Source organism: Brachybacterium sacelli, from assembly GCF_017876545.1.
GTDB lineage: Bacteria > Actinomycetota > Actinomycetes > Actinomycetales > Dermabacteraceae > Brachybacterium > Brachybacterium sacelli.
The window spans coordinates 115344-172022 of the sequence record NZ_JAGIOD010000002.1; the positions used below are offsets into that span (position 1 = coordinate 115344).

The 56679-nt window shown below is 71.9% G+C and carries 53 protein-coding genes (2 of these 53 running past the window's edge); 34 read left to right on the plus strand and 19 right to left on the minus strand.

Going from position 1 to position 56679, the window contains the following annotated elements; translation table 11 throughout:
• Together JOF43_RS14635 and JOF43_RS14640 are read right to left on the minus strand one after the other, a co-directional pair.
• Positions 1-705 carry the 5' portion of a CpaE-like family protein gene (locus tag JOF43_RS14635; protein WP_245354562.1) on the minus strand. 465 nt of this gene lie to the left of the window's left edge, so the window shows 705 of its 1170 coding nt (coding positions 1-705); the start codon lies at positions 703-705; the stop codon falls past the left edge of the window.
• A gap of 344 nt (positions 706-1049) precedes the next feature.
• Positions 1050-1850, minus strand: coding sequence for an exodeoxyribonuclease III (locus tag JOF43_RS14640; RefSeq protein ID WP_209903492.1), 801 nt, complete (start codon positions 1848-1850; stop codon positions 1050-1052).
• A 65-nt stretch (positions 1851-1915) separates the two neighbouring features.
• Here JOF43_RS14640 and JOF43_RS14645 point away from each other — a divergent pair, with 65 nt between their 5' ends.
• From JOF43_RS14645 to fbaA, 5 genes are all read left to right on the plus strand, one after another.
• A complete protein-coding gene (locus JOF43_RS14645) occupies positions 1916-2764 on the plus strand; it encodes an SDR family NAD(P)-dependent oxidoreductase (RefSeq protein WP_209903494.1) in 849 nt (282 codons plus the stop codon).
• An 84-nt stretch (positions 2765-2848) separates the two neighbouring features.
• On the plus strand, positions 2849-3442 hold the full coding sequence (locus tag JOF43_RS14650; RefSeq protein WP_209903496.1) for an orotate phosphoribosyltransferase: 594 nt from the start codon (positions 2849-2851) through the stop codon (positions 3440-3442).
• Positions 3443-3703: 261 nt separating this feature from the next.
• Complete coding sequence (locus JOF43_RS14655) at positions 3704-4522, plus strand: DedA family protein (protein ID WP_209903498.1); 819 nt, start codon at positions 3704-3706, stop codon at positions 4520-4522.
• On the plus strand, positions 4519-5253 hold the full coding sequence (locus tag JOF43_RS14660; protein WP_377783689.1) for a TrmH family RNA methyltransferase: 735 nt from the start codon (positions 4519-4521) through the stop codon (positions 5251-5253). Before JOF43_RS14655 ends, JOF43_RS14660 begins: the two co-directional genes overlap by 4 nt.
• 137 nt (positions 5254-5390) lie before the next feature.
• A complete protein-coding gene (gene fbaA, locus JOF43_RS14665; RefSeq protein ID WP_209903500.1) occupies positions 5391-6416 on the plus strand; it encodes a class II fructose-bisphosphate aldolase in 1026 nt (341 codons plus the stop codon).
• Positions 6417-6535: 119 nt separating this feature from the next.
• On the opposite strand, the gene JOF43_RS14670 is transcribed toward fbaA, so the two are convergent.
• The 7 genes from JOF43_RS14670 to JOF43_RS14700 all read right to left on the minus strand — a co-directional run bounded on the left by JOF43_RS14670 (position 6536) and on the right by JOF43_RS14700 (position 12877).
• Positions 6536-7546 carry an IS481 family transposase gene (locus JOF43_RS14670; RefSeq protein ID WP_209903502.1) on the minus strand — a complete coding sequence of 337 codons (1011 nt, stop codon included), beginning with the start codon at positions 7544-7546 and terminating at the stop codon, positions 6536-6538.
• 199 nt (positions 7547-7745) lie between these two features.
• Entirely contained in the window at positions 7746-8066 is a 321-nt protein-coding gene (locus tag JOF43_RS14675) for a DUF2516 family protein (protein ID WP_209903504.1), read from the minus strand.
• Positions 8067-8325: 259 nt separating this feature from the next.
• Positions 8326-9630 (minus strand): FUSC family protein, encoded by a 1305-nt coding sequence (locus JOF43_RS14680; RefSeq protein WP_209903506.1) that lies wholly within the window; start codon positions 9628-9630, stop codon positions 8326-8328.
• A complete protein-coding gene (locus JOF43_RS14685) occupies positions 9627-10061 on the minus strand; it encodes a hypothetical protein (protein WP_209903508.1) in 435 nt (144 codons plus the stop codon). Before JOF43_RS14685 ends, JOF43_RS14680 begins: the two co-directional genes overlap by 4 nt.
• 148 nt (positions 10062-10209) lie before the next feature.
• Positions 10210-11343: a CAF17-like 4Fe-4S cluster assembly/insertion protein YgfZ gene (gene ygfZ, locus JOF43_RS14690; protein ID WP_209903510.1), complete on the minus strand. Its 1134-nt coding sequence runs from the start codon at positions 11341-11343 to the stop codon at positions 10210-10212.
• The gene (locus JOF43_RS14695; protein WP_209903512.1) at positions 11336-11977 is read right to left on the minus strand and encodes a heme-binding beta-barrel domain-containing protein; all 642 of its coding nucleotides are present in this window, start codon (positions 11975-11977) and stop codon (positions 11336-11338) included. Before JOF43_RS14695 ends, ygfZ begins: the two co-directional genes overlap by 8 nt.
• A 150-nt stretch (positions 11978-12127) precedes the next feature.
• Positions 12128-12877 (minus strand): hypothetical protein, encoded by a 750-nt coding sequence (locus tag JOF43_RS14700; RefSeq protein ID WP_209903514.1) that lies wholly within the window; start codon positions 12875-12877, stop codon positions 12128-12130.
• 137 nt (positions 12878-13014) lie between these two features.
• Between JOF43_RS14700 and mshD the strand changes: the two genes are divergently transcribed.
• The 9 genes from mshD (at position 13015) to JOF43_RS14745 (ending at position 22687) form a co-directional block, all read left to right on the plus strand.
• A complete protein-coding gene (mshD, locus tag JOF43_RS14705) occupies positions 13015-13950 on the plus strand; it encodes a mycothiol synthase (protein WP_209903516.1) in 936 nt (311 codons plus the stop codon).
• A 3-nt stretch (positions 13951-13953) separates the two neighbouring features.
• On the plus strand, positions 13954-14898 hold the full coding sequence (locus JOF43_RS14710) for an NUDIX hydrolase (RefSeq protein WP_209903518.1): 945 nt from the start codon (positions 13954-13956) through the stop codon (positions 14896-14898).
• A gap of 61 nt (positions 14899-14959) precedes the next feature.
• Complete coding sequence (locus JOF43_RS14715; protein WP_209903520.1) at positions 14960-15676, plus strand: DUF4190 domain-containing protein; 717 nt, start codon at positions 14960-14962, stop codon at positions 15674-15676.
• Positions 15677-15960: 284 nt separating this feature from the next.
• Positions 15961-17094 (plus strand): phosphate ABC transporter substrate-binding protein PstS, encoded by a 1134-nt coding sequence (gene pstS, locus JOF43_RS14720; protein WP_209903522.1) that lies wholly within the window; start codon positions 15961-15963, stop codon positions 17092-17094.
• Positions 17095-17193: 99 nt separating this feature from the next.
• Entirely contained in the window at positions 17194-18207 is a 1014-nt protein-coding gene (gene pstC / locus JOF43_RS14725; protein ID WP_342592194.1) for a phosphate ABC transporter permease subunit PstC, read from the plus strand.
• Between the two features lie 7 nt (positions 18208-18214).
• Entirely contained in the window at positions 18215-19381 is a 1167-nt protein-coding gene (gene pstA / locus JOF43_RS14730) for a phosphate ABC transporter permease PstA (protein ID WP_377783696.1), read from the plus strand.
• Between the two features lie 29 nt (positions 19382-19410).
• On the plus strand, positions 19411-20196 hold the full coding sequence (gene pstB / locus JOF43_RS14735; protein WP_209903524.1) for a phosphate ABC transporter ATP-binding protein PstB: 786 nt from the start codon (positions 19411-19413) through the stop codon (positions 20194-20196).
• Between the two features lie 194 nt (positions 20197-20390).
• Positions 20391-21338 carry an ABC transporter ATP-binding protein gene (locus JOF43_RS14740; RefSeq protein WP_245354563.1) on the plus strand — a complete coding sequence of 316 codons (948 nt, stop codon included), beginning with the start codon at positions 20391-20393 and terminating at the stop codon, positions 21336-21338.
• Positions 21335-22687: an FtsX-like permease family protein gene (locus tag JOF43_RS14745; RefSeq protein ID WP_209903526.1), complete on the plus strand. Its 1353-nt coding sequence runs from the start codon at positions 21335-21337 to the stop codon at positions 22685-22687. The genes JOF43_RS14740 and JOF43_RS14745 overlap by 4 nt, the downstream gene beginning before the upstream one ends.
• A gap of 200 nt (positions 22688-22887) precedes the next feature.
• On the opposite strand, the gene JOF43_RS14750 is transcribed toward JOF43_RS14745, so the two are convergent.
• A complete protein-coding gene (locus JOF43_RS14750; protein ID WP_209903528.1) occupies positions 22888-23886 on the minus strand; it encodes a phosphotransferase family protein in 999 nt (332 codons plus the stop codon).
• An 86-nt stretch (positions 23887-23972) separates the two neighbouring features.
• Here JOF43_RS14750 and JOF43_RS14755 point away from each other — a divergent pair, with 86 nt between their 5' ends.
• The gene (locus JOF43_RS14755; RefSeq protein ID WP_209903529.1) at positions 23973-24299 is read left to right on the plus strand and encodes a rhodanese-like domain-containing protein; all 327 of its coding nucleotides are present in this window, start codon (positions 23973-23975) and stop codon (positions 24297-24299) included.
• Positions 24300-24304: 5 nt separating this feature from the next.
• Here JOF43_RS14755 and JOF43_RS14760 read toward each other — a convergent pair whose 3' ends face one another.
• The gene (locus JOF43_RS14760) at positions 24305-25057 is read right to left on the minus strand and encodes a CPBP family intramembrane glutamic endopeptidase (RefSeq protein WP_209903531.1); all 753 of its coding nucleotides are present in this window, start codon (positions 25055-25057) and stop codon (positions 24305-24307) included.
• A 175-nt stretch (positions 25058-25232) separates the two neighbouring features.
• On the opposite strand from JOF43_RS14760, the gene JOF43_RS14765 reads away from it, so the two are divergent.
• The gene (locus tag JOF43_RS14765; protein ID WP_209903533.1) at positions 25233-25958 is read left to right on the plus strand and encodes an SDR family oxidoreductase; all 726 of its coding nucleotides are present in this window, start codon (positions 25233-25235) and stop codon (positions 25956-25958) included.
• Positions 25959-25983: 25 nt separating this feature from the next.
• On the opposite strand, the gene JOF43_RS14770 is transcribed toward JOF43_RS14765, so the two are convergent.
• The 4 genes from JOF43_RS14770 to JOF43_RS14785 all read right to left on the minus strand — a co-directional run bounded on the left by JOF43_RS14770 (position 25984) and on the right by JOF43_RS14785 (position 28982).
• A complete protein-coding gene (locus JOF43_RS14770) occupies positions 25984-26697 on the minus strand; it encodes a DNA-3-methyladenine glycosylase (protein WP_342592195.1) in 714 nt (237 codons plus the stop codon).
• A complete protein-coding gene (locus tag JOF43_RS14775; RefSeq protein ID WP_209905335.1) occupies positions 26694-27062 on the minus strand; it encodes a metal-sensitive transcriptional regulator in 369 nt (122 codons plus the stop codon). The genes JOF43_RS14770 and JOF43_RS14775 overlap by 4 nt, the downstream gene beginning before the upstream one ends.
• Positions 27062-28483 carry an adenylosuccinate lyase gene (gene purB / locus JOF43_RS14780; protein ID WP_209903535.1) on the minus strand — a complete coding sequence of 474 codons (1422 nt, stop codon included), beginning with the start codon at positions 28481-28483 and terminating at the stop codon, positions 27062-27064. The genes JOF43_RS14775 and purB overlap by 1 nt, the downstream gene beginning before the upstream one ends.
• 85 nt (positions 28484-28568) lie before the next feature.
• Complete coding sequence (locus tag JOF43_RS14785; RefSeq protein WP_209903537.1) at positions 28569-28982, minus strand: phage holin family protein; 414 nt, start codon at positions 28980-28982, stop codon at positions 28569-28571.
• Positions 28983-29046: 64 nt separating this feature from the next.
• Between JOF43_RS14785 and JOF43_RS14790 the strand changes: the two genes are divergently transcribed.
• From JOF43_RS14790 to JOF43_RS14805, 4 genes are all read left to right on the plus strand, one after another.
• Positions 29047-29898, plus strand: coding sequence for an alpha/beta fold hydrolase (locus tag JOF43_RS14790; RefSeq protein ID WP_209903539.1), 852 nt, complete (start codon positions 29047-29049; stop codon positions 29896-29898).
• 58 nt (positions 29899-29956) lie between these two features.
• The gene (locus JOF43_RS14795) at positions 29957-31072 is read left to right on the plus strand and encodes a histidinol-phosphate transaminase (RefSeq protein ID WP_209903541.1); all 1116 of its coding nucleotides are present in this window, start codon (positions 29957-29959) and stop codon (positions 31070-31072) included.
• Between the two features lie 200 nt (positions 31073-31272).
• On the plus strand, positions 31273-32625 hold the full coding sequence (locus tag JOF43_RS14800) for an MFS transporter (RefSeq protein ID WP_209903543.1): 1353 nt from the start codon (positions 31273-31275) through the stop codon (positions 32623-32625).
• A 236-nt stretch (positions 32626-32861) separates the two neighbouring features.
• Positions 32862-34163 (plus strand): Gfo/Idh/MocA family protein, encoded by a 1302-nt coding sequence (locus JOF43_RS14805; protein WP_209903544.1) that lies wholly within the window; start codon positions 32862-32864, stop codon positions 34161-34163.
• Between the two features lie 65 nt (positions 34164-34228).
• Here the strand turns inward: JOF43_RS14805 and JOF43_RS14810 are convergent, their stop codons facing one another.
• Entirely contained in the window at positions 34229-35395 is a 1167-nt protein-coding gene (locus tag JOF43_RS14810; protein ID WP_209903546.1) for a CPBP family intramembrane glutamic endopeptidase, read from the minus strand.
• A 310-nt stretch (positions 35396-35705) separates the two neighbouring features.
• Here JOF43_RS14810 and JOF43_RS14815 point away from each other — a divergent pair, with 310 nt between their 5' ends.
• The 8 genes from JOF43_RS14815 (at position 35706) to JOF43_RS14850 (ending at position 45401) form a co-directional block, all read left to right on the plus strand.
• Positions 35706-37187 carry a glycoside hydrolase family 3 N-terminal domain-containing protein gene (locus JOF43_RS14815; protein ID WP_209903548.1) on the plus strand — a complete coding sequence of 494 codons (1482 nt, stop codon included), beginning with the start codon at positions 35706-35708 and terminating at the stop codon, positions 37185-37187.
• Positions 37187-38395, plus strand: a complete 1209-nt coding sequence (locus tag JOF43_RS14820) for an anhydro-N-acetylmuramic acid kinase (RefSeq protein WP_209903550.1) — start codon at positions 37187-37189, stop codon at positions 38393-38395. The genes JOF43_RS14815 and JOF43_RS14820 overlap by 1 nt, the downstream gene beginning before the upstream one ends.
• A gap of 50 nt (positions 38396-38445) precedes the next feature.
• Complete coding sequence (locus JOF43_RS14825; protein ID WP_209903552.1) at positions 38446-39630, plus strand: thiamine pyrophosphate-dependent dehydrogenase E1 component subunit alpha; 1185 nt, start codon at positions 38446-38448, stop codon at positions 39628-39630.
• Positions 39627-40610: an alpha-ketoacid dehydrogenase subunit beta gene (locus JOF43_RS14830; protein WP_209903554.1), complete on the plus strand. Its 984-nt coding sequence runs from the start codon at positions 39627-39629 to the stop codon at positions 40608-40610. Before JOF43_RS14825 ends, JOF43_RS14830 begins: the two co-directional genes overlap by 4 nt.
• A 31-nt stretch (positions 40611-40641) precedes the next feature.
• On the plus strand, positions 40642-42189 hold the full coding sequence (locus JOF43_RS14835) for a dihydrolipoamide acetyltransferase family protein (RefSeq protein ID WP_209903556.1): 1548 nt from the start codon (positions 40642-40644) through the stop codon (positions 42187-42189).
• Positions 42190-42421: 232 nt separating this feature from the next.
• Entirely contained in the window at positions 42422-43186 is a 765-nt protein-coding gene (locus JOF43_RS14840; protein ID WP_342592196.1) for a FluC/FEX family fluoride channel, read from the plus strand.
• On the plus strand, positions 43183-43596 hold the full coding sequence (locus JOF43_RS14845; protein WP_209903558.1) for a fluoride efflux transporter FluC: 414 nt from the start codon (positions 43183-43185) through the stop codon (positions 43594-43596). Before JOF43_RS14840 ends, JOF43_RS14845 begins: the two co-directional genes overlap by 4 nt.
• Positions 43593-45401, plus strand: a complete 1809-nt coding sequence (locus JOF43_RS14850; RefSeq protein ID WP_342592197.1) for a CopD family protein — start codon at positions 43593-43595, stop codon at positions 45399-45401. The genes JOF43_RS14845 and JOF43_RS14850 overlap by 4 nt, the downstream gene beginning before the upstream one ends.
• A 19-nt stretch (positions 45402-45420) precedes the next feature.
• On the opposite strand, the gene JOF43_RS14855 is transcribed toward JOF43_RS14850, so the two are convergent.
• The 3 genes from JOF43_RS14855 to JOF43_RS14865 form a co-directional block, all read right to left on the minus strand.
• Complete coding sequence (locus JOF43_RS14855; protein ID WP_209903561.1) at positions 45421-46845, minus strand: flavin-containing monooxygenase; 1425 nt, start codon at positions 46843-46845, stop codon at positions 45421-45423.
• A 147-nt stretch (positions 46846-46992) separates the two neighbouring features.
• Positions 46993-47994 carry a DUF1345 domain-containing protein gene (locus tag JOF43_RS14860; protein WP_209903563.1) on the minus strand — a complete coding sequence of 334 codons (1002 nt, stop codon included), beginning with the start codon at positions 47992-47994 and terminating at the stop codon, positions 46993-46995.
• Positions 47991-48980: an N-acetylglucosamine kinase gene (locus tag JOF43_RS14865; protein WP_209903565.1), complete on the minus strand. Its 990-nt coding sequence runs from the start codon at positions 48978-48980 to the stop codon at positions 47991-47993. Before JOF43_RS14865 ends, JOF43_RS14860 begins: the two co-directional genes overlap by 4 nt.
• 288 nt (positions 48981-49268) lie before the next feature.
• On the opposite strand from JOF43_RS14865, the gene JOF43_RS14870 reads away from it, so the two are divergent.
• The 6 genes from JOF43_RS14870 to JOF43_RS14895 all read left to right on the plus strand — a co-directional run.
• Positions 49269-50975: an ABC-F family ATP-binding cassette domain-containing protein gene (locus JOF43_RS14870; protein WP_209903567.1), complete on the plus strand. Its 1707-nt coding sequence runs from the start codon at positions 49269-49271 to the stop codon at positions 50973-50975.
• A 135-nt stretch (positions 50976-51110) separates the two neighbouring features.
• A complete protein-coding gene (locus tag JOF43_RS14875) occupies positions 51111-52397 on the plus strand; it encodes an O-acetylhomoserine aminocarboxypropyltransferase/cysteine synthase family protein (protein ID WP_209903569.1) in 1287 nt (428 codons plus the stop codon).
• Between the two features lie 204 nt (positions 52398-52601).
• The gene (locus tag JOF43_RS14880; protein ID WP_209903571.1) at positions 52602-53312 is read left to right on the plus strand and encodes an HAD family hydrolase; all 711 of its coding nucleotides are present in this window, start codon (positions 52602-52604) and stop codon (positions 53310-53312) included.
• Positions 53309-54085, plus strand: a complete 777-nt coding sequence (locus JOF43_RS14885; RefSeq protein WP_245354565.1) for an HAD family hydrolase — start codon at positions 53309-53311, stop codon at positions 54083-54085. The genes JOF43_RS14880 and JOF43_RS14885 overlap by 4 nt, the downstream gene beginning before the upstream one ends.
• Positions 54086-54200: 115 nt before the next feature.
• Positions 54201-56132, plus strand: a complete 1932-nt coding sequence (locus tag JOF43_RS14890; RefSeq protein ID WP_209903572.1) for a thioredoxin-like domain-containing protein — start codon at positions 54201-54203, stop codon at positions 56130-56132.
• Between the two features lie 45 nt (positions 56133-56177).
• Positions 56178-56679 carry the 5' portion of a pyrophosphatase gene (locus JOF43_RS14895; RefSeq protein ID WP_209903574.1) on the plus strand. Its footprint extends 1976 nt past the window's final position, so 502 of the gene's 2478 nt are visible here — the first part of the coding sequence; it begins with the start codon at positions 56178-56180; its stop codon lies beyond the right edge, outside the window.

Genomic DNA, 56679 nt, shown 5'->3' on the forward strand with positions numbered 1-56679 from the left:
GTCGGGCCCGAGGCCGGCCGCGTCCGCCCACCCGATACCGGGGGACCCCGCGTCCTCGACCAGCAGGTCCAGACCACCGCCCAGAGGGTCGGCGTCGACCAGGGCCACCGGGCCGTGGGAGCGTGCCGCGGCCGCCAGACGGGCGGCGAAGCTCGACGTACCGGCGCCTCCGCAGCCGCCGGTCACGGCGACCACGGTCGAGACGGCGCGGGGCCGGGCGAGCTCGGCGAGCCGGGAAAGGAGCTCCTCGGAGCCGCCGGGCAGGGAGATCACGGCCTGGGCGCCGGCGCTCAGGGCCCTCTTCCAGGCGGTGACGGGGACCTCGGATCCTTCGGTCACCACCAGCAGCGGGGCATGCGACCCGGGCAGCGGGTGCTCATCGGCGGCGAGAGCGACATCATCGATGACGAGGACGGCGGCCCCGCTCTCCGACGAGGCGTCCGCGAGATCCATCCCCACCGCCGTGGCATGGTCGCGCACCTGCTCCCGCACCGTTTCGTCGGACCCCAGCCAGCGGACCTCCGGTCGCTCCTGAAGAGCCGGTTCGGTCGACCCGAGCGACCGCGAGGCAGGTCGCGGGAATCGCGTGCGCCGACGGCGGGGGACGGTGCCGGAACGGTCCGTCGCCTCGGTGGGGACAGCCGCGTCGACGAGGTCTGCCCGGGGCGCGGATCGACGGGTCGGTGGCGTCGTGGTGCTGGTCATGCGGCCATCGTGGCCGCGTCAGGAGCATCTGCGCACTGCGCCGTCCGCGGCGGTGGACAACCACCCGCTGGGGAGGAAGGACGCTGCGACCCCCGATGCTTGCACGCGCCCCGTCCCCGGCGTAGTGTGATGTGGACAACGACGAATACCGGCACCGGAACCCACGTGCGACTGGTCCCCGCAACGGACCGGCTGTGAGGCGTCGAAAGCGCCACCGCAGCCACACACTGTGCACGCCTGATACCGATGCAGATGGCTCGTCCGGAGCGGCGCCGCGACTGATCGCGACGCCGCTCCATCGCGTGTGGCGCCCTCGGGCACCTCGCGCAGGACGAGGTGGCCGGTCAGAACTCCAGGTCGACGACCACCGGGGCGTGATCCGAGGCGCCCTTGCCCTTGCGCTCCTCGCGGTCGATGAACGACTCGCGCACCGCCGCCTGGACGGCGGGGGAGCCGAGCAGGAAGTCGATCCGCATGCCCTCCTTCTTGGGGAAGCGCAGCGCCTGGTAGTCCCAGTAGGTGTAGATGCCGGGGCCCGGGTGATCCGGTCGCACCAGGTCGGCGTACCCGGCACCCACCACGGCCTGGAAGGCGGCGCGCTCGGGCTCGGTCACGTGGGTCTTGCCGTCGAAGAAGGCCATGTCCCAGACGTCGTCGTCCTCCGGGGCGACGTTGAAATCGCCCACCAGCACGGTGCGGGCCTGCGGATCCGCCGCCAGATCGCGCTGCCCCTCCGCGCGCAGCGCCTCCAGCCAGCGGAGCTTGTAGGCGTAGTGGGGATGGTCGAGCTCGCGCCCGTTGGGCACGTACAGCGACCAGATCCGCAGGCCGTCCCCGACCACGCCGCTGAGCGCGCGAGCTTCGATCACGCCGGATTCGTCCTCGGGCCAGGTGGGCACCGCCGGCAGCTCGGTGCGCACGTCACGGAGGCCGACGCGGGAGATCAGCGCCACGCCGTTCCACTGGTTCAGGCCATGGGCGCTGACCTCGTACCCTGCTTCCTGCAGGAGGGTCAGGTCGAGCTGCTCGGGCTTCGCCTTGATCTCCTGCAGGGCCAGCACGTCCACGTCGTGCCGCTCCAGGAAGGCGAGCACGCGCTCCATCCGTGCCCGCAGCGAATTGATGTTCCAGGTCGCGATGCGCATGACGCCGATCCTACGGGGGAGCGCAGATGCCCGTGCTTCCCCGCGAACAGTCGTAAACTCGGGCCATGGCGCGCGCACTTGTCACCGGATCGACCTCCGGACTCGGTCTGGAGTTCGCCTGGCAGCTGGCCGGCACCGGGCACGATCTCGTGCTGGTCGCACGTGACGAGGACCGCCTGCGCGCCGTCGCCGAGCAGATCCGCGACGTCCACACCGTCGACGTCGAGATCCTCTCGGCGGACCTGTCCGACCGGGAGCGGCTGGAGCGGGTCGCGCTGCGCCTCACCGATCCCGTCGACCGGGTGGACCTGCTGATCAACAACGCGGGATACGGGCTGCGCGGCGGTTTCCTCGAGATCGGCGCCGAGGATCACGAGAAGCAGATGGACACGCTCATGAAAGCGGTGCTGGTGCTGTCCCACGCCGCGGCCCGCACCATGGTCCAGCGCCGACGCGGCGCGATCCTCAATGTGAGCTCCCTGGCGGGGTACACCGCGGCGGGCCCCTATGCGGCCTCCAAGAGCTGGGTCACCGTGTTCACCGAGTCCCTCGCGATGGAGCTCAAGGACACCGGTGTGACCGCGACCGCCCTGCTGCCCGGCTTCGTCCAGACCGAGTTCCACGAGCGCGCCTCGATGACGATGGACGGACTTCCGCGCATCACCTGGCTGAAGGCGCCGTTCGTCGTCGAGCAGGCGCTCAAGGACACCGCCAAGGGCACGGTGCTGTCGATCCCCTCGGTCACCTACCGCACCGCGGGGGAGTTCTCCCGGATCGCGCCACGGCCGCTGGTGCGGGCGATGACCTCGCCGACCTGGTACCAGCGCCTCCAGCGTCGGGCCGTCCAGCGCTCCCGGCGCAAGGCCTCCCGGCGCAAGCTCCACGCCCCCTGGCAGCGCGACCAGGAACAGTAGAGCAGTCGCAGCGCGCCGCGGCCCGCTCCGGGAGCGCGCCGTGCCGACGGGCGCATGGACATCGCAGTCCACTACTGTGGAACCATGCCCGAGACCAGCACTGAGCCCGCCCCCTCCGACTCGATCGATGTCGCGCGTGAGCGCCTGCGCGAGCTGATCCGCGATCTCGCCGTGGTGCGCGGGCAGGTCACGCTGTCCTCGGGCGCTGAGGCCGACCACTACGTCGATCTGCGCCGCATCACGCTCCACCACGAGGCGGCACCGCTGGTCGGGCGTGTGATGGTCGACCTGCTGCGCCGCGAGGGCCTGCTGCCCGGTGTCGAGGCCACCGGCGGGCTCACCCTGGGCGCCGATCCCGTCGCCGCCTCCATCCTCCACGCCTCCTCGGCGACCGGCACGCCCCTGGACGCCTTCGTCGTGCGCAAGGCGAACAAGGCCCACGGCCTGCAGCGCCGCATCGAAGGGCCTGACGTGACCGGCCGGCGCGTGGTCGCCGTCGAGGACACCTCCACCACCGGCGGCAGCGTGCTGACCGCCTGCGAGGCGCTCACCGAGGCCGGGGCGCGGATCGAGGCCGTCGCCGTGATCGTGCACCGCTCCGACGCCTCCCGGGAGGCCGTCGAGGCAGCCGGCCACCGCTACCTCGCTGCCTACGACATCTCCGAGCTCGAGATCTGAGCGGCCGCCCCTCGGCCGCCGGGCAGTGGGGCGCGGGGAGCCGTGAGGAGCTGGGACAGTCCGGGTGAAGGTCCTGCGCAGTCGGTCACCGGAGCGGGCGGAACGACCGTGCGACCGCCTAGCATGGGCGGTGTGGCAGCGGCACCGAGAAGCACGCGCCGAGTGAGGATCCGGCCGACGGGATGACCTCGACGGACCGCTCCCACCGCGCCGTCCCGCCCGACGGCCCACGCCGGCCGACCGAGCTTCGAGGAGACCCGCATGAACATCGTCGACTGGGCCGTGAGCACCATGGACAGCCTCGGCGCCCTCGGTGTCGCCCTGCTGATCTTCCTGGAGAACCTGTTCCCCCCGATCCCCTCCGAGGTGATCCTGCCGCTGGCCGGAGTGGCCGCGGCCGGGCCGAACAACACCTACTGGGCGATGCTGCTGGCCTCGATCTCGGGATCGACCGTCGGTGCCTGGCTCCTCTACGGGCTCGGTCGCCTGCTCGGGCCCGAGCGTCTGCGCACGATCTTCCTGAAACTCCCGCTGCTGAACGTCCACGACTACGACAAGACCGTGGACTTCATGGACAAGCACGGCCACAAGGCCATCTTCTTCGGCCGCATGGTGCCGGGGGTGCGCTCCTTGATCTCCATCCCGGCCGGCCTGTACGCGATGCCGCTGTGGACCTTCACGCTGCTCACGGTCGCCGGCAGCACCATCTGGAACACCGTCTTCCTGACCATCGGCTACTACATGGGCAGCAACTGGACGGTGATCGAGCCCTACACCGACATCTTCTCCAACGTCGTCTACGCGATCATCGCCCTGATCGGACTGGTGTTCCTCGTCCAGCTGATCCGTCGGGAGGTGTCCCGTCGCCGGCTCGGCCTGCCCGATCCCGACGCGGAGGTCCTGGCACAGGAGGAGAACGCTCAGCCCAGCGGGGAGGGTGCGGAAGGCACGGCGACGGGGCCCGAGGGGCGCTCTGCGAGGGAGGGGAGCGGCCCGACGGGGCCTGGCCAAGGGGAGGCCCGGCCGGCGAGGACGACCCAGGACGGGGCCTCGGCGCGGTCCGACGGGCAGACCCGGTGAACCCGGGACCCGCCGCCGACGGGGACGCGAACAGCACCGCGGAAGGGCCCGCGCACGACGCCGCCGACGGCGGGGCGACGGATCCGCCCCGCGACGACGCCGAGCCCGCGGAGCGCGCCGTCGGGGTCGGTCCCCACCCCGAGCCGTGGCCGACCGACCCGCGCCTGGACCCCGAGCTGCTCTCCGGCGGCGACCGCCGCAACGTCGAGGACCGCTTCCGCTACTGGCGACGCGAGGCGATCGTGGCCGAGCTCGACACTCGCCGCCACGACCTCCACGTCGCCATCGAGAACCTCGAGCACGACGCGAACATCGGCTCCGTGGTGCGCACCGCGAACGCCTTCGCCGTGGGCGCCTTCCACATCGTCGGACGGCGTCGCTGGAACCGCCGCGGCGCGATGGTCACCGATCGCTACCAGCACGAGATCCATCACCCCGACGCCGCGGACCTCATCGCCTGGGCCCGGCGGGAAGGGCGCCCGCTCGTCGCGATCGACCTGGTTCCCGGGGCGATGCCGCTCGAGCGCGCCCCGCTGCCGCGCCGCGCCGTTCTGGTCGTGGGACAGGAGGGCCCCGGCGTGAGCCCGGAGATCCTCGCCGCCGCCGACCTCGTCGTCGGCATCACGCAGTTCGGCTCCACCCGCTCGATCAACGTCGCTGCGGCGGCCGCGATTGCGATGCACAGCTGGATCCTGCAGCATGCAGAGCTTCCCGAGGGGCCGCTGCGCTGACGGCGGTGTCCACCAAGGACCCTCGGCCCCGGCCCTCGGCCCGCGCTGTGGAACAATGAGTGCGATCGAACGACCCTGAGCGGTGCCTCGGCACCGCCGGTCGTCTCAGACCTCTCTTCAGCGAAGGAGAATGCCTCATGGCAGTCGCAACCCCGGATCAGTACGCAGAGATGATCGACCGCGCCAAGGCGGGCAAGTTCGCCTACCCGGCCGTCAACGTCTCCAGCTCCCAGACGGCCACCGCCGCGCTGCAGGGCTTCGCCGAGGCGAACTCCGACGGCATCATCCAGGTGTCCTTCGGCGGCGCCGAGTACCTCTCCGGCTCCACGATCAAGGACCGCGTCGCCGGGTCGATCGCGCTCGCCGAGTACGTCCACGCGGTGGCGAAGAACTACCCGATCAACGTCGCCCTGCACACCGACCACTGCGCCAAGGAGGTCCTGCCCACCTGGGTCGAGCCCCTCATCGAGTGGGACCTCGAGAACCGCGTGAACAAGGGCTTTGACCCGCTGTTCCAGTCGCACATGTGGGACGGCTCCGCCGTGCCGGTCGACGAGAACCTCGAGATCGCCGAGCGCCTGCTGGCCAAGACCACTGCGGCCAAGAAGCTGCTCGAGATCGAGATCGGCGTGGTCGGCGGCGAAGAGGACGGCGTCCAGGCGGACGTCTCCAACGACAAGCTCTTCTCCACCCCCGAGGACGGCCTGAAGACCGCCGCGAAGCTCGGGCTGGGCGAGAACGGCCGCTACCTCACGGCGCTCACCTTCGGCAACGTCCACGGCGTCTACAAGCCGGGCAACGTGAAGCTGCGCCCGAAGGTCCTCGACGACATCCAGCGGGCCGTCGGTGCGGAGTACGGCACCGAGCGTCCGTTCGACCTGGTCATGCACGGCGGCTCCGGCTCCACCGAGCAGGAGATCGCGGAGGCCCTGGACTACGGCGTCATCAAGATGAACATCGACACCGACACCCAGTACGCCTTCACGCGTCCGGCTGCGGCGCACATGTTCGAGAACTATGACGGAGTGCTCAAGGTTGACGGCGAGGTCGGCAACAAGAAGGCCTACGATCCCCGCGCCTGGGGCAAGAAGGCCGAGGCCGGACTGGCCGCGCGCCTGGTCGAGGCCTGCGAGAACCTCCGCTCGGCCGGGACCCACGCCTGAACGAGCTGGTACGGAGCCGCCCCCGGGCGGACCCCGCACAATGACGGAACCCCGGAGCTGCAGCTCCGGGGTTCCGTCATCTCCGCGGTGGGAGAGACGATGAATCGGGGGCAGGGGGCCTAGGTGTAGTTGGTCATGACGTTGTCGACGCCGGTGTGAAGTCGTGAGGCCGGGGGCTGGTCGCCGCAGGCGGTGTGGGGTCGGTGGAAATTGTAGTGATGGACCCAGATCGCGATCGCTTCGCGCCGCTCGGTCTCGGAGCCGTAGGGGCGGGCGTAGAGGCACTCCTCGGCCAGGATCCGCTGGTAGCGCTCGATCTTGCCGTTGTGGCGAGGTGTGTAGATCCTCGTACGCTGGTGCCGGGAGATGAAAGCGCAGGTCGATCGCCGAAACGCTGAGGCGGTGTAGTTGCTGCCGTTGTCGGTGACCAGCCGCGTGATCCAGGTGATGCCGTGCGCGGCGAAGAACACGCGGGCGCGATGGAAGAACCCGATGGTCGTGATCGCTTTCTCGTCCTCGAGCGACTCGGTGTAGGACAGGCGGGAGAAGCCGTCCTCCATGGAGTGGAGGTAGGTGTAGCCGACCTTTTGCTTGTGGGCGCGCTTGCCGGCGAGGGCCAGTTCGCTGCCACGACCATGGGCCCGCCAGCCGCCGCCGTCGGGAATCTGACCGACCTTCTTGACGTCCATGTGGACTATGTGGCCGGGGTAGCGGGCGGTGATCTTCCCTGGTGAACGCAGGTTCTCACCGTCTGGGGTGATATCGCGGATCCGGTTCAAGCCGAGGCGGTCCAGCCACCTCGTCACCGTCCTCACGCAGCACGCGAACCCGTGGCCGTCGGCGAGCTCGCGGGCGATCCGGCGCGCGGACCACTTCCTCTTCCGCCGCCAGGACTCGATCAGCTCGAGCACCCAGATCGGGAGGCGGGTGGGGCGGTTCGCCGGCGCGCTGGAGTGGTCTTGCAGGCCTGGGTCGCCGTGCTCGCGGTAGCGGCCGACCCATTTCGAGAGCGTGGTGCGAGCGATGTGAAACTCGGCCGCGACGTGGGCGATCGGGCGACCGGAGTCGATGACCTGCGCGACAGCTCGCTGCCTTCCAACGACGGTCAGCGGCGCATTACGGTGGTGCATGGAACGGGCCTCTTCCTGCGAGACGGTTGCTTAGACACCACCCATCGTGCAGTCCAGGGGCCCGTTCCTTCATCCCATACGCCGTGACCACAACGTCATGACCCGCAACACCTAGGGGTACGCGCGAGGCGCCGCGACGTGAGGCGCCAGGAAGGGCGAGAGGTGTCGGAACACGCTGGGCCGCGTCAGGGCCCGTGCGTCACCAGCGGTTGCCGGCGGCGCGTCCCATGACCCGCTTCAGCGCCGGCAGCACGTCGGCCAGGAAGATGCCCGCGATGACGATGCCGATCAGCATGAACAGCATCGACGCCCCGCCCTGGCCGATCGGCGCGGGCAGCGACAGGAAGCCCACCAGCATCGCCACGCCGGTGAGCACGGACCAGAAGACCTTCGTGCGCTTGCCGGCCGCGACGTAGGCGTCGGCGCGGAACCGCAGAGCGTTCACGAAGGCCCAGACCTCGGCCGCCAGGAGGGCCAGGGCGAGCACGAGGAAGATCCACATCTGGATGAGGGTGACCATCGCTCCAGGATACGGGACAGGCCTGAAGAGTCCTGAACAGGCGTGAAGAGGCCCCAACAGGCCCGAAGAGGCCTGAACGCACCTGACGAGCCCCCGGACGGGCCCTTCTCCGCCGAGCGCGCACCGTGGGCGAGCTCCGCTCGGGTGGCGGGAGCGGGTCATGTACCGCTGCGACCGATGTCGGTGTGGTGACCGGTCCGTAACAGCGCAGAACTCTCCGCAGCAGCGCAGAGACCGGGTCGGCTCGGTGTGGTGCGGCTCAGCGGCGTCGGTCGGGATCGGAGCGGTCGGTGATCAGCAGCTCGAGGGCTTCCGTGGTCGCCGGCGGCTCCAGGGCGCGCATCTCCATCGTCATCGGGCGCGGGCCGATGGCGTCGCCGTCGGCCGCGATCACCAGGCTGGGCAGGAACTGCTTGGCCTCCGAAGCGGTCAGCCCGGTGGCCTGCAGCAGATCGATCGCCAGCGAGCGCAACTGGATCGTGAGGGTCACACCCTCGAAATGCCCGGCCCTGCCCGGCCGGACGCCCTCGTCGTTGCGCAGCAGCATGTCCGGCGTCAGATAGGAGCAGTACAGCTGCAGCTTGCGGCGCACGGCCGTGAAGTCGACCTCGTCGTGCGCGACCGCGGTGCGCAGCTCCGTGACGGCGTCCCGCGCCGCCAGCAGCGCGTCGGCCAGGGTCGAATGGGCGTCCCCGTGGACGGCGTCGAGGAACTCCGTCTCCCGCCGGGCGATCACGCGCAGGTTCCGCATCGCCCGGTCCGACCCGATGAGCAGGTGCTCCAGCCGCCCCACGTCGTCGGCGTGACGCAGGCCGGAGGGGGAGAAGGTCGCCATCTCGTTGGCGACGTCGTTGGCCAGCGTCCACTCGTCGGTGTACTTCTGCGAGGTGTCGCGCAGGGACACCAGCGCGGCCTGCGAGACGTCCCGGTCACCGTTGCGCGCGGCCAGCGCGAGAGAGACCAGGGAGTCCTCGAGCTCCTGGTAGAAGGAGATCGCGGCACGGCTCTGCAGGCGCCGAGGATCCCCGGAGAGCAGCAGATGGATGATGATCGCGACCACCACCCCGGTCACGGCGTCCAGCACCCGCCCGCCGGGTGTCATCCCCGGGGTGATGGGCATGATCATCACCAGCAGCGACTGGATGGTGGCCTGGAACCCGAACAGGTTGGACTTGTCGATGAACCGCGCCAGCATGCCGGCGCAGAACACCACCACCAGGATCTGCCAGGTGCCCGAGCCGATGACCTGCCGGGCGACCTCGCCGAGCAGCACTCCGAACATCACGCCGGAGGCCATCTCGACGATCTTGCGCATCTTCTTCTCGATGCCGAACCCGATGATGACGAAGGCGACGATCGAGGAGAAGAACGGATGCTCGTGGTTCCACAGCACGGCGGAGACCGTGTAGGCGAGACCCGCGGCGACGGCTGCCCGGCTGACGGTCAGCACGTCACGGCGACCCCGGGACAGTCCGGTGGTGAACCAGGTGGACACCGACGTGCGCGCTCGCTCGAGCACGGGGATCGAAGAGGTGCGGGTGGGGACCCCGGAGCTGTGGCTCATGGGCGCACCGGATCCTCGAGCCGCATCCGCAGCAGCTCCTCGAGACGGAAGGTGTCGCCGTCGCGCGCGCCGCGGCCCACCACCAGCGGGGCCGTCGTCGGTTCGGGCGTCGCGCCGCGCAGCCGGGAGAGCAGGCCGCCGTCGACCCGCATCACGTAGTAGCTGCCCTCGGTGTCCACGGCGAGGGAGCGGTCCTGCTTGAGGTACCAGCCCTGCAGCGCCGTGCGGATCGTGCCGGATCCCGTGTACGGCCGAGCCCGCAGCGGGATCGGGGGGATGCCGGCGTCACGGAAGCGCGCGATGGCCTCGCGGATGGTGGAGGTCGCCCGGAGGTGCTCCTCCTCGCGGGCCGCCTGCAGCGCCTGCTCCTTGACCTCGAACACCTGCTGCCGGTGTCGGCTCCAGTCCTCCTGGTCGCCCTGTGCACTCATGCGCACCATTGTTCCAGGTCCGGTCCGTGCGCACAGGGGCGGACGGTAGGAGTGCGGTGCGGATGCTGTGGTGACGGCGTGGAAAATCCGCCGCGGACGTGACGACCGTGTGGCGACGACGGCGTCTCGGTGCTGGCTCGCCGTGGGGTCAGAGCTTGGCGGTGGCCGGACGATCGCCGTGCTCGCGGGACAGCACGATCGGCTCCTGCGAGGCGTCGATCCACACGGCGTCGGACCCACCGTCGCCGGTGCCGACGAGGACCTGCACGCTCAGCGCGGCATCGAGCGGGACCGCACGGCGCACGACGGCGAGCGCGATCGGACCGAGATCGGCGTGCAGCGCGGCGGAGGTGACGGTGCCGACGACCTTGCCGTCCGAGTCGCCCAGACGCACCTCGCCGCCGGGGGCCACGGGGACGTCCTGCGAGCCGTCCAGGTGCAGCATGACCAGCCGCCGCGGCGGCTGCCCGAGGTTCAGGACTTTCGCGACGGTCTCCTGCCCCCGGTAGCAGCCCTTCTCGGTGTGCACCGAGGTGCGCAGCAGGTCCAGCTCGTGGGGGATGGAGCGCTCGTCGACCTCCCGGACCGCGCGGGCCCGGTGATCGGCGATCCTCAGTGCCTCCCAGGAGCTCATCCCGGCCAGGTGCTCACCGCGCCAGGGGAGCCGGGCGAGGGCGTCGGCGTCGGCGACGGTGAGCACGGCGCCGACGGGATCGTCCGGATCGGGACCGTAGGCGATCCCGCCCGGGGCCACCTGGGGCCATGGCTCGGACCAGGTCGCGACCGGCTCCGGCAGCCCCAGGTCGCCGAGCACCTCGGCAGCGGGCGCGAGGGCGCCCAGCACCCGCAGGTCGTCCCGGTCGGTCAGCTCGACCCGTGCCGCGAAGCGCATCATCTCGAGGTACGTGCGCAGGCCCTCCCGGCAGCCGGCGTCCAGGACCAGCAGCAGCGCGTCCTCGTCCGTCACGACCGCGGAGGCGAGGTGCTCGACCCTGCCGCGCGGGGAGAGCACGGCCAGGCTCGCGGAGGAGCCGACGGGCGTGCCCTCGAGGACCTGCGTGGTGACCGTCGTCATCCAACTGCGGGCATCGGCCCCGCGCACCTCGAGCACCTCGAACTGGCCGAGGTCGACGACGGCGCGGCCGTCCAGCAGTCGACGCTGCTCGCGCAGCGGGGCGCCGTAGTGGGCGGGCACGGCCGCATCCGGGCCGTCGCCGAGGACGGCTCCGGTGCTGAGCAGCGGGCGGATGCCGCGGGTGGGCAGGGAGTCCTGATCAGGCACGGGTGAGCTCCACGGAGAGGTAGGGGGCCATGGTCGATGCGTCGGACTCCTGCGCACTCTGGGGGAGGCGCTGCTCCCACAGCCACATCAACCGCCCGCTGACGTAGCCGAACATGCGGGTCGCGGAGACCTGGGCCGGTGCGCCGGGGGTGCCGAGCGCGAGCTGCACCCGAGGTCCGCGGACCTCGCCCGACCAGCTCTCGTCGGCTCCGTCGCGGCGCTCGAAATGCGCCTCGAGGGCGTAGGACAGGAATCCGGCGGGGTCGCCGGGGCTCGCCGCGCGGGCGGCGGCCATGTCCTGGCCCGGCAGGGGATCGCCGACGGTCCAGATGCCGTCCTCGCGCATCAGCAGGGATCGCTCACCGGTTCCCGACAGAGCCGGCTCGGTGTCGTCGTCGCGGGTGAAGGCGCTGGTCGGAGGCAGCGGGGCGGGGTCGTCGATCTCGTGGATCGTCGAGCGCCAGCCGAGAGTGCCGTCCTCGCGAGCGGTGCAGACCAGCTGCTGCTCGATCCGTCGGTCGGGGGCATCGGCGTCCCCGGGCCGGTGGACGGCGCCCTCGCCGTGCCAGGTGTCGATCAGCCAGGCCAGCGGGTACAGCGACTCGGGCATCGAGGTGTCGAGCGTGATGGGCATGAGAAGCGCAGCGGCCGATCAGTGATCGAACAGGCGGGTGATCACCAGGACGGCGAAGGCCAAGGTGCCGAGGCCCACCAGGACCACCAGGGCGATGAAGAACAGAGAGAGCGCGGACATGGGGCCGAGTCTATCGTCCCCGGCGAGGTCTCAGGGGAGCAGGAGCACGGCGAGGTGGGCCACCACTCCGGCCGTGCCGACCGGCACCGCGCCCACCGCGAGCGAGGGCAGCGGTTCCCGGGCGATCAGCGAGGAGCCCACCAGCAGCTGGGCGGCGCCCGCCCCGACCGCGACCAGCGCGCCGAGCCCCGCGGCGATCAGGAGGCCGGTGCCCGCCAGGCTGGTGGCCAGCAGTGCGGTCACCCCGGTGCCGACGATGACGGAACTCACGAACCGAGGCGTCGGGGGCAACGGAGTGGCGTTGAGCAGGAGCGACGCCGCCAGGCCGGCGGCGAGTGCCGCGACCAGGCCGCTGCGACCGGTCGAGAGCGCCTCGACCTGCGCGAGCACCCAGGTCGCCGAGATCCCGGAGACGAACACGCCGGCGACCGTGCCGGTGAGCGAGGCGGTCAGTTCCCGCCGGTCCGAGCGCAGCATCTGCTGGGCGAAGGCGGCGAACACCCCCACCGCACAGAGCATCACGATCCCGGACACCGACGAGAACCGATCCGTCGAGGTCACGGCGAGCACGGCACCGCACACCCCGACGCCGGCGACCACGAACCGGGTGCCGACCGGGGACGGGAGCTCGAGCAGATCCGGCCAGGCGACACCGACCAGCAGGGTGAGCGCCGCGACGGCGACGGCCATGAGGACCGGCGAGACCGGGCCGGTGAGGGAGACCAGGGCGAGCAGGAGCGCCAGGGCAGCGCCGAGCGGAGCGCGCTCGGGAGCGGTCATGGGGCCTCCCTCGCACTCGGTTCCGGTCTCTTCGCGGTCGCCGACGGGTGTGGTCGGACGGGCGCTACAGTGGCAGTCTACGAGCGCCCCCTGGTGGCGGCATACTCAGCATCTCCCAGAGCCCCCGGAAGGACCCCATGATCACGACGGCTGCTCTGTCGCAGTCCCACCGCGAGGCGATCGGTGAACTGCTCGAGGCAGCCACCGTCCACGACGGGGTCTCCCCGCTGGACGAGGCGGCCTCCCTCGCACTCACCGGCGACGGGGCCCAGCACCTGCTGGTCGGCCCGGACGACGCCGAGAGCACCCCGGGCCGAGGGCTCCAGGTGCTGAGCGGCTATGCGAGCGTGCTGGCCGACGGCACCGTCCAGGGGATGGTCGACCCCGCACAGCGGCGACGCGGGCACGGCACCGCCCTGCTGCGGGCCGCCCTCGAGCTGCGTCCTGACGCGGGGGTGTGGGCCCACGGCGCGCTCGAGGCCTCCCTCGCGTTCCTCACCGGCGCCGGTCTGCACGAGACCCGTCGGCTGCTCACCCTCCGTCGCGACCTGACGGCGGCGAGCCCGGTGCCCGAGGTGCCTGCCCCCACCCTGGAGGACCTGCGCCTGGACACCTTCGAGGTGGACCGCGACGCGGACGCATGGCTCGAGGTCAACGCCGCCGCCTTCGCCGACCATCCCGAGCAGGGTGCCCTCACCCGCGACGACCTGGACCAGCGCCTGGCCGAACCGTGGTTCGATCCCGAGGACCTGCTGGTCGCCCGCCGGGGCGAGGAGCTCGTCGGCTTCGTGTGGGTCAAGCAGGAGCCGGGGGTCGGACTCGCGACCGGGCCGGCCGACGCCGAGATCTACGTGGTGGCGACGTCCCCCACGGTGCAGGGGCACGGTGTGGCCGGGTACCTGCTGGCAACGTCCCTGACCCGGCTGCAGCGTGCCGGGGTGCCCGGCGTCGAGCTGTACGTCGAGGCCGACAACGCCCCCGCCCTGCGTCTGTACGAGGCGTGGGGGTTCACCGTGTCGGGTCGCGACGTGCAGATGCGCACCGAGCAGATGCGCACTGCAGAGACGGGCTGATCGATGCAGGTCGCTCCCGGGAAGCCGCCCCCCGTCCTCGCCGCCGGTGCCCTCACCTGGCGCGAGGGGAAGGAGGGGACCGAGGTGCTGCTGGTGCACCGCCCCCGCTATGACGACTGGTCGATCCCCAAGGGCAAGCTCGACAAGGGCGAGACGTTCCCGGCGGCCGCCGTGCGCGAGGTCGCCGAGGAGACGGGATACCGGGTGCGTCTGCACCGCCCGCTGCCGGCATCCGTGTACCTGCTGCCCGACGGCCGCACCAAGATCGTCCAGTACTGGTGCGGGACGGTGCGGGCGAAGACGGCGCCGGGCCCCGTGGACGCCGCCGAGATCGACGACGTGAGATGGGTGCACCTGGACGAGGCGGAGCAGCTGGTGACCCGTCAGGGCGATCAGGTGTGCCTGGCGGCCCTGCGCCGGTACCAGGACGTCGACGAACTGGCGACGGTGCCGATCATCGTGCAGCGCCACGGCGCGGCGCTGTCCCGCTCGAAGTGGCGCAAGGGCGAGAAGAGCCGCCCTCTGAACTCCAAGGGGCGCAAGCAGGCGCAGGCCCTGCCGCCGCTGCTGGACGCCTTCGACCCGCGCAGCATCGTCAGCAGCCCGTGGAAGCGGTGCGTGGACACGGTCGATCCGCTGGCCCGTATCGAGGGGCTGACCATCCGCACCAAGGACCCGCTCAGCGAGGCCGGGCACGAGGACCATCCCTCCCGGACCCGGGCCGTGATCGAGCGGGTGCTGCACGAGGCGCAGGGCACCGTGGTGTGCACGCACCGTCCGGTGCTGCCCTCCGTGGTCCGGGCCGTGCGCGAGGTCGCCCGGCCCAGCGCCGCGCTCGAGCTGCCGCGGAGCGACCCTTTCCTCGCCGCCGGCGAGGCACTGATGCTGCACACGACGAGACAGGGGGCGGTGGTCGCCATCGAGCGCCATCTGCCCAATATCGGCTGAGCGCCGGACGACACGGCGCTCGAGGACACGGAACCATCGGACAGGGGAGCAGGGGAGACGGATGAGCATGTGGGACCCGAACGGGCACGACGAGAACGCGCGCCACGACGGGCGGGACGCCGAGCCGGGCTCCGCGGACCCGTACGCCGACAACGGCGCATGGGAGCAGGGCCCCGGCGCGACGAGCGCTGACGGCACAGATCCCTACGGGACAGGTCCCGGGGTGGCCGACCTCTACGGGGCGGGCCCGGGGGCCGGTGGCATCTACGGGTCGCAGCCGGGGGTCTCCGATCCCTACGGGACGGCCTCCGGCAGCAGCGACCCCTACGGGGGCGGCACCTGGTCCGCGAGCGGCAGCCCCGCTGCCTCCTTCGCCTCGCCCGACCCCGCCGGCGCGGGCCAGGGCCCGGTCGGCGCCCCGTACGGCCCGGTGGGCCCGTCGTACGGCCCGATGGGCCCGCCGTACGGCCCCGCGGGCCCCGCGCAGTACCACGGCGTCTACGCGATGCCCGCCCCGACCTCCGCGATGGCACTGACCGGGTTCATCGTGGGCCTCGCCTCCCTGATCCTGTGCAGCGGCCTCCCGGCCCCCGTCGGACTCGTCTTCTCGATCCTCGGCATGCGCGAGACCTCACCGTCGGCCGAGACCGTGAAGTCGGGGCGCGGCTTCGCGATCGCCGGGCTCGTGATCAGCATCCTCGGCACGCTCCTGCTCGCCTTCGTCGTGGCCTATTTCGTGATCGTCTTCGGGGCGCTCTTCTTCGTCGACATGCAGTGAGCGCGGCCCGCTCCGGCGACGAGCCCGGGGCGAGCGGATGAGGGTGGACCAGGGGCGCCGCGGAGGCGGTGCGAGTCACACCCGTCTCGGCGCACCGCTCACGATGTGACCTGATCGTTTCCATCCTGCGACCAGGGGGTTCATGGCGCCCAGCGTGCTGTTCACCTGCTGTTCACGCGCGGGCGGGCGGGCCGTCACCTGTGCTCCTTAGCGTCAGCGCCGACAGACTTCGCCCCATTTCGCCTCACGTGTTCCCGGGCTCTCGGGCCCCGAAAGGATCTTCAGTGAACGTTCGCCAGAACAAGCTCGTCTCGCTCGCCGCGCTCGGCCTGGTCGGCGGCCTGGCGCTGTCCGCCTGTGGCGGTGGCACGAACGCCGCTTCCGAGGGGTCCGACGCCGGTGGCGCGGCGTCCGCCGACTACTCCGGGCTGACCGGCAACCTCGCCGGCGCCGGCGCTTCCTCCACGCAGAACGCGCAGACCGCCTGGACCGAGACCTTCATGGGCCTGGCGCAGTCCCAGGGCAGCGATCTCTCGGTCACCTACGATCCCACGGGCTCCGGCACCGGTCGCGAGCAGTTCCTGTCCGGCCAGGTCTCCTTCGCCGGTTCCGATGCCGCGATGGACGAGGAGGAGCTCGCCGCCTCCGCCGAGGTGTGCAACGGGGAGCAGGCCATCGACGTGCCGCTGTACATCTCCCCGATCGCCGTGGTGTTCCAGATCGAGGGCGTCGACAGCCTCAATCTCACCCCCGAGGTGATCGCCGGCATCTTCGCGGGCGATATCACCAACTGGAACGACCCGAAGATCGCCGAGCACAACCCGGACGCCGACCTCCCCGATCTCGAGATCGTCCCGGTCCACCGCTCCGACGACTCGGGCACCACCGAGAACTTCACGGACTACCTCTCCCAGACCGCGCCCGACTCCTGGACCCACGGCCCCGTGGAGACCTGGCCCGTCGCCGGCGGACAGTCCGGGAACGGCACCTCCGGCATGATCTCCACCGTCGAGGGCGGCAACGGCACCATCGGCTACGCCGACGCCTCGCAGTCCGGGAACCTCGGCGTCGCCGCCGTGCAGGTCGGCGACGAGTTCGTCGAGTACAGCGCGGATGCGGCCGCCAAGGCCGTCGACGTCTCCCCGCGCGAGGAGGGCCGCGAGGAGAACGACATCGTCTTCGAGCTGGACCGCACCACCGAGGAGGAGGGCGTCTACCCGATCGTCCTGGTCTCCTACCTGGTGATGTGCGGCTCCTACTCCGACACCGCCACGGGCGACGCCGTCAAGGCCTACGCTTCCTACATCACGTCACCGGAGGGTCAGCAGGTCGCGGCCGACAACGCCGGCTCCGCCCCGCTGACGGAGGAGCTCTCCTCCGAGGTCCAGGCTGCGATCGACGGCATCAGCGTCGGTTGATCGCTCCTCGTGCACACTGACGTGCCGCCGGGTCAGTCGTGGCCCGGCGGCACCGTCGTGTCATCACCCAAGTCCCCGTGAGCTCTGAGGAAGGACCCTGTGAGCACCACTGACGCCGCGCCGGAGACCCCGGACGCGCCCCCAGCCTCGATGAGGAGCAGCCGCCGCCGGATCGGCGACTCCGTCTTCTCGTACCTGAGCATCGGATCGGGCCTGCTCATCTTCGTCACCCTCGCCCTGGTGGCCGTCTTCCTCACCAGCGAGTCGATGCCCGCGGTGATGGAGAGCCGGGAGGCCATCGGCGACGGTGCAGCGTTCTCCCTCGTGGAGACCACGCTCCCGCTGGTGTTCGGCACCGTCCTGGCCGCCGCGCTCGCGCTGGTCATCGCGATCCCGGTCTCCGTCGGCATCGCGCTGTTCATCTCGCACTACGCGCCGCGTCGGATGGCGTCCGGCCTGGGTTACATGATCGACCTGCTGGCCGCGGTGCCCTCGGTGGTCTACGGCCTGTGGGGCGGGATCTGGCTGGTCCCCAAGCTCGAGCCGCTCTACCTCTTCCTGAACACCACGCTCGGGACGTGGCCCACCTGGCCCGGATTCATGCCCTTCGTCGGCGGCGATCCGATCGTCGCCCTGTTCGCCGGGGATCCCCACGCGCCGATGCGCAACCTCGCCTCCGCCTCGATCGTGCTGGCCGTGATGGTCCTGCCCATCATCACCGCGGTCGCCCGCGAGGTCTTCCTGCAGACCCCGCGGCTGCAGGAGGAGGCGGCTCTCGCCCTCGGCGCCACCCGCTGGGAGACGGTCCGCACCGTCGTGCTGCCCTTCGGCCGCAGCGGCGTCGTCGCCGCGTCGATGCTCGGCCTCGGACGTGCGCTCGGCGAGACCATGGCCGTGCTGATGATCCTCGCCCCCGGGGCGACGTTCTCCTTCCACATCCTCGAGGTCGGCATGCACCAGACGATCGCCGCGAACATCGCCGCGAAGGAGGCGGAGTCCGCGGGCACCGAGATGTCGCTGTTGATCTTCACCGGCCTGGTGCTGTTCGTCCTGACGTTCCTCATCAACGCCATCGCCCGCTGGATCGTCGCCCGCAGCGGCGTCAAGAGCTGAGGTCACTGTGAGCACCACGACCCCCACCTCCGAGCACACCCCCACGATGCGGTCGCCCAACGAGCGCCGTCTGCCCTGGTACCACCTGGTGTTCACGGGGCTCGGCGGGCTGCTCATCGCGATCGCGGCGCTCGCGATCGTCGATGCCCTGTCGATCCCCGGCGCGATCCTGCTGGGCTTCGTGCTCCATCTGGCCCTGGGCTACCTCTACTCCCGCATCCGGGAAGGCCGTCGCTGGGCGATGGAGCGCCTGATGACCCTGCTGGTCATCGGCGCTTTTGCCATCGCCATGTTCCCGCTGCTGTCGCTGCTGTGGGAGGTCATCGCCCGCGGTCTGGTCCGCGTGGTCGCGGCGGCCCCGACGCCCTTCGCGTTCTGGACCATGGACATGTCCGGCATCATCGGCGGCGCGGATGCGGGCGGCGTCGTCCACGCGACCATCGGCACGTTGCTGATCACCCTGTGGGCCTCGATCATCTCGATCCCCATCGGCCTGTTCGCCGCGATCTTCCTGGTCGAGTACGCCGATTACGGCTGGCGCAGGGTGCTGGGCAAGGGCGTGACCTTCCTGGTCGACGTCATGACCGGTATCCCCTCGATCGTGGCGGGCCTCTTCGGCCTGGCCCTGTTCATCGCGATCCTGCCCGACGAGGGCGTGCGCATGGGCATCATGGGCGCCGTCGCGCTCTCCCTGCTGATGATCCCCACCGTGGTGCGCTCCTGCGAGGAGATGCTGCGCCTGGTCCCGATGGACCTGCGTGAGGCCTCCTACGCGCTGGGCGTGCCCAAGTGGCTGACCATCGTCAAGGTCGTGCTGCGCACTTCGATCGCGGGCCTGACCACAGGGATCACGCTCGCGATCGCCCGGGTGATCGGCGAGACGGCCCCGCTGCTGCTCACCGTCGGGATGGTGACCTCGGTGAACTGGAACATGTTCGACGGGCGCATGGCGACCCTGCCGACGTTCATCAACCAGCAGTACCGCGCGGGCAGCGCGAACTGCATCAGCGATACGGTCACCAACCCGTTCAACCAGGACGTCTACGCCTGCTCGATCTCGACGAACATCGATCGGGCCTGGGCCGCCGCCTTCACCCTGATCATCATCGTGATGGTGCTCAACATCGTCGCCCGACTGGTCAGCTACTACTTCTCCCCGAAGCTCAGCCGCTGAGCTGACGCCCCCACGCGAAAGGACACCTGATGGCAGCCCCTCAGCCCATCAACGTCGAGGATCTCAACATCTACTACAGCGATTTCCTCGCCGTGGAGGGCGTCGACGTCCAGATCCGTCCCCGGTCGGTGACCGCCCTGATCGGTCCCTCCGGTTGCGGCAAGTCGACGTTCCTGCGGACCCTGAACCGCATGCACGAGGTGATCCCCGGCGCCTACGCCCAGGGCACGGTCGAGATCAACGGAGAGAACATCTACGATCCCCGGGTCGATCCGGTCAACGTGCGCCGTCGCGTCGGCATGGTGTTCCAGAAGGCGAACCCGTTCCCGACCATGTCCATCCGCGACAACGTGCTGGCCGGGGTGAAGCTCAACAGCCGCCGCATGTCGAAGAAGGCCGGCGACGAGCTGGTCGAGCGGTCGCTGCGGGGCGCGAACCTGTGGAACGAGGTCAAGGACCGTCTCGACAAGCCGGGCATGGGGCTGTCCGGCGGGCAGCAGCAGCGTCTGTGCATCGCCCGCACCATCGCGGTCAAGCCCGAGGTGGTCCTCATGGACGAGCCCTGCTCGGCGCTCGACCCGATCTCCACCCTCGCGATCGAGGACCTCATCCACGAGCTGAAGGAGGAGTACACGATCGTGATCGTCACGCACAACATGCAGCAGGCCTCGCGCGTCTCCGACCGCACCGGCTTCTTCAACATCGCGGGCACCGGCAAGCCGGGCCACCTCATCGAGGTCGACGACACCGAGAAGATGTTCACCAACCCCGCGAATAAGCAGACCGAGGACTACATCTCCGGTCGCTTCGGCTGATCGCACGCGCGGTGTCCGCTCGGGTACTGGCGCCATAGCGTGCGCTGTGGCTATATCGCCAGAGCGCACTCTATAGCGCCAGTGCTCGACCGGCGGGCGGGGACGCGGAGTCCACCCACGGTCTGACGTCGGCCCCGGGATATCGATCCCGGGGCCGATGTGAGTGCGGGGGCGGGCGCACGATCCTGGGACACATGAACAGCGCACCGCTCACCTCGTCCTTCCCGTCGGGCCCGGCGCCCGACCCCACCACCGCCTCGGGCCCCGTCCCTGCCTCCGGCCCGGCCGGGACCCAGATCGACGGGACGGCGCCGGCCCCTGCCGCGCAACCCGCCCAGCCCGACGCCGCCCAGCCCTACCCGGCATCGACCGCGGCCCCTGCCGGCCCGCCTCCCGTGCACCCTGCGCCGGTGCTCTCGGCCCGGCGACTGGCCATGACCTACGGGGAGCAGGGCACGGCGACCCACGCCTTGGACGGCGTGGACCTCGACATCGCCCGCGCCGACTCGCTGGCCGTGATGGGCCCCTCCGGCTGCGGCAAGACCACCCTGCTGCACATCCTCGCCGGCATCCTGCGACCCACCTCCGGCACCGTGCAGCACGACGGCGCGGACCTCGCCACCCTCGGGGACCGTGCCCGAACCCGCCTGCGCCGCAACGACTTCGGCTTCGTCTTCCAGGACGGCCAGCTGCTGCCCGAGCTCAGCGCGCTGGAGAACGTGATCCTGCCGCGCATGCTCGCCGGCGTCTCCCGACGCACCGCGTCGGCCGAGGCTCGGACCTGGCTGGACCGGCTCGGTCTGCAGGGCATGCACGATCGTCGCCCCACCCAGCTCTCCGGTGGCCAGGCCCAGCGCGTGGCCATCGCCCGGGCGCTGGCGGGCCGCCCCTCCGTGGTCTTCGCCGACGAGCCCACCGGCGCCCTCGATCAGGGGACCGGCCAGGCCGTGCTGCAGATCCTGGTGGACTCCTGCCGCACCTCCGGCGCCAGCCTGGTGATGGTCACCCACGACGCCCAGGTCGCCGCGGCCTGCCGGCGCACCGTCGCCATGCGTGACGGACGCATCGCCCAGGAGTTCGTCCGCCCCGCCGCGCAGGCGCCCCGGGAGCAGACGGTCCAGCACACGGCGGTGGCACGATGAGCGCCCTGCTGGCCTCCGCCCCGCTGCTGCTGCGCCGACGCGGCGCCCTCGCCGACATCCTGCCGGTCATCGCCTTCACCGCGGCGACCGCCATCACCGCGACCGTGGTGGGCGGCGCCGCCGCCTTCGTCGGCCGCATGCCCGCCGGCGACACGGTGGCCCGCACCGGGGAGGCCTCGATCATGGGGTTCCTGGTGATGTGCGCGATCGTCGCCTCCGTGCTGCTGGTGCCCAGCGCCATCGGGCTGGGGGGATCCGCTGCCCGGCTCTCCCTCGCGCGCCGGGAGAAGGACCTGGCCACCATGCGTCTGGTCGGCGGCACCAGCGGGCAGGTCGGCTCGGTCGCGGTCCTCGACGTCGCCGCCCAGGCGCTGCTCGGCGGGATCCTCGGGCTCGGCGTGCACCTCGCCGTCACGCCTGCACTGACCGGACTCGACTTCGGGATCACGCCGTTCACCACGGCGGACCTGCTGATGCCGTGGTGGGCCTATCCGATCCTGGTCCTCGCCCTCGCGCTGATCGCCGTCGGCTCGGCGGCGGTGTCCCTGACCGGTGTGGTCCTCAGTCCGCTCGGCGTCGCCCGCGATTCGCGCGTGGTGCGCCTGTCCGTGATCCGTCTGGTGCTGTGGGTCGCGCTGATCCTGGGCTTCCTCGTCTTCATGCAGGTCGGCGGGATGATTCTGGGTCAGGTGGGCGGCGGGTCGCTGGCCATCGCGATCATGATCCTGTTCATCGCCGCCATCGTCGCGGGCATCAACATGGTGGGGCCCTTCATCGTGTGGATCACTGCGCTCGGGCTCGCGAAGACGGCGCCCATCCCGTCGCTGATGGTGGGGGCACGCCGTCTGGCAGGCGATCCGCGGGCAGGCTGGCGGGCCGTCTCCGGGATCACTTTCGCCCTGGTCATCGCCGGGTTCCTCACGGTCCTCGCCTCCATGGGCGACGCCAGCACGCCGGAGCAGGCGATGATGTTCACCGCCATGACCACCGGCGGCCAGCTCACCCTGGGCATCGCGGCCGTGCTCGCCGCGGTCGGCACCGGTGTCTCCCAGACCGCCCGGGTCATCGACCAGGCCCCGCGCCTGCGCGCCCAGCACATCGCGGGCGCGGAGGTGGGCCAGCTGCACCGTGCCCGGATCGCGGAGATCGCGGTCCCGGTGGGGCTGAGCTCGGTGATCGCGACCGGCACGGCACTGATGGTGATCACCTCGGTCCTCGGGGGCGCTCCGAACGATCCGCTGATGGCCGTGCAGTACCTGGTCTGCGTGCTCGGCGCCTACGCGCTGGTGATCGCCGCGGTGCTGGTGGCCTCACCGCTGGTGAAGCGGTACGCGGTGCGCGCGGCCTGAGTCCGCGACGACGGGCTGGGGCCGGCTGCCTGCGAATCGGCGGCCGAGGGTTGCTGAGACGAGCGGCCCCCGGGTGGCGGCCTCGCGCGCCGGCCCCGGGCACCGACCCCGGGCGCCCACCCCGCGCCGCACCCCCGTCGTCGAGCCGTTCCGAGAGCCGCGAGCGGCCGGTCCCTTCCCGGGCCGGCCGCTCGCTCTGCCTACCAGGTGAGTCGATCCAGATGGTTGTCGCCGCAGAGCAGGCGAGCGATGCGGGCCTGCGCCGTGTCGCGGATGTCGGGCTGCGGGTGGTGCGCGTAGAGCGCGAGCTCCACGTACATGTCGTAGAAGTTCAGTCGCTCGCGCAGATGCTCTCTCTCGAACAGCTCCGGATACGCGCCGTGCAGCCATCCGGGCACCTCGGTTAGCGTGGCCTCGTCGAGCCCTCGCTCCTCGGGTGTGGGCGGGTACTCCCGCGCTCTCGCGCACCAGCGCAGGACGGTATCGAGCTCGACATCCGCCGGTTGGGCCAAGGCCTCCGCGAAGTCGATCAGGCCGGTGACGCGTCCGTGGTCGACCATCACGTTGGATCCGTGGAGATCGCCGTGGACGAGGACGGCCTCGTCGGCGGCGAACAGGGCCAGCCGCTCCCGGATCCACTCGGCGACGTCCGTGAGCAGGCGCGGGTCATGACCGGGCAGTCGCCGGGCGGCCTCGACCCGCTGGAGCGCCGCACCCACGACAGGTGGGTGGTACGCGGGCCACGGCGTGCCGGCGATGGCGTCGGCCAGCCAGGGTGGCAGCAGGCCGGCGGGCACGGGAACGCGGTGGAGTGCGCGCAACGCAGCGCCGAGGTCTTCGATCATGGCTCGGCGCGTGGGAGGATCCGCCGTCGGCCAGGCCTCGTACAGGGTCCGGCCGGGCAGGCGTTCGGCGACGTACCACGTCCCGTCCGGGCCGTGGCCGTGGGCGAGGTGCCGGGCGTGCGGGACGTCGCTGCCGGCGAGCAGGTCGGCGACCGCCGCCTCGTGGCGATACGCATCGCGGAACGGGCCGTTGCTCAGCCGTATGACGTAGTCGTCGCCGACCCACGCGCGGCTGACCCAGCCGGCCTTCGGAGAAAAGCGTCCGGTCGCCGGCAGACCAGCGGCCGCCAGCGTTCTCAGCAGCGCCGGGTCGGCAGCCGGTTCGGCGACGAAAGGTGGTGAGTGGTCGCACACGGTCCGAGCCTCGCACACATCGGTTCGCCTCGACTCACCGCACGGGACCTCGGCTCAGCCGATCAGCACGCCCTAGGCTGGTCGGTATGGATTTCGAGACCGTCGCCCCCACCGCAGTACCCGAAGGCGCGCATCTGATCGATGTGCGCGAGCAGTCCGAATGGGATGCAGGCCATGCCCCGAGCGCCCAGCACCTGCCGGCGAGCACGCTGCTGGAGAACCTCGAGAAGCTCCCCGAGGACGATGAGGACCTGTACATCGTCTGCCGCACCGGTGGGCGCAGCTCCCAGGTCGCCCAATGGCTCACCGCGAACGGTTTCGACGCCATCAACGTCGGCGGCGGCATGGACCAGTGGTTCGAGGCGGGGCTGCCGATCGAGGCCGATGGCGACGGCGAGGCCTTCATCCTCTGAGCCGCTCAGGTCGCGATGACGTCCTGGAGTAGCGCGTAGCCGACGAAGGCGAACACATCGAGCAGGGTGTGCGCGATGATCAGCGGCATCGTGCGCCGGGTGCGCCGGTACCACTCGCCGAACACGAGCCCCATCGCGAGGTTCGCCAGGCCCGGGCCGACCCCCTGATACGTGTGGTACGCCCCGCGCAGCAGGGCCGAGACGAGGATGATCCTCCGCCCCGACCAGCCCAGACGCTCCAATCGCTGGTACAGGTAGCCGACGACGATGACCTCTTCGAGCACGGCGTTCTTGACTGCGTGCAGCACCAGCACCGGAACCGTCCACCAGTGCGCGTCCAGCGCCGCAGGGATCACCTCGACCGTGGCACCGAGCGCCCGGCCGACGTAGTAGATCGCCAGCCCCGGCAGCCCGACGCCGGCGGTGATCGCCACGCCCCAGCCGAGGTCCCGCATCGGGCGGGTGGGATCCATCCCCAGGTCCGCCAGTGCCTGCTTCAGCGAGCCCGCGGTCAGCGCGAGCAGCAGCACCACGAGCGCGACCGGCACCAGGGTGAAGGCGATCGAGAGCAGCTGGTAGAACAGATCCAGCCAGGGGTCCTCCCGGATCGACGAGTTCAGCGACGTCGACTGCGCGGACAGGGGACCGGTCGCGAGAGCCTGGACCAGGGCGATCAGCGAGTACACGGCGCTGCGCCCCAGGGAGAGGGCGAGGACGAGGACCACCTCGACCCGCAGCCAGGTCTTGTTCTCCGTCATGGTCACCACCGCGCCATGATCGCACCCGCTCGCGGACCGAGAGCGGGTGCGGTGCCCGGACGGCGGCTCCGCCGGTCCGAGCCCCGCCTTCTCAGCACCCGGGCCGCCGCCGGCGCCGACAACGCAGCGCTCGGCGCGTGAGAGAGGGCCGTCCCGCGCGTGACAGACTCGAGCCATGACGACTTCAGCCCCTGATCACCTCCCCACCGGCGCCGCCCGCCCCGCAGTCCTCATCACCGGGGCGAACCGCGGGATCGGCCGCGCCGTCGCCGACGAGCTCGCCGCCGACCACCACCTGATCCTCGGCGGGCGGGACGAGACGGCCCTGACCGAGCTCGCGGCGCAGTTCCCGTCGGCCGTACCCTTCGCGGCGGATCTCACCGACCGGGAGGCCACTGCCGCCGCCCTCGGGCGCCTGGACCTCGCAGACGGGCTCACAGGCCTCGTGCACTCCGCGGGGATCCTGGTCAACGGCACGGTCGCGGAGTCCGATCCGGCGGAATGGACGCAGTCCTTCGAGATCAACGTCGTCGCGATCATGGAGCTCACGCAGCTGCTGCTGCCCGCGCTGCGCGTCGCCCGGGGCACCGTGGTGATGATCAATTCCGGCTCCGGGTACAACGCGGTGCCGTCCCGTGGCGCCTACAGCGCCTCGAAGTTCGCCCTGCGCGGTCTCGCCGACTCGCTGCGTCTGGAGGAGCGGGAGCACGGGGTGCGCGTCAGCTCGATCCATCCCGGACGCGTCGCCACGGACATGCAGCGTGAGCTGCGTTCCTTCGAGGGCGGGGAGTACCAGGAGGAGAACTACATGAAGCCCGCGACGGTCGCCGCCACAGTGGGGCTCGCGCTGCGGCTCCCGGCCGACGCCAGCATCGACTCGCTCTCGGTGCGGCCCCGCTGAGCCGCTCCTGCGGGCCCACGGCCGCTCAGGCGTTCTGCCGACCGCTCCCGGAGACGGTCGGGTCCCCGGCGATCCGATACCGCCACGGGTAGTGCTGCGGGTGCGAGGCCTCCTCGCGCAGCCCGATCCGCGGCCCCGCGGCCAGTCGGGGATGCGGCATCAGCGGCGCGCTGCCAGGTGCCTCCCCGGCGGCCAGGTCGCGCGGATCCAGGCGCCCGGCCAGGTGCATCCCGCTGCCGGGGTCGCACAGGTCGAGACCGTCCTCGACGTAGGTGATCCCGCAGGCGACAGTGGCGCGTCCCGGTCCGCGCGCCAGGTCGCGATCACGATGACAGGTGCCGCCGGCGAGACGTCGGCGATAGGCGAGATCCGTGCCGTCGAGAATCTCTCCCGCCCGGATCAGGCACCCGGTGCCGATGCCCTCGACGTCGGCGACGACGTTCATGCACGAATGCAGCCCCATGTGCCGGTACACGTACAGGTGGCCGGGCTCGCCGAACATGGTGGCGTTGCGGGCGGTGCGCCCCCGGTAGGCGTGGGAGCCCGGGTCCTGCGCGCCGACGTACGCCTCCACCTCGGTGATCCGCAGCGCGACGCCACGGCCGACGAGGACGCAGCCCAGCAGCAGCGGGGCCAGTTCGAGCACGTCCCGGTCGCAGAAGGTCCGCGGCAGCGGCGGGGCCGAAGCGGCGTCCGGCAGAGAGTCGTTGCGCGGGATCGGGTGCGAATCGGGTCTCACTTCATGAGCCGCCTGACGGCACCCATGATCTCGTCCATCTTGCGGTCCAGCTCCTCGGTGTCGCCCGAATGCGCGGCGTCGTGCACACAGTGGTGGATGTGGTCGTCGACCAGGCCGAGCGCCACCGATTCCAGCGCCTTGGTGACCGCGGAGATCTGGGTCAGCACATCGATGCAGTAGGTGTCGTCCTCCACCATCCGGTGCACCCCGCGGACCTGGCCCTCGATGAGCTTGAGGCGGCGCAGGTAGGGCGATTTCTGACCCTGGTACCCGGGATCGCCCTGGGTGCCGTGATCACCGGGGTGCGGGGTCGGCACGGGAGCGTCCTCGCCCTCGGCGGCGCGGCCCGCCTCGTCGTCCGTCATCACGCCTGCTCTCCCTCGTCATCCAGGTGGCCGACCAGGGAGGCGGCGTACCCCGTGTAGGTGTGCGGCGTCAGCGCCAGCAGGCGCTCGCGCTCGGCCTCCGGCAGGCCCAGCCCGCCGACGAACTCGCGCATCCCCTCACCGGTGACGCGGTGGCCGCGGGTGAGCTCCTTGAGCCGCTCGTAGGGATTGTCCATGCCGGTGGCGCCCTGCACCCCGAGGGTGCGCATCACGGACTGCACGGCCTCGCCGAGCACCTCCCAGTTGCCCTCGAGGTCATCACCCATCGCCTGGGCGTCCACGTCCAGGCCCGCCAGGCCCCGGCGCAGGTTCGAGATCGCCAGCAGCGAGTGCCCGAGCGCGGGACCGACGTTGCGCTGCGTGGTGGAGTCGGTCAGGTCCCGCTGCAGGCGCGAGGTGACCAGGGTCTGGGCCAGAGAGTCCAACAGCGCACCGGAGATCTCGAGATTCGCCTCGGCGTTCTCGAAACGGATGGGGTTGACCTTGTGGGGCATCGTCGAGGAGCCGGTGCCGCCCTGGGCCGAGAGCCGCTGACGGAAGTAACCCAGCGAGATGTAGGTCCAGATGTCGGTGGCCAGGTTGTGCAGGATGCGGCCGGCACGGGCGATGTCCGCGTACACCTCGGCCTGCCAGTCGTGGGACTCGATCTGCGTGGTCAGCGGATTCCAGGTCAGACCCAGGTGCTCGACGAAGGTGCGCGAGACCTGCTCCCAGTCGGCCGACGGGACGGCCACCGCGTGCGCCGCGTAGGTCCCGGTGGCGCCGTTGATCTTGCCGAGGACCTCGTCGGCACCGATCCGTCGGGCCTGGCGGCCCAGACGGTGGGCGAAGACCGCGATCTCCTTGCCCAGCGTGGTGGGGGTGGCGGGCTGGCCGTGGGTGCGCGAGAGCATGGCGACCTCGGCCGTCTCGCGGGCCAGGGCCGAGAGGTCCTCGATCACTTCTTGCAGCGCCGGCAGCCACACCTCGTGCACCGCGCCCTGGATCATCAGGGCGTAGGAGAGGTTGTTGACGTCCTCGCTGGTGCAGTAGATGTGCACCACCTCGGCCAGCGGCTCGAGGCTGGTCCCGGCCAGGCGGCGCTTGATGTAGTACTCGATCGCCTTGACGTCGTGGACCGTCTCCCGCTCGATCTCGGCGTGCTCGGCGATCCCCTCGGCTCCGAAGTCCTCGGGGATGGCGCGCAGCAGGGAACGCTCACCCTCGCTGAGGGACCGCAGCTCGGGGATCACGCCGGAATCGAGCAGGTGGATCATCCACTCGGTCTCCACCACCAGGCGGGCACGATTCAGCGCGGCCTCGGAGAGGTGGTCGACCAGGGGAGCGGTCTGCGACCGGTAGCGGCCGTCGAGCGGGGTCAGGGCGATCGGCGGCGTGATGTCCGCGAAGGAGTGAGCCATGAGGGCATTCTCCCAGAATCCGGGCCGGGCGCGACGGGGCTCTCAGGCACGGTCGCGTCGGTCCCGTCGGTCCCGTGGCCTCGGCTCAGTCGCGCGCGGCGTGGCGTCGGTCGTCGCGGTCCTCGCCGAGGCCGGTCACGGCCTCCACGATCGCCGAGAGGATGCCGATGATGATGCCGGCCAGCAGCGCCCACCAGAAGGTCTCGAACTCGAGCGTCAGGCCGAACAGCCCGGAGACCCAGCTGGTCAGCAGCAGCATCACCGTGTTGATGACCAGCTGGAACAGGCCCAAGGTGACGCAGGTGATCGGGAAGGTGAGGAACGACAGGACCGGCTTCACGATCGTGTTGATCAGCGCGAGGATCAGCGCGATGGCAGCGATGGTCAGGACCTGCGTGAGGATCGTGGCGCTGTCGTCGCCCAGGTGCATGCCGGGCAGGATCAGCGCGGTCACCCACAGCGCGAGGCCGGTGACGATGACGTGTCCGAGAAATCGCATGGGGCCATTGTCCCCCGCCGCGGCCGCCGGTGCACGGGGGAAAACCCTATGCCAGGATCGTGGCATGAGCGACACCTCACCCCGCGGCGGCACCCTCCGCACCGGCGACGGGCGCGGCCTGCGCACGATCGAGCACGGCTCCGGGCCGGACCTCGTGGTGTGCGAGGCGGGCCTCGGCGCGGCCGGTGCCAGCTGGGGAGCGGTGTTCGACCAGCTGGGGACGGAGCTGCGGGCAGTGGCCTACGACCGGGCCGGCTACGGGAGGAGCGACCCCGCTCCCGGCCCCCGGGATCTCGCCCGTCTCGCCGAGGACCTGCTGACCGTGATCGACGGGACTCCCCACGAGCGGCTCGTCCTGGTGGGACACAGCTGGGGAGGCCCGGTCGTCCGGCTGGCCGCCGCGACGCTGCACGCCCGCGGGCACGCGGTCGCCGGGCTCGTGCTGGTGGATGCCTCCGACGAGCTGGCCGACATGTACTTCACCCGCACGGTCCAGGTCATGAACCGCGCTCAGGGGGTGCTCCTGCCCGTGCTCGCGCGAGCAGGCCTGCTCGCGCCGTTGCAGCGGAGGGTGACGCCCCAGCTGCCCGAGCCCTACGCCGGCGAGTTCCTCGCCGCCGTCTCGACGATCGAGTATGCGCGGACGGTCCGCGCCGAGTCCGCGCACATCGCCCGCGGCCTGAGGGCGCTGCAGCTCGATCCGCCGCAGATCGCGGACGTCCCGGCGACCGTGCTCTCCGGCCGGCTGGCCGGAGGCCTGGGCCGACGCCGGCGGGACGAGCTCACCGCGGCCCACCGCCTCCGGGCCGCGCGCCACGAGCAGGGCCGTTTCGTCGCCGCGGAACGATCGGGGCACGTGATCGTGGCCTCCGAACCGGAGCTCGTGGCCCAGGAGATCTGCCGCCTGCTGAGCTGAGCTGCCCGCCTCGCGGAGGGTCGGAGGGCCCCGCGCCGGATCGGCCTACCCTGAGGGCATGCCCTCCCAGTCAGATCCCGACCGGTACCCCGAGCCCCCCGAGACGGTGCGCCTGCGCCCCGCGCTCGAGAAGCTGCCCGCCTACGTCCCCGGCAGACCCGCCGTCGACGACGGTGCCCGGCGCTTCAAGGCCTCCTCGAACGAGTCGCCCTTCCCGCCGGTCGACGCCGTGCGCGACGCTGCGATCGATGCCCTCGCCGGCAGCAACCGCTACCCGGACATGGCCGCGCTGGAGCTGCGCGAGGCGCTCGGCACCAAGCACGGCGTGGACCCCTCCCAGATCGCGGTGTCCACCGGTTCGGTCGCCGTCAGCGGCGACCTGGTGCGGGCCGTGGTCGGCGAGGGCGACGAGGTCGTCTACGCCTGGCGCTCCTTCGAGGCCTACCCGATCCTGGTGGGCTCGCACGGCGGGGTCCCGGTGCAGGTGCCGCTGACGGACACCTTCGAGCACGACCTCGAGGCGATGGCCGCCGCGATCACCGAGCGCACCCGGTTGATCCTCCTGTGCACCCCGAACAACCCCACCGGGCCCTCTCTGTCCACCGAACAGATCGAGGAGTTCCTCGCCCGCGTCCCCGAGGACGTCGTGGTCGCGATCGACGAGGCCTACCGCGAGTTCCACGACCCCGCCACCGTCGCGGGCACCGCCGGGATCTTCCGCCGCCACGGCAACGTGGTGCTGCTGCGCACCTTCTCCAAGCTGCAGGGCCTCGCCGGGCTGCGCATCGGCTACGCCGTCGCCCATCCCCGCCTGGCCCGCGCGCTGAGCCAGGTCACCGTGCCTTTCGGTTCGAGCCTTCCCGCCCAGGTCGCGGCGCTGAGCAGCCTTCGCGGCGAGGTGCAGGAGGAGCTCGACCAGCGGGCCGAATGGATCCGTCAGGAGCGCTCCCGGGTCTTCGCCGCGCTGAGGGGCCAGAGTTGGGAGCTGCCGGTCTCCCAGGGCAATTTCGTGTTCTTCCCGGTGGGGGAGGACAGCGCCGCCTTCACCGCTTTCGCCGACGAGCGCGGCCTCGTGCTGCGTGCTTACGGCAGCGACGGGGTGCGCGCCACCATCGCCGAGCAGGAGGCCAACGACCTGCTCCTCGAGATCGCGGGGGAATGGCGGGGGCGCTGAGCGCCACGACGGGAGCGGCCGGAGTGCCGAGTGCCCCGACACCCCCACTGCGCGAGGGCCGACGGGACTCGTCCCCGCGGTGCGGACACCGGTGGGAACCGTGACGATCGACCGGTAGCCTGGTCCGACGCAGAACGAGGCCGACCTGTGGGCCCTCGCGACCGGTGCGGACAGGCCCCGGGCGAGAGGGGAGCACCACGATGCAGGCGCGCAGCAATTCCACGACGACGGGGAGCGGAGTCACTCCTCCCCGGCTCGGCGGACACCGCGCCTACATCGTCTGGATCGCTGCCGTCCTCGCGTACTCCGTGGCCGTCCTCCAGCGCACCACCATGGGCGTGGCCGGCCTGGAGGCCACCGAGCGGTTCCACGCCTCGGCCACCATCGTCTCCACCTTCGTGGTGCTGCAGCTGCTGATCTACGCCCTCGCCCAGGTCCCGGCCGGCCTGCTGCTGGATCGGTACGGCTCGCGCGTGACGATCACCGCCGGCGCGCTGCTGATGGCCGCCGGCCAACTGCTGATCGCGAGCTGCGACACCGTCGCACTCGCGGTGGTCGCGCGGATCATTGTCGGCGCCGGGGACGCCCTGACCTTCTCCAGCGCGATCCGTCTGGTGCCCGCCTGGTTCTCCGCGTCGCGAGTCCCGGTCCTCACCCAGGTGACTGCGATACTCGGTCAGGTCGGCCAGATCGCTTCCGCGGTGCCGTTCGTGGCGGTGCTGACGCTGTCCGGTTGGTCCACGGCCTTCGGCGCCGCGGCCGGGGTCAGTGGCGTCGCCGCCCTGCTCGCCGTGCTGGTGATCCGAGCGACCCCGCCGGGGACCCCGCGCCCCCGCACCAAGCAGGACCTGCGGCGGATTCCGCTGCTCGTCGGCCGCATCATGCGCCATCCCGCGACGCAGCTCGGCTTCTTCACCCATCTGACCTCCGGTTTCCCCGGCATCGTGTTCTCGATGATGTGGGGCTACCCGTATCTGACCGCGGGGGAGGGTCTCAGCCGGCCCGCTGCCTCGGCGGTGATGACCGTGCTGGTGGCGGTCGGCATCATCAGCGGTCCCGTCATCGGGGCCCTGACCCAGCGCCATCCGCTGCGCCGCTCGACCCTCGTACTGCTGGTCATCGCCACCATCCTGGTGCCGCTGGTGACCGTGCTGCTGTGGCCCGGCCCGGCCCCGATCTGGCTGCTGCTGATCCTGGTCGCGGGGCTGTCGATCGGCGGGCCCGGCTCGAATATCGGCTTCGACTTCCCGCGCACGGACCTCGCCCGGCACCGCCTGGGCACCGCCACCGGCGTGGTGCTGATGGGCGGGTTCCTCGCCGCGCTGGTCGCGATCCTGCTGATCGGCGTGCTCCTGGACCTGCAGCGGCCCGACGGGAACTACGACCTGCAGTCCTTCCGGGTCGCCTTCGCCGTGCAGATCCCGATCCTGCTGTTGGGCATCACCGGCATGCTGATCAGCCGGCGCCGGCTGCGCCGCCGCATGGCCGCGGGGGGACGCGTCGTCCCGCCCTGGCGCGAGGTATTCCGCGGCGGCCGCTGGCGTCGGATCTGACCTCGTGGCCGCCGGGCTGCTCCGGTCATCGCCCCGCTCCTGTCACCGCTGCTCGCCCCCTCGGCCCCCGGCCAGCAGAGAAATGCGCCCGCACGACCGGTGTCTCGATCAGCATCGGTCGTGCGGACGCAGATCAGCGGTCGGCGCCGTCGCCGCCAGCCCGCGCGGTACGGGGCTTGCCGTGGCCCTCGAGCATGTCGTAGCGTTCTCCCGACACTTAATTTCAAGGAGGAAGTATGTCGTTCACGCTGGGCATCGTAGGGATCGGGCAGTTCGGTTCGCACTTCGCCGAACTGTTCGCGGCCCATCCCGAGATCGACGCGCTCTACGCCGTCGACTCCGTCCCGGAACGGATCGACGCGGTCGAGAACCGCGAGGGGAGCCGGGTGCGCTTCGCCGAGCGCTTCGATACCTACGAGGGGCTGCTCGCCTCCGACGTCGACGCGATCGCGATCTTCACCCAGAGGTGGACGCACGGCGAGCACGCACTGGCGGCGCTGCGTGCCGGCAAGCACGTCTACTCGGCCGTGCCGATGGCGATCGCCGAGGACGAGATCCGCGCGATCACCGAGGAGGTCCAGCGCACCGGCCTGGTCTACATGATGGGTGAGACCAGCCAGTACAACGCCGCCGTGGTGCTGGCCCGCCGCATCCACCGCTCCGGTGCTTTCGGAGAGGTTTTCTACGCCGAGGGCGACTACGTCCATGACATGGACCTGGGCTTCTACGACGCCTACAAGTACTCCGGCGGCGAGCAGTGGAAGTCCACCGCCTCCTACCCCCCGCTGCTGTACCCCACCCACTCCATCGGCGGCATCCTCGGCGTGCTGGGGGATCGGCATGCGGTCTCGGTCTCGGCGCTCGGCCGGCCCGACACCCGCGGCGACGGCGTCTTCGACAAGGACGTCTCCATGTTCGACAACGACGTCTCCAACGCTTTCGCCCTGTTCGAGATGGACAACGGCGGCGCGTTCCGCACCAACGAGCTGCGCCGCGTGGGCTACCCCAGCCACATGCGCGAATCCCGCTTCCGCTTCTTCGGCGAGGCCTCGAGCTTCGAGGAGACCATCGACGTCACCTACTGGCACGACAAGCGGCGGGTGCTCGAGGTGACCGACCTGATCCGCACGGACTCCACCATGAGCCTGGAGGATCCGCGCCTGGCGGACGTCTCCCCGGCGCTGCGGGATGCCTTCGTCGCGGGCGCCGCAGCCGTCCATCACCAGGCCCGCCTGCCTCGCGAGTTCCAGGGCATGCCCAATGGTCACGAGGGTGCGCACCACTTCTTGGTCGACGACTTCGCCCGCGCCGTGGCCGACGGGAGGCAGCCCGTGGTCAACGCGTGGCAGGCCGCCCGCTACACACTGCCGGGCGTCATCGCCCACCAGTCCATGAACCGTGGTGGTGAGCGTCTGAGCGTTCCGGACCTCGGCGACTGCCCGCTGCCGGTCCAGGACCTCGATGCCGAGCAGGAGGCGCTGGATCTCGACGCGCTGTACGGCGAGCAGGAGGCGCGTCGCGGCCACGTCGCGGAGTGATCGACCCGCCCGGGTCTCACCGAGCGCCCGGGTCCGCTCGCCACTCGAGCGGTCCGCCGCGCCGGTCAGGCCACCCGGTGCGGCGGAGGATCGGCGACTCCGCCGCCTGGGCCCGGCCCCGCAGGCGCTGAGCTGACATCCCCCGGGGCGCGAGCGTCGATCTCTCCCTGCTCGCGCCGCAGCCGGGACCACGGCATCACCGTCGCACCGGCCAGGAGCAGCAGGGCCACCCCGACGACCCCCGAGGCGTTGTCGACGAAGGGATTCAGAGCCGAGGCCGTCTGCGCCGAGGAGACCAGGCCGATCAGCAGGGGCGTCGCGGAGTTGCTGGTGGCGTGCGCGATCGCGGCGGGGATCGGGTTGCCCCCGGCGCGTTCTGTGAGGGCGTTGAACAGCAGGCTCATCGCGATGCAGGGCAGCAGGAACATGCCGATCGCCGCCGCACGGGGCTGCCCCGCGTAGTTGTAGCCGATCGCGAGCACGGGCAGGTGCCACAACGACCAGATGATCCCTCCGAGCACCGAGGCCCGTACCCGGCCCAGGGGTTTGAGCGCGGGCCACAGCCAACCGCGCCACCCGATCTCCTCGCCGAGCGCGAAGACGGTCGTGACCGCAATGCCGAACGCGGTCGTGGCGATCACGGCAGCCGCCGCGGCGGCCGGCGGGATCTCGGCCCCCGCGGCGGCCGAGAGCTGCTCGGTCGCCAGCGTCAGCCAGGTGCGAGCGGTGAGGTCCCCGGGCACGCCCCGCAGCACCATCAACATGGCACCGAGCAGCCCCAGCGCCACCATGAGGACGAGGGCGAGCGGGCCCCACAGCAGCAGTGCCCGCCATCGACCGCGGAAGCGCAACCCCACCCGGGTGCGCCAGGACGTCTTCTCCACCCCCTTGGCCAGGATCACCGAGGCGACGGCCGGGGCGAGCATGCCCACGGCGATCACGGGTGTGAACAGGGGATGGGTGATCCCGCCGGGCAGGAACCAGAACGGGAGGGCACACAGGGCGAACAGACCGTAGGCGATCACTATGAACAGCCCCACGCGCCGCCACGGAACGGTGGAGAACTCGGCGCGCGGAGCCGGGGGACGGTCTCGCGGGCGCCGCGGTGCGGCCGACGTCGGTTCGGCAGACGCCGATGCGGTCGGCGATGTAGTCGCCGCCACCGACGCCGGAACGTCGTCGTCCGCGGGCGGGAAGGAGGCGGGGACGGACTCAGGGATCTCGGTGCTCATATCTCGAGACTTCGTCGGGGGGGGGGGGGGGGGGGCGACGCCGGTCAATGCCCAGCGCCCCACACGCGCCCGTCGTCGGCCGGGCTCTCGCCCTGGGTCGCGTCGGATGGCCACCCGAGGTCGGTGACTCCTCGCCCCGGGAGCAGGACGGGGCCGATGAAAGTCCGGGATGCCTGCGTGGCGGGGCCACCCCGTCCTCGTCCGGGATCGATATGCTCGATTCTCCCGTCGAACCACCGCCGCGCACCCGCGGCGTGTGCTCAGGCGGCAGCGCGGCGTCGTCGCCGCGGACCCTCAGGCAGGAGAGCAGATGACGTCCAGCCCCTTGAGCACCGATCCCGTGACCTGGGACGCCGACGCCCTCGGAGTGCTCATGGCGCCCTTCACCGGCACCGAGCTGCCGGCCTGGATCACGGAGGCGCTCGAGGCGGGTCTGGCCTCGGTGATCCTCTTCGGCCACAACACCCCGGACCCGTCCACGGCGGCGCGACTCGCCCGCGCCGTCCACGCCCGCGCCGTGGACTGCGTGGTCGCGATCGACGAGGAGGGCGGGGACGTCACCCGGCTCCAAGCCGCCACCGGTTCTGCCCTGCCCACCGCCTGGGCGCTCGGTGAGGTCGATGACTCCGACCTGACCCGACGGGTCGGCCACGCCTTGGGAGGGGTCCTCGCCGCCTGCGATCTCGATCTCGACCTGGCGCCGGTGCTGGACGTCTCCACCGACCCGGCGAACCCTGTCATCGGCACCCGCTCCTACAGCGGCGACCCGGACCGGGTCGCCGCCCACGCCCGGGCCTTCGCCACCGGGCTGGTCGAGGCCGGGCTCGGCACCTGCGCCAAGCACTTCCCGGGCCACGGCGCGACCTCCACCGATTCCCACACCGCCCTGCCCCGCATCGACGTCGCCCGCCAGGATTTCGAGCGTGACCACCTCGCCCCGTGGCGGATCCTGCCCTGGCTGGACGCCGCGATGTCCGCTCACGTGCTGGTCCCCGCTCTCGGCGAGGGTCCGGCCTCGATCTCCGCCTGGACGCGACCGCTGCTGGATCGCGTCGTCGGCGGCACCTTCCGCGGCCTGCTGGTGACCGACGCCTTGGAGATGAAGGCCGTGGCCGCCGACCCCGGCTTCCCCGAGGCGGTCGTGCGGGCGATCGAGTCCGGGGCGGACCTGCTGTGCCTGGGCACGTCGATGGGGCGTGACGATCAGCGGATGCTGCGTGAGGCCCATGACGCCTTGGTCGGCGCCGTCACCTCGGGCCGGCTGCGCCGCGAGGACCTGCACGCTCGTGCCGAGCGCACCCGCGAGCACTGCCGCGCCCTGCGCACTCGACGCCGATTCGTCCCGGCACCCGAGCTGGACGAGGCGCTGCGGCAGGCCGAGCAGCTCGGGGCCGACGCCGCCGCCCGGGCCGTCCGCGTGCGCGGCGCCCGGCTCGACCTGGCACCGGTGACCGTGCTGGACCTGCGCAGCCGGGCGGACCACGCCTCCGGGGCGCGCCCGCAGCAGCTCGTGACGGCTCTGCGCGAGCGAGGCTTGCGCGCCGACGTCCCGGACTACCCCGACCAGGTCCCCGACACCGGAGGAGTCCTCGCGATCACCCGGCTGCCGCGCAGCGACCGGGAGGAGGGGGAGCGGCTGGCCGCGCTGCTCGAGCGCCGGCCCGAGGCGGTCGTCGTCCACGTCGGCGTGCCGGACGCGGCTCCCGAGCACCGCCACCTGGTGCTGGCCCACGGCGCGGGACGCGCCCTGATGCGAGCGGCCGTGGACGCGATGCTGCGAGAGGGTCGCTGATGCGTGTGCTCGGCATGATGTCTGGGACCAGCCTCGATGCGATCGATGTGGTCCTGGCGGACTTCTCCCGGGAGGCGACTGATCCCGGGACCGTGCGCGCGCACCTGTTGCACGTGGGCGAGCAACCCTGGCCCGAGGCGACCCGGGACGCGCTGCGCGCCGCCCTGCCGCCGGCGCAGGCGGACGTGGCGACCTGGAGCCGCCTGCACGCCGAGGTGGGCGATGCCTTCGCCCGCGCCGCCGCCCGGGTGCTCACGGCGCACGGAGGCGCCGACCTGGTCTCCACCCACGGGCAGACCGTCCACCACGACGTCCGCGACGGACGGGTCCTCAGCACCCTGCAGATCGGGGACCCCGCACGGATCGCGCGGGCCACCGGAGCGCCCGTGCTCCACGACCTGCGCAGCGCCGACGTCGCCGCCGGAGGGCAGGGGGCACCCTTGGCGCCGCTGCTGGACCAGCTGCTGCTCGGCGCGGATCCCCATGAGCGCACCGCCGTGCTCAACATCGGCGGCATCTCCAACGTCAGCCTCGTCGGCGGCGAGGATCCTGCGGACGAGGTGGTGGCGGGGGACCTCGGGCCCGGCAACGCCCTGCTCGATGCCGCCGTGCACGAGGCGACCGGGGACAGCGCCGACCACGATGCGTTCCGCGCGCGCACCGGGACCGTCGACCGCCCGGCCCTGGCGACGCTGCTGGCGGACCCCTTCTACGCCCGGCCCCTGCCGCGCTCGACCGGCCGTGAGCACTTCGACGGCGAGCACGTGCGCCGCCTGCTCGGCGACCAGGCCTTCGACGCCCTGACCCTTCCCGACCTGCTGGCGACCCTCACCGAGTTGAGTGCCGTGACCATCGCCCGGGCCATCCAGGAGCTGCGAGCCACTCGCGTCATCGGCTCCGGCGGCGGCCTGCGCAACCCCCTGCTGCGAGAACGCCTCGCCGCCCACCTCCATCCCGTGCCGCTGCTGGACGCCGATGCGCTCGGCATCCCGGCCGACGGCAAGGAGGCGCTGCTGATCGCTCTGCTCGGCTATCTCGGCGCCCACGGCCTGCCCGGCACCCTGGCCCGCGCCGACGGCACCGCCCATACCGGTGCGCACGCTCCGGTGGTGCTCGGCTCCCTCACCCCGCCGCACGGGCTGCGGGATCTGCCCGCGCAGCCGGCCGACGCCGTCGCCGTCACCCGAGTCGAGCTCGCAACTCCGTGATGACCAGGGAATCTTTCTTCCTTACGGCACCGTAGGTTACGCTCGCCGTCGTGAGTGTTTTCCGATCCACGATCCCCGACGTCGCCGCCCAGGAGCCGCTGATCCAGCTCCTCGCGACCGACGGCACCCGCAGCCCGCACGAGGAGCTCGACGCGGTCCTCGCGGGCAGCGGGGGCGACGACGACCTCCAGACCCCCGAACGCCTGCGCGGCTACTACCGCGACATGGTGATGATCCGCGCCGCGGACCTCGAGGCGACCAGCCTGCAGCGCCAGGGCCAGCTCGGTCTGTGGGCCAGCGCGCTGGGGCAGGAGGCCGCCCAGATCGGCGCCGGCCACGCCTCCCGTGAGCAGGACTATCTGGTGCCCACCTACCGCGAGCACGGGATCGCCTGGGCCCGCGGCATCGAGCCGTGGCGGCTGCTGGAGTCGTATCGGGGGGTCAGCCACGGCGGCTGGGACCCCAATGAGCTGCGCACCCACCCGTACATGATCGTGCTCGGGTCCCAGGCGCCCCACGCGGTCGGCTACGCCATGGGCCTGCAGCGCGACGGTGTCGTCGGTACCGGGGACCGCGAGACCGACACCGCGGTCCTGGCCCTGTTCGGCGACGGAGCCTCCAGCGAGGGGGAGGTCTCGGAGTCCTTCACCTTCTCCGCCTCCTTCGAGGCCCCCGTCGTCTTCTTCACCCAGAACAACCAGTGGGCGATCTCCGTGCCCACCTCGGTGCAGTCACGGGTGCCGCTCGCGCAGCGGTCCCGTGGCTGGGGGATCCCCTCGGTGCGGGTCGACGGCAATGATGTGCTCGCGGTGCTCGCCGCCGTGCGCGATGCGCTCGACGCCGCCCGCGCGGGGGAGGGGCCGCGGTTCATCGAGGCGGTCACCTACCGTATGGCCGCCCACACCACCAGCGACGACGCCTCTCGCTACCGTCCCGCCGTGGAGGAGCAGGAGTGGGCGGAGAAGGATCCGATCCTGCGCCTGCGCCGCCACCTCGAGCAGCTCGGGGAGATCGACGAGGCGTTCGTCGCCCGCTGCGACGAGGAGGCCCAGGACCTCGCCATGCAGCTGCACCACCACATCCACGGCATGGAGGACCCGGATCCCGTGGGCATGTTCACCCACGCCTACGCCGAACCCCATCCGATCGTCGAGGCCGAGCGCGCGCAGTACCTCGAGTACATCGCCCAGTTCGAGGACGACGAGAGCACCGAGCAGAAGGGAGGCCGCGCATGAGCAGCTCCACCCTCCCGATCGCCAAGGCGATCACCGCCGGGCTGCGCGACGCGATGCGCGTGGACGACAAGGTCCTGCTGATGGGCGAGGACATCGGCGTGCTCGGCGGTGTCTTCCGTGTCACCGACGGCCTGCACGCCGAGTTCGGCTCCCAGCGGGTGGTCGACACCCCGCTGGCGGAGGCCGGCATCGTCGGCACCTCGGTCGGCCTGGCCGTGCGCGGCTACCGCCCCGTGGTCGAGATCCAGTTCGACGGCTTCGTGTTCCCCGCGTTCAACCAGATCACCACCCAGGTCGCGAAGATGCACAACCGCACCCACGGTGCCGTGCACATGCCGATCGTGATCCGTATCCCGCACGGTGGCGGCATCGGGGCGATCGAGCATCATTCCGAGAGCCCCGAAGCGCTGTTCGCGCACACCGCGGGCCTGCGGATCCTCGCCCCGTCGAATGCGCAGGATGCGTACTGGATGACCCGGCAGGCCATCGAGTGCGAGGACCCGGTCATCATGTTCGAGCCGAAGAAGCGGTACTGGGTCAAGGGGGACGTCGATCCCGACCACCGGCCCGAACTGTCCCCGTGGGAAGCGGCGGTGGTGCGTCCGGGCACCGACGCGACGCTGCTGGCCTGGGGGCCGAGCATGCCGCTCGCGCTCGAGAGCGCGGAAGCCGCCGCCGCGGACGGCATCGAGTTGGAGGTCATCGACGCGCGCTCGCTGTCGCCGGTGGACCTCCCGACCATTGCGGCCTCGGTCAAGCGCACCGGACGGCTGCTCATCGTGCACGAGGCTCCGGTGGTCGGTGGTCTCGGCGGGGAGATCGCTGCTCGCATCTCCGAGGAGTGCTTCTACCACCTGGAGGCGCCCGTGCTGCGCGTGGGCGGGTATCACCTGCCCTATCCGCCGGCGCGCATGGAGCACGCCTACCTTCCCGACCTCGACCGGGTGCTGGACGGCGTGGACCGTCTGCTCGAACACTGACGGCCACGCCCCTGCGTGAAAGGATCTCCCCATGCCAGATGAGCCAGATGAGATTGCGACCCCCTCCTCCTCGTCGCTCGTGACGATCGCGCTCACCGATCCCGGCGAGGGACTGACCGAGGCCGAGATCATCGACATCAAGGTCGCCGTGGGCGACACCATCGCCATCAACGACCCCGTGATCGAGGTGGAGACCGCCAAGAGCGCCGTGGAGCTGCCCAGCCACATCGGCGGCACCGTCACCAGGATCCTGGTGGCGGTCGGGGACGAGGTGCCCGTCGGCACCCCACTGCTCGAGGTGGACACCGCCGGGGGGCCGGCGCCGAGCGCCGCCCAGGAGCCGGCCGAGCCGGCCGAGGGGTCCACGCCGGCCGACGCGACCGCGCGGGCCGACGGGTCGGCACCCGCCGAGGAATCCGCTGCGGCCGCGACCGCCGCCGAGGCACAGACGGCGGCCGAGGTCGCTCCGCAGGGCGGGGAGCCCGCCGCAGCGTCCGCTCCGGCAGCAGGCACCGAGGACGAGCCCAAGAATCTCGTCGGCTACGGCGCGTCCACGTCCCCGCAGCGTCGTCGCCGCCGCCGGATCGCGCAGGACGACGGGCCGCAGGTGCCGATCGACCGCATCCTCGCCAAACCACCGGTGCGCAAGCTCGCCCGGGACCTCGGGATCGCGCTCGCCGACGTGTTCGCGACCGGTCCTGACGGCACCGTCACCCGCGCCGACGTGCTCGCCGCCCAGCAACGGGCGATGTCGGGCGACGCGTCGACCAGCCCGGACGGGGCCTACTTCCCCGAGGAGTCCCCGCAGGTCCCGGAAGGACTCGGAGGAGCCATGAAGACCACGCGCGACCAGCCCTTCGCCGGCGTCACCAGCGACGAGCGCACCACCCGGGTGCCGATCCGCTCCGTGCGCAAGCGGACTGCCGAGGCCATGGTGGCCTCCGCCTTCACCGCCCCGCACGTGACGGTCTTCAACGAGATCGACATGACGCGGACCGTGCAGATCATCGCGGACCTCAAGGCCTCCCGCGAGTGGGCCGACGTCAAGGTCAGCCCCCTGGTGGTGATCGCGAAGGCGCTGCTGGTGGCGATCCGCCGCAATCCCGAGGTCAACGGCTCCTGGGACGAGCCGAACCAGGAGATCGTCTACAAGCACTTCGTGAACCTGGGCATCGCCGCAGCCACCCCGCGCGGGCTCATCGTCCCCAACCTCAAGGACGCGCACCTGATGACGCTGCGCGAGCTGGCAGAGGGGATAGACGAGCTCGCCAAGACCGCGCGCGCCGGGAGGACCTCCCTGACCGATACGCGGGAGGGGACGATCACCATCACCAACTTCGGTGTGTTCGGCATCGACTCCGGCACCCCGATCCTCAACCCGGGAGAATCCGTGATCCTGGGCGTCGGGGCGATCAAGGAGAAGCCCTGGGTGGTCGACGGACAGATCGTCACGCGCAAGGTGGCCCAGCTCGCGCTGAGCTTCGACCACCGCCTGATCGACGGGGCCCTCGGCGCGGAACTGCTGCGCGACATCTCCGCGGTGCTCGAGGACCCCTCCCTGGGCTTGGTCTGGGGTTGAGCGACGAACTGCGCAGCCGGAGTCGTCGGCGAGCGTGCGAGTCGGCGGCGGAGGTGGAGCGGGAGGAGCTCGACCGGGAGGTGCTGGGGTTGAGCGACGAACTGCGCAGCCGGAGTCGTCGGCGAGCGTGCGAGTCGGCGGCGGAGGTGGAGCGGGAGGAGCTCGACCGTGAGGTGCTGGGGTTGAGCGACGCCTGGGACCGGCCTGCCGCGGTCGTCGGTACCCTGATCCGGTGACCTCGAGCCCGACCCCGCCTCCGCACACCTCGCGGCGCGACGACCCGCGGATGCAGACGGTCGAGATGGCTGCGCTGCGCCTGGAGGACGTCAGCGACGGCGACACCTTCGGCTCGGGGCCCGTGCAGGCTCGACTGACCCCGCGTCGGACCGCTCTGCTGGTCGCCGCCGGCGGAGCGATCGGGGCGCTGCTGCGCTTCGTGCTCATGGTGATCTCACCCACCGTCGCCACCCCCACGCTGGTCGAGCTGCCCTGGGCCACGCTCTGGGCGAACGTGCTCGGGTGCCTGATCCTCGGCACGCTCACCGGTGTGCTCGAGGTGCGGCCCGGGCGGCCCTGGATGCTGCCGCTGCTCGGCACCGGGCTGTGCGGTGGTTTCACCACCATGTCCACGGTGGTGCTGGAGGGCTCGGCGATGATCGGCGCCGATTTCCCGATGCAGGCCTTCGCCTACGCCCTGGCGACCGTCTTCGGGTGCCTCGGCGCGATGGTCGGCGGCCTCCTCGGGGGCCGGCGACTTGCGCACCGGGCCGCCGCCCGGAGCGATCGCGCCGGGCGAGGGGCCTCTCGCACCGATCGGGTCGGCACCAGCTCTGAGCTGGCCGATTCCGACTCCTCTCAGCCCGATTCCGACGTCGAGCAGGCCGGCTCCGACTCTCATCGGGGCGGCTCCGACCCTGAGCCCGCGGGCTCCGACCCTGATCCAGCAGGCCCCGACACCGAGCAGCGCCCCGCCCGGGACCAGGGGGAGGAGTCATGAGCGTGGGAACCTTCCTGCTGGGCGCGGTGATGGTCGCGATCGGCGGCGCCGGCGGCTCCGTGCTGCGCTGGTGGCTGCGCGAGGTCGGCATGCGTCGCGCCGCCCGCCGCAGCAGCGATGGCGACCTGCGCGCCAAGCCGTGGCTGACGTTCCTCGCCAACGCGCTGGCCTGCTTCGTGCTCGGGATCGTGGTGGCCCGTCTCGGCTCGGCCGCCTCAGGAGTCGCCGAGCTCGGGTTCCTGCTGCTCGCGGTCGGCTTCTGCGGTGGCCTGTCCACCCTGTCCACCGCCGCCCTCGATGTCGTAGAACTGATCCGACGCGGCAGCTTCGCCCTCAGCGTCGCCTACTTCCTGCTGACGATCGGGACCGGGATGGCGCTGCTATGGGTGGGGCTGGTGATCGCGTCGTGAGCACCACCTCGCAGCGGCGGCCCGCCCTGACGGTCGTCGCGATCGTCCTCGGCGCACTCGGTGTGCTCGCCCTGATCTCCGTCCTCGCGGCCGAGGCCGCCGGTGGCGACAACCTCGTGCTGCGCAACGCCGGGTCCCTGGCCCGCCACGGCGGACCGGTCGCCACGATGGTCGCCGACCTCGCAGCGGCCCTGACCCTGGGCGGTGCCGTCGTCGCCGGCTGGCTGCTGCACGAGGAGGCCGACCGCGTCCGTGCGATGACCCTGGTCGCCCTCGCAGCAGGAATCACCACCCTCGCCCGCGGCGCCTCCCTCGCCTTCTCCTACGCGGTCGCGACCGGGCAGCCCGTCGGCTCCGCGCGCTTCGGCTCCGACCTCAGCGTGTACCTGGCCACGGAACTCGGCATCTGGTACGTGACAGCGCTGGTGATCGCCGCTGCCGCCACCACCATCGCCGTCACCGGCACGGGGCGCGGGATCGCCCGGACGGTGGCGGTGGCCGCCGGTCTGATCGCGTTCTCCAGCGCCATGACCGGCCATGCCGCCGGGGACTCCAACCACGAGGTCGCCACCTCCACGATGCTCGTGCATCTGCTGGCGGTGGGGATCTGGCTGGGCGGCCTGGCGATCCTGCAGGCCCTGCCGCGCAGCGCCCGCGATGACGCACGGGTGGTGCGCGGCTACTCCCATCTCGCGCTGATCTGCTGGATCGCCCTCGCCCTGAGCGGGGTGTGGGCCCTGGGAGTGCGCGTGAACTCGGTGGGGGAGATCCTCACCAGCGCGTACGCCCAGCTCGGCGTCGCCAAGGCCGTGCTGCTCATCGCGCTGGCGGGACTGGGCGTCCTCCAACGCCGGCAGCTCGCGACCGGGTTCACCGCCGACGGGGCGGGTCGCCAGGCCGCAGGCACCTACCGCCGCCTGGCGATCCTCGAGCTCGCGCTGATGGGCCTGGCCGTGGCGATCGCCGCCGCCATGAGTTCGTCCCCGCCCCCGGCCGACGCCGGCACCCCGCCGCCCGGGCCTGCGGGGGTGCTGACCGGGTACCCGCTGCCGCCAGCCCCGGACCTCGGCGCGGTGCTGACCGCGTGGCGTCCCGATCCCTTCGGCATGCTGCTGGCCTGCGTGATGGTGCTGGTGTGGTGGCGTCCGCGCGCGCCGCGAAGGGAGCGGGGCGCGAGCGTCCGCCTGGTGCTCGCGGGCGTCGTGCTCGTGGTGCTGACCAGCGGACCGCTGAATGTGTACGGGAAGGTGCTGGTCTCCGCGCACCTGCTGCAGCATGCGCTGCTGCTGGCCGGGGCCGGCGTGCTGCTGGGCAGTGCGGTGACGGTCCCGTCCCTGCTGCGTCGAGCGGTCGGGCGCCGTCGGTGGCTCGCTGCCCTGGTCGCCGCCGTGCCGGTGGCCCTGCTCGGGGCGGCGTACGCGGGCCCGATCCTGCGTCTCGCGCTGGATGGCCATGCCGCTCACCTGGCGCTGCAGATGCTGGCGCTGTGCGGTGGGGTGCTCAGTGCGCTCACCGTGCGCGCCACGCAGGGCACCGGTGCGCGGCTCCTGATCGCCGCCGCTCCGCTCGCGCTGGGCCTGGCCGGCGGGATCGTGCTGGTCAGCACCGATCTGCTGATGGCTTCGAGCTGGTTCGGGGCGACCGGGCGGCAGTGGTTGCCGGACGCTCTCGCGGATCAGCATCGCGGTGGGCTCGCCGTGCTCGCGGTGGCGGTGCTGTCCGCGCTCGCGGCCGGCCTCGCACTGCGGCCCGCACGCCTCACGGACCGTGAGCAGACGACGGCCGGGGCCCCGCAGGACGCGTGAGCTCGCGCGTCCCGAGGGCTCAGTCGAACAGCTCGCGCACCGATCGCAGTCGTGCCAGCAGAGTGTCGCGGTCCGTGGAGGGCACCAGGTTCTCTCCCCGCGTGGCGGTGGCGGTGGGGGCGGCACGGGCGGTGACCCGGTTCGCGCCGAGCGCTCCTCCCAGACGCCCCAGCATGCCCCCGCCGGCCGGGGTCGCGGCCGTCTGCACGGCGGTCTCGGAGCCGGCGCGCAGGCGCTGGAACTGCCGCAGGGCGGCGGAGTCGCCCTCGCGGGCGGCCAGCACGTAGGCGGCCAGATCGGCCTGCTCGACGAGGACGGGCAGCACCCCGCCGGCGACCCGCTGCTGACCGAGGAACGCCAGGTCGTCGCGGCCGCGGGGGAAGGCCCCCAGGAACAGGTCCAGGTCACCGTCGGCGGAGCGCGGCACGACGTCCTCGGGCAGGTGGTCGGCGCCGACCTCGTAGCCCGTGGCCAGCACGATCAGATCGGGCGCGTACCTGATGTGGCCGGCATGGAGCTCGGGACCGAGATGAGTGAGGGTGCCGTCCGCCTCGACTCCGGTGACCTCGCCGGCGGGCGTGATCCGGCCCTCCCTCACTCGGTCCAGGACGTCGTCGGAGACGATCACGGAGTCCTCGAGCAACGGCGCGGCCGGGCGCGGAAGCCCGGCCGCGGCGGGGTTGCCCACGGTGCGGGAGATGACGCTCTTCGCGATCTTGGCGTTCAGGCCGCCGAGCACGGAGGGCTCGCGGGAGGCGGCGACGTCCCCGGGGACCCGGCCGATGCGGCGGGGGACGACCCAGTGCCCGGTTCGCATCGACCAGCGCACCTCGAGGGCGCGACGGGCGGCGTCGACCGAGATGTCGGCGGCGGACTGCCCGGAGCCGACGACGAGGACCCGCTGGCCCTCGAGCCCGTCGGGCCCGCTCCATTCCGAGGAGTGGATGACCTGCACGGACTTCGGGACGTCCGCGGCCCAGTCGGGACGGTGCGGGCGTTGGGAGATGCCGTGGGCGGAGATCACCGCCCGGTAGATCAGGATCTCGCCCGTGGAGAGCTCGACCTGCCAGATGCCGTCCTCGAACGGGCGGGCGGTACGCACGGCGACGCGCGGACGGAAGTGGTCGGTCAGCTGATGGCGCGCCGCGTAGGCGCGCAGGTACTTGGCCATGTGGCCAGGGCTGAGGAACTCGGGGAAGGAGACCGGTTGGAGCATGTCCTCGTACTGGGTGAACTCCCGCGAGGAGATCATCTCCATCGCGGGCCACACCGGGGAGTCCTCGCGCTCCTCGTTCCAGATGCCGCCGACGTGCTTCGCACGGTCGACCAGGTCGAAGGGGACCTCCAGGGCCTTCAGGGCGGCAGCGGCCGCGAGACCGGCGGGTCCGGCGCCGATGATCAGCACCTTCTCGCGGGAGGGGATCTGGTCGTGGAGGTCGGGCATCGAGCAGAACCTTCCGGAACGGGCGGCACGCGGCACCTGGGACGACCCCGGGCACCCGGCTCAGCGGCGGGCTGACGCTGGCCATCCTAGTCTCCACGGTCCAGGCCACGGACGCGCTGCGCCGACGCGAGGCGCGGTGGAGCGTGGTCAGCCGATGGCGGTGAGCAGTGCCGAGACGCCCAGGGTGATGATGATCGTGCTGGAGACGTGGGCGAGGATCACGTGGTCGCGCACGAGGCGGCGGGCCCTGGGGGTGGTCGGGGCGAGATCGGTGCCGTTGGCGGCCTGGATCAGCACCGCGCCGTAGACGTAGTCCGCCAGCGTCCGTTCGTGCCCGGGGGTCCCGGCCAGCTCGAAGGCGTCGCCGTGGGCGTCCTCCGCGGCGTACTCCACGGCGAAGGTCATCACCGCTCCGATCCAGGCCGTGGCCACGGCGCCGACGGTGAGGGCCAGCAGGGCGGCCATCGGCACCCCGTCCGGTCGCATCACCAGCAGCAGGATCGCGATCGCGGCGGTGAACAGGAGCTGGGCGACCTCCCCCGCCGCCCCGCTGCGGCCCGCGAACACCCGATACAGCCGGACGTGCTTGCGCACCCGGGGCAGTCGGGCGGTGCCGACCAGCCGAGCGCGGGGCTGGCCGCTCAGCGCGATGTGGGTCAGCACCGCGAACAGCAGCGTGTACAGGGAGATGACGATGATCAGCAGCAGGAGCAGCGCCGCGATCCTCTCGCCCTGGTTCCCCGGACCGTCCTCGCCCAGCTGCGGCAGGGCGAGCGCCACCGACATCCCGGCGGGGAAGGACACCAGCAGCGAGATCAGGAAGCGGAGGTTCTCCGAGAGGAAGCGCTCGCGCAGGCCGCGGCGACGTCCGCGTCCGCGTCGGGCGCGTCGGGGCGGACGGGAGACGGGCCGGCCCGGGCCCTCGACCGCCGGTTCCGGTGAGGCCGCGCTCGGGGGCGGCGAGACGGACGGCGACGGGCCCGAAGCCGGGGAGAGCGCTGGTGATGGCGACGGTGAGCCGGCCGAACCCACCGGCGCGGTCGTCAGCGGCGCCCGGAGCCCGCCGGCCCGGAGCCCGCTGGCGCGGGAGACGCGTCGGCGTCGGCCCCCTCGCCGAGGACGCCGGAGCACGGGGCCGGGTTCGCTCATGCCAGGACGTCTCCTGCCTTCTCCCGAGCCAGCAGCAGCGCGCCCGGGAGGCCGGTCGTGGCCGTGCAGTAGGCGCGCCCGTCGGCCTGCAGGCCGGTCGCGACCTCGTCGTGGATCGGGCCCGGGGTGGCCAGGACGGATCCGGCCAGGACCACGGGAAGGCCCGCCTCCGGGTCCAGCGCCCGTACGGTGTCCATGACGTGCCGCACCGCGGTGTCGAGAATCTCGCGAGCGGCGGGGTCCTCGGGGACCGATCCCGGCAGACGGGCGAACCGTCCGAGCGCGGCCGGGGCCCCGGCCGGCAGGAACTCGTCCAGGGCACGGATCAGATCCTGGCGGGGATCGCCGGTGGGGGAAGGCGGCAGCAGGCCGTCGCGCAGGTCGAGGTCGAGCATGTCCCCGACCTGCTCCGTCAGCCGGGTGCGTCGACCGCGCCCGTCGAGATCCGCCGCCGCCGCCTGCAGCGCGCGCCGCCCCAGCCACACGGCCGAGCCGATGTCGCCGAGCAGCCAGCCCATCCCGTCGCGGCGGGCTACCGCCTCACGCTGGTGGAAGCGGACGGCGACCGCGCCGGTGCCGGCCAGCACCAGCAGACCGTCATCGCCCATGCCGCCGGCGAGGAAGGCGGTGTGCAGGTCATCGGTGACCAGGAGACGGTCGGCGGCGATGCCCAGCTCCTCCAGCCGCTCGCCGACGACGGTGCGCACCTCGTGCGCCCGTGCCGGGCCGGCGCCCGAGATGCCGAGCGCGACGGCGTCGACCTCGATCTCGTCGCCCAGCGCGTGCCGACCGTTCTCCAGGACGGTCCGCACGGTGTCGGCCAGATGGTCCATGGCGGCGGATCCCGAGGAGCGCAGATTGGCGCCGGGCCCCTCCGCCTCTGCGGCCACCCCGCCGCCCAGTGGGGCCAGGGCCAGACGCGAGCTGGTGCCGCCGATGTCACCGGCGATCACGACGTGGGTCGGTGTGGAGGCGTCGGCGTCCATGTGGTCCTCCTCTGGCGATTCCCCCGGGATCGGGCCTTCATCGTAGGGCGGGGGACGGTCCCGGACGGGGAGGACGACTCCTGTGAGCGGAGGCGGCGGACCTGCACGGGCGTCGTCGCCCCGCCTCGTGGGCCGCGCGCTCACCACGGGGGCCGGTCGACGGGCCCGTCGACGAGCGGCCGACGGATAATCCCTCGACCCGGTCGCGACGGCGCCCCTAGACTCGTCGCCGTGAGCATCTGATCAGTCCCTGCTTCCCACCGTGTCGACACGATCCGGAGCTGATCCATGCCTACGCACCCCACCCCCTCCGCTGCCCCGGCCCCCACGGCCGGCTCCGGCGACCCCCGCCTGCACCTGCGCGCCGACGGGCTCTCCTTCTCCTATCCCGATCGTCGCGTCCTGACGGACGTGGGCCTCGTGGTCCCCGCCGGGCGACCCACCGGTCTGCTCGGGGAGAACGGCAGCGGAAAGTCCACCCTGCTGCGGATCCTGGCCGGGGATCTGACCCCCGATGCCGGGACGAGCTGGGCCCCGGGTCCCGTCGGCGTCCTGCACCAGGAGCTGCCCGCCGGCCCCACCACCACGCTCGCCGAGGTGGTGGCTGACGCCCTCGAGCGTTCCCGACGCCTGGAGCGCGAGCTCACCGCCGCGGGGGAGGCCCTCGCCGCCGGGGACGGCGAGCCCGCGGCCCATGCCGCCGTGCGCTTCGACGAGCTCCTGGCCGAGGCGACCCTCGCCGACGTCTGGAACGCCGAGCACCGGGCCGAGGCGGTCCTGGCCGGGCTGAGCCTCGCCGAGATCGCGCCCGCCACACCGCTCGGTGAGATCAGCGGGGGCCAGCGCGAGCGTCTCGCCCTCGCGCACCTGCTCATCGCCCGCCCCACCACCTGGCTGCTCGACGAGCCCACCAACCACCTCGACGACGACGGCGCCGCCTTCCTGGCCGCTACCATCGCCGCCCACGGCGGCCCCGTGCTCATCGCGAGCCACGACCGCGCCTTCCTCGACGACGCCACCACCGCCCAGCTGGACCTGGACCCCGCCGAGTCCCCGGCCCGCACGGATCCCGGCGGTCTGACCGTCTACACGGGCGGCTTCAGCGACTATCTCCTGGCCCGCTTCGAGGCGAGGGACCGCTGGGAGCACCGCTTCCGCACCGAGCAGGACGAGCTCAAGGAGCTTCGCCAGGCCGTGAAGGACTCCGCGACGGTCGGACATCCCGGCGCGGCACCGCGCACCGAGGGCGGGATGGCGAAGAAGTTCTACGCGGACCGCAACGCCACCGTCGTCTCCCGCCGTCTGCGCGAAGCCCGGGCACGCCTCGCCCAGCTCGAGGAGGACCAAGTCCGCAAACCGCCCGCGGAGCTGCACTTCACGCACCTGCCCCCGGTTCCCGGGCGCGGCAGGGGCGGGGGAGGCGCGGTGCTGCTCACGGCGCGCGAGGTCACCGTCGACGGGCGCCTCGACCCCACCTCGTTCAGCCTCTCGGCCGGGCAGCGCCTGCTGGTGACCGGGGCCAACGGCTCGGGCAAGTCGACTCTGCTGGACACCGTGACCGGCCGCCTCGCCCCCACCCACGGCACGGTCGACCATCCCCGGGGCCTCCGCATCGGCCACCTCGGCCAGGACGATACGGCGGTGTCGGGACGCACCGTCGGCGAGCACCTGCGCGCGGCCGTCGCGGGCACCGAGGAGCCGCCGGCCGAGGACGGCGCCGTGCCCGAACTGTTCGGCCTGGTCCATCCCCGCGACCTGGCCCGACCGCTCGAGCTGCTCTCCCGGGGCCAGCTGCGCCGCGTCATGCTCGCGGCGCTGCTGCTGGATCCGCCCGAGCTGCTGGTCCTCGACGAGCCCACCAACCACCTCGCGCTGGTCACCGCTACCCGCTTCGAGACCGCCTTGGCGGACTGGGAAGGTACGGTGCTGATCGCCTCCCACGACCGCTGGCTGCGCAGCCGCTGGCAGGGTGAGGTGCTCGCGCTGGGGGAGTGAGGGCCGGACGAGTGGTACCGGGCGGCGACACAGACGACACAGACGACACAGACGACACAGAGGTTCACGATCCTCGGAGCCATCGCCGGGGGTGCGTCAGGCTGAGGAGGTCACCGTCGCGACAAGGAGCCTTCCATGACCGAGCAGCCCCAGAAGTTCGAGACCCTCGCCATCCACGCGGGCCAGGAGCCCGATGCCGAGGCCGGATCGCGTGCCCTGCCGATCCACCAGACCACCAGCTTCGTGTTCCCGACGGCGGAATCCGCTGCGGACCGCTTCGCCCTCGCCGAGCCGGGGCCGATCTACTCCCGCATCAACAACCCCACCCAGGGCGCGGTCGAGGATCGTGTCGCGGCGCTCGAGGGCGGCGCGGCCGGGCTGCTGGTCGCCTCCGGGCAGGCCGCGATCACGCTGTCGATCCTCAATCTCGCCGATGCCGGGAGCTCCGTCGCGGTCTCTCCGAGCCTCTACGGCGGCGCCTTCAACCTGTTCAAGCACACGCTGTCCCGTCTGAGCATCACCCCGCAGTGGATCGAGGACCCCACCGACCCGGAATCCTGGCGCGCCGCGGCCGATACGACCACCCGGGCCTTCTTCGTCGAGTCGATCCCCAACCCCAAGCACGACATCCCCGATCTGCGGGCGATCGCCGACGTCGCCCACGAGGTCGGAGTCCCGCTGATCGTCGACAACACCGTCGCCACGCCGTTCCTGCTGCGCCCGCTCGAGCACGGCGCCGACATCGTGGTGCATTCCGCGACCAAGTTCCTCGGCGGCCACGGCACCTCGATCGCAGGTGTGATCGTGGACGGCGACAGCTTCGACTTCGCCGCGCACGCCGAGAAGTACCCGCAGTTCAACCAGCCCGACGAGTCCTACAACGGGCTCGTCTTCGCGGGCCTGCCCGCCGCCTTCGCCACCCGGGCCCGCACCAACCTGCTGCGCGATCTCGGCCCGGCCATCTCGCCGTTCAACGCCTTCCTCATCGGGCAGGGCCTGGAGACGCTGCCGCTGCGCATGGAGCGGCATCTCGAGAACGCTCACCAGGTCGCCGCCTACCTGGAGGCCGACGACCGCGTGGGCGTCGTCACCTGGGCTTCCCTGGACTCCTCGCCGTACAAGGCGACCGCTGACAAGTACCTGCCCCGCGGCGCGGGCAGCGTGCTGGGGTTCACCCTGCCCGGCGGGCTCGACGCCGGCCGACGCTTCGTCGATGCCCTCACCCTGCACTCCCTGGTGGCGAACATCGGTGACGTGCGCAGCCTCGTCGTCCACCCCGCCTCGACCACCCACTCCCAGCTCAGCGAGGAGGAGCAGAGGGCGGCCGGGGTCGAGCCCGGCTTCGTGCGCCTGAGCGTCGGCCTCGAGCACATCGACGACATCCTCGCCGACCTCGAGCGGGGCCTGGCCGCCGCGGGCTGAGCACGGCTCACCTGGCCGGGCGCTGCTCGCCACGTCGAAGAAGGTGCCACGTTCCTGGCACCTTCGACGACGTGGCGAGCCGCGTCGCCGCCTGGCAGCGGCCCGGCAGGGACGCCCGCTCGCACCTCGAGATGTCAGGTCCCGGCCTGACCCGGGCACGGCGAGGAGACATCGTGCAGGCGGGCTGGATACGCTGGGGCCATCATGAGTGCCGTTCCCGCGCCCCTGCCGTCGTCCCCGCTGGATGACTGGCCGCCCACCTGGACTCCCGCCGCCGTCGTCTTCGACTTCGACGGACTGCTGGTCGACACCGAGGCCGAGTGGGTCCGCGTCCAGGACGCCTACCTCGCGATGCACCGGGTCGAGATGGATCCCGCCACCCGGCGGCAGATCACCGGGCAGTCCGCGGAGATGGTGGTCACGGTGATCGGTCGCCTGGTCGACAAGGCCCCCGAGGTCGTCGGCGAGGAGCTGCTGGCCGCCCACCGTGAGGGACTGCGCGACCGTGAACAGCTGGTGCCGCTGCCCGGCGGCCTGGAGACGGTGCGGGCCGTCGCCGCGAAGCGCCCGGTCGCGATCGCCTCGAACTCCCCGCGGGACATGCTCGACCACAAGCTCGAGGCCACCGGCCTGCTCGAGGTGGTCGATGCCCACGTCGCCATCGAGGACATCACCCATCCCAAACCCGCGCCGGACATCTACCTGCGCGCCGCCGAACTGCTCGGCGTCGTTCCCGCCGACTGCCTCGCCTTCGAGGACTCCGAGACCGGTGCCTCTGCCGCCCTCGCCGCCGGGCTGCACCTGATCGCGGTGCCCTCCATCCCGGGGCAGGATCCTCGTGCCCAGCGCCGCCTGAGCACCCTCGAGGACGATGTGCTGACGGACTGGATCGCCGGCTGGGACGTGCGGCGATGACCCCCGCGACCGCCGCGGACGGCATGGCCACCGGCACCGACGGCGCCACCGCCGGCAGGGTCCCCGCCACCGGTGAGGACGGTGCCGCAACGCACCCCGCTCCCTGCCCCGACCGGTTCCGGGAGGTCTTCGGCGGCTGGACCCCGCGCGCCGTCGTCTTCGACTGCGACGGACTGCTGCTGGACACCGAGAGCGTCTGGCAGCGAGCCCAGGACGCCGTCGTCGCCGCGCACGGCGCGGTGCTGCGCGAGGAGGACGACGCCGCGCTGCACGGTTCGACCATCGAGGACGCGGCCGCGATCCTCGCCGAGCGCTCGGCCAGCAGCACCGAGGCGCTGCTGGCCGATCTCCACGTCGTCTTCGACCGGGAGCTCGCCGGCGGGATCCGCCTGCTGCCCGGTGCCCGTGAGATCGTCGCGGCGGCCGGGGCGCGCGTCCCGTTGGGCTGCGCCTCGAACTCGTGGCTGGAGTCCCTCGAGGACAAGCTGCGCCTCGGCGGGCTGCGCGAGCATTTCACCGTGCTCGAGGCCTCCGACACCGTCGACCGTCCGAAACCCGCCCCCGACATGTACGCCGCGGCCGCTCGCGCCCTCGGGGCCGAACCGGGCGAGGCCCTCGCCCTCGAGGACTCCGGTACCGGGGCGCGCGCCGCCCGGGAGGCCGGGCTCCGGCTCGTCGCGGTGCCGGCCCCCGGCCACCCCGCCCCGGCGGCCGATCTCGTCCTGGGCTCCCTGACCGACCCGGACCTCGCGGCATGGATCGCCACCTGGTGAGACGCTCAGCGCCGCTCTCCGTGCTCCTGGTCGTCGCGGCGCGCCGGGAGTGCGAATGTCCACGAGTGTCACCTGAGTTGGCCACTGCCCGTCGAACCGGTGTTCACTGGACCCCATGACCACATCGAGCGACCCCGCCGCGCCCTTGACGTCCCGCGCCCATGGCTCCGCCCTGCGCGGGCGCGGGTGGCTCAACACGGGAGGCGTCGACCTCGACCTGGAGTCGCTGCGAGGCAAGGTCGTGCTGCTGGACTTCTGGACGTTCTGCTGCGTGAACTGCCTGCACGTCCTCGACGAGCTGCGCCCGCTGGAGCAGAAGTGGGCCGACGAGCTGGTCGTCGTCGGCGTCCACTCCCCGAAGTTCGAGTTCGAGAAGGATCCCGACGCGCTGGCCGCGAACATCGAGCGCTACGAGGTCACCCACCCGGTCATCGACGACCCGGAGCTGGAGACCTGGACCGAGTACGGCGCTCGTGCCTGGCCGACCCTGATGGTGCTCGACACCCATGGGCGCATCGCCGGCAATCTCTCCGGTGAGGGCCACGCCGAGAACGTCGACCAGCTGATCGCCCGCCTCGTCACCGAGGGCGAGGCCGACGGCTCGCTGCGCCGCGGACCGGCGCCGACCGTGCTGACCGAGCGGGTTCCCCAGACCCTCCGCTTCCCCTCCAAGCTCACCACGCTGCCGGACGGGCGCCTGGTGGTCTCCGACGCCGGCCAGCACCGGTTGGTGGTCTTCCAGAGCGACGGCCAGACCGTCGACGAGGTCATCGGCGCCGGGATCCGCGGTCACACGGACGGCGATGCGGAGACCGCGCAGTTCGCCGAGCCCAACGGCGTGCTCGCCCTCCCGCAGGAGGTCGCCGCCGAGGTCGGCTACGACCTGCTGGTCACCGACACCGCGAACCACCTGCTGCGCGGTGTGAAGGTCGGCCAGGATCGGCTGCTGCGCTCGCGCACCGCCACCGAGGTGCTCACCGTCGCCGGCTCGGGAGCGCAGTGGATGCAGGGCGAGGAGCAGCCCCGCGGCGAGGGCGATGCGCAGGGCTACGCGCTGTCGACCCCGTGGGACGTGACCTGGTCCCGCGTACTGAACCGCGCCGTGATCGCGATGGCCGGCATCCACCAGCTGTGGACCTTCGACCCGGTCACCGGGGCGCTGATGGTGCTCGCCGGCACCACCCAGGAGGGTCTGGTCGACGGCCCCGTCGTCTCCTCCTGGTGGGCTCAGCCCTCCGGCCTCGACGAGCTGCCCGACGGCCGCCTCGTCGTCGCCGACTCCGAGACCTCCGCGGTCCGCGTCCTGGATCCGCAGACCATGCAGGTCAGCACCCTGGTGGGCGAGGGCCTGTTCGACTTCGGTCACGTCGACGGCGCCGCGGACGTCGCGCGTCTCCAGCATCCACTGGCGGTCACCGCGCTGCCCGACGGGCGCATCGCCGTGGCCGACACCTACAACGGTGCGATCCGGATCATCGAGGAGCACACGGAGGACGACGCGGAATCGTCCGCCGCGGTCACCGTGGTCACCGTCGCGACCGATCTCGACGAGCCCTCCGACGCGATCGTCGGCCCCCCGGTCGACGGCATCGGCCAGCTGATCGTGGTCGAGTCCGGAGCCCACCGCGTCACCTGGGTGCCGGTCGCCAAGGCGGCTGAGCGCGTCATCGACCAGGGGGCCCAGCGCTCCGAGCGGCCCGTCACGGAGGTCGGGCCCGGCCCCCTGACCGTGCGGGTGATGTTCACCCCGCCCGAGGGGCACAAGCTCGACGACACCCTGGGACCCTCCACCCAGGTCACCGTCTCGACCACCCCGTCGGCCATGCTGACCGACGGCGCCGGGGTCGAGACGGCACTGGAGCGCACCCTCGCGCTGGATCCCGCCTACACCGAGGGCGTGCTGCACGTCAGCGCCCGTGCCGCCTCCTGCGATGCTGATCCGGCGGTCGAGTTCCCCGCCTGCCACATGCATCAGCAGGACTGGGGCGTGCCGATCCGCATCGTCGACGGTGCCCCCACCCACCTGGATCTGTCCCTGCTCGCCTGAGTCGACCCGTCGACCCCTCCGAGCCCCGACGTCGGAAGCTGTCTCTTGGACCTGATCACTCAATTCCCCCTGGGCGATGACATCGCCGTGACCCTGCTGGTGCTCGGCGTGCTCTCCGTGGCCGCTCTGGTCACCGGTGCCGTCGTCCCCAGCCGTCTGCAGCGCGACGAGGACGCCCCCGAGGTGGATGACGACCTCGGTCGGCGCCTGGGCCGGCACCTGTCGGCCGCGGGCTCGATCATCCTGTGGGTCGGGCTGCCCGCAGTGGTGCTGCTGTACCTCGCGCCCGGATCGACCGACGAACGCATCCTGCGCTCCTCGATGATGCTGGTCGGCCTGCTGCTGGGCCCGTTCGCCGCCTGGCGCGGACTCGCCGTGCAGCTGGCCTCCCTGGGTCTCGACCCCGAGCGCCGACCCGCGATGATCTCCCGGCTCGGGGCGCTGACCGTCACCGGGGCGCTCGCCGTGGCGACCCTCCCGATCGTCATCATCGTGTGGTTCCTCCACGCCTCGGGCTCCTCCTCGCTGATGGCCCTGGCCGGGGGCG

Bases quoted from the DNA above. Each gene is read 5' to 3' on its own strand.
- JOF43_RS14845 (WP_209903558.1), top strand. From the start codon at position 43,183: ATGAGCGTGGGAACCTTCCTGCTGGGCGCGGTGATGGTCGCGATCGGC.
- fbaA (WP_209903500.1), top strand. From the start codon at position 5,391: ATGGCAGTCGCAACCCCGGATCAGTACGCAGAGATGATCGACCGCGCC.
- pstB (WP_209903524.1), top strand. From the start codon at position 19,411: ATGGCAGCCCCTCAGCCCATCAACGTCGAGGATCTCAACATCTACTAC.
- JOF43_RS14815 (WP_209903548.1), top strand. From the start codon at position 35,706: ATGACGTCCAGCCCCTTGAGCACCGATCCCGTGACCTGGGACGCCGAC.
- JOF43_RS14655 (WP_209903498.1), top strand. From the start codon at position 3,704: ATGAACATCGTCGACTGGGCCGTGAGCACCATGGACAGCCTCGGCGCC.
- JOF43_RS14755 (WP_209903529.1), top strand. From the start codon at position 23,973: ATGGATTTCGAGACCGTCGCCCCCACCGCAGTACCCGAAGGCGCGCAT.
- JOF43_RS14800 (WP_209903543.1), top strand. From the start codon at position 31,273: ATGCAGGCGCGCAGCAATTCCACGACGACGGGGAGCGGAGTCACTCCT.
- JOF43_RS14865 (WP_209903565.1), bottom strand. From the start codon at position 48,980: ATGGACGCCGACGCCTCCACACCGACCCACGTCGTGATCGCCGGTGAC.
- JOF43_RS14830 (WP_209903554.1), top strand. From the start codon at position 39,627: ATGAGCAGCTCCACCCTCCCGATCGCCAAGGCGATCACCGCCGGGCTG.
- JOF43_RS14795 (WP_209903541.1), top strand. From the start codon at position 29,957: ATGCCCTCCCAGTCAGATCCCGACCGGTACCCCGAGCCCCCCGAGACG.
- JOF43_RS14790 (WP_209903539.1), top strand. From the start codon at position 29,047: ATGAGCGACACCTCACCCCGCGGCGGCACCCTCCGCACCGGCGACGGG.
- mshD (WP_209903516.1), top strand. From the start codon at position 13,015: ATGATCACGACGGCTGCTCTGTCGCAGTCCCACCGCGAGGCGATCGGT.
- JOF43_RS14700 (WP_209903514.1), bottom strand. From the start codon at position 12,877: ATGACCGCTCCCGAGCGCGCTCCGCTCGGCGCTGCCCTGGCGCTCCTG.
- JOF43_RS14775 (WP_209905335.1), bottom strand. From the start codon at position 27,062: ATGACGGACGACGAGGCGGGCCGCGCCGCCGAGGGCGAGGACGCTCCC.
- JOF43_RS14650 (WP_209903496.1), top strand. From the start codon at position 2,849: ATGCCCGAGACCAGCACTGAGCCCGCCCCCTCCGACTCGATCGATGTC.
- JOF43_RS14875 (WP_209903569.1), top strand. From the start codon at position 51,111: ATGACCGAGCAGCCCCAGAAGTTCGAGACCCTCGCCATCCACGCGGGC.
- JOF43_RS14890 (WP_209903572.1), top strand. From the start codon at position 54,201: ATGACCACATCGAGCGACCCCGCCGCGCCCTTGACGTCCCGCGCCCAT.
- JOF43_RS14695 (WP_209903512.1), bottom strand. From the start codon at position 11,977: ATGCCCATCACGCTCGACACCTCGATGCCCGAGTCGCTGTACCCGCTG.
- JOF43_RS14715 (WP_209903520.1), top strand. From the start codon at position 14,960: ATGAGCATGTGGGACCCGAACGGGCACGACGAGAACGCGCGCCACGAC.
- JOF43_RS14685 (WP_209903508.1), bottom strand. From the start codon at position 10,061: ATGAGTGCACAGGGCGACCAGGAGGACTGGAGCCGACACCGGCAGCAG.
- JOF43_RS14745 (WP_209903526.1), top strand. From the start codon at position 21,335: ATGAGCGCCCTGCTGGCCTCCGCCCCGCTGCTGCTGCGCCGACGCGGC.
- JOF43_RS14740 (WP_245354563.1), top strand. From the start codon at position 20,391: ATGAACAGCGCACCGCTCACCTCGTCCTTCCCGTCGGGCCCGGCGCCC.
- JOF43_RS14820 (WP_209903550.1), top strand. From the start codon at position 37,187: ATGCGTGTGCTCGGCATGATGTCTGGGACCAGCCTCGATGCGATCGAT.
- purB (WP_209903535.1), bottom strand. From the start codon at position 28,483: ATGGCTCACTCCTTCGCGGACATCACGCCGCCGATCGCCCTGACCCCG.
- JOF43_RS14835 (WP_209903556.1), top strand. From the start codon at position 40,642: ATGCCAGATGAGCCAGATGAGATTGCGACCCCCTCCTCCTCGTCGCTC.
- JOF43_RS14680 (WP_209903506.1), bottom strand. From the start codon at position 9,630: ATGAGCCACAGCTCCGGGGTCCCCACCCGCACCTCTTCGATCCCCGTG.
- JOF43_RS14710 (WP_209903518.1), top strand. From the start codon at position 13,954: ATGCAGGTCGCTCCCGGGAAGCCGCCCCCCGTCCTCGCCGCCGGTGCC.
- JOF43_RS14855 (WP_209903561.1), bottom strand. From the start codon at position 46,845: ATGCCCGACCTCCACGACCAGATCCCCTCCCGCGAGAAGGTGCTGATC.
- JOF43_RS14785 (WP_209903537.1), bottom strand. From the start codon at position 28,982: ATGCGATTTCTCGGACACGTCATCGTCACCGGCCTCGCGCTGTGGGTG.
- JOF43_RS14870 (WP_209903567.1), top strand. From the start codon at position 49,269: ATGCCTACGCACCCCACCCCCTCCGCTGCCCCGGCCCCCACGGCCGGC.
- JOF43_RS14670 (WP_209903502.1), bottom strand. From the start codon at position 7,546: ATGCACCACCGTAATGCGCCGCTGACCGTCGTTGGAAGGCAGCGAGCT.
- JOF43_RS14880 (WP_209903571.1), top strand. From the start codon at position 52,602: ATGAGTGCCGTTCCCGCGCCCCTGCCGTCGTCCCCGCTGGATGACTGG.
- JOF43_RS14760 (WP_209903531.1), bottom strand. From the start codon at position 25,057: ATGACGGAGAACAAGACCTGGCTGCGGGTCGAGGTGGTCCTCGTCCTC.
- JOF43_RS14810 (WP_209903546.1), bottom strand. From the start codon at position 35,395: ATGAGCACCGAGATCCCTGAGTCCGTCCCCGCCTCCTTCCCGCCCGCG.
- JOF43_RS14675 (WP_209903504.1), bottom strand. From the start codon at position 8,066: ATGGTCACCCTCATCCAGATGTGGATCTTCCTCGTGCTCGCCCTGGCC.
- JOF43_RS14805 (WP_209903544.1), top strand. From the start codon at position 32,862: ATGTCGTTCACGCTGGGCATCGTAGGGATCGGGCAGTTCGGTTCGCAC.
- JOF43_RS14645 (WP_209903494.1), top strand. From the start codon at position 1,916: ATGGCGCGCGCACTTGTCACCGGATCGACCTCCGGACTCGGTCTGGAG.
- JOF43_RS14860 (WP_209903563.1), bottom strand. From the start codon at position 47,994: ATGAGCGAACCCGGCCCCGTGCTCCGGCGTCCTCGGCGAGGGGGCCGA.
- JOF43_RS14765 (WP_209903533.1), top strand. From the start codon at position 25,233: ATGACGACTTCAGCCCCTGATCACCTCCCCACCGGCGCCGCCCGCCCC.
- JOF43_RS14885 (WP_245354565.1), top strand. From the start codon at position 53,309: ATGACCCCCGCGACCGCCGCGGACGGCATGGCCACCGGCACCGACGGC.
- JOF43_RS14640 (WP_209903492.1), bottom strand. From the start codon at position 1,850: ATGCGCATCGCGACCTGGAACATCAATTCGCTGCGGGCACGGATGGAG.